53 protein-coding genes, 1 tRNA gene and 1 pseudogene (1 of these 55 running past the window's edge) are annotated in these 57305 nt (G+C 60.1%); 27 read left to right on the top strand and 28 right to left on the bottom strand.

Annotation, left to right across the window (positions count from 1 at the left end):
- The 4 genes from ACR0AO_RS21100 to ACR0AO_RS21085 form a co-directional block, all read left to right on the top strand.
- Positions 1–116: the final stretch of a methyltransferase domain-containing protein gene (locus ACR0AO_RS21100; protein ID WP_480608154.1), read on the top strand. The gene continues 685 nt to the left of window position 1, outside the view; 116 of the gene's 801 nt are visible here — the last part of the coding sequence; its start codon lies beyond the left edge, outside the window; the stop codon is at positions 114–116.
- Positions 117–157: 41 nt separating this feature from the next.
- Positions 158–802, top strand: a complete 645-nt coding sequence (gene nth / locus ACR0AO_RS21095; RefSeq protein WP_480608152.1) for an endonuclease III — start codon at positions 158–160, stop codon at positions 800–802.
- A complete protein-coding gene (locus tag ACR0AO_RS21090; RefSeq protein WP_480608149.1) occupies positions 799–1788 on the top strand; it encodes an adenosine kinase in 990 nt (329 codons plus the stop codon). The genes nth and ACR0AO_RS21090 overlap by 4 nt, the downstream gene beginning before the upstream one ends.
- Before the next feature lie 64 nt (positions 1789–1852).
- On the top strand, positions 1853–2416 hold the full coding sequence (locus ACR0AO_RS21085; protein ID WP_480608146.1) for a GNAT family N-acetyltransferase: 564 nt from the start codon (positions 1853–1855) through the stop codon (positions 2414–2416).
- 21 nt (positions 2417–2437) lie between these two features.
- Here the strand turns inward: ACR0AO_RS21085 and ACR0AO_RS21080 are convergent, their stop codons facing one another.
- The gene (locus tag ACR0AO_RS21080) at positions 2438–2923 is read right to left on the bottom strand and encodes an RNA pyrophosphohydrolase (RefSeq protein WP_480608144.1); all 486 of its coding nucleotides are present in this window, start codon (positions 2921–2923) and stop codon (positions 2438–2440) included.
- Positions 2924–3059: 136 nt separating this feature from the next.
- Here ACR0AO_RS21080 and ACR0AO_RS21075 point away from each other — a divergent pair, with 136 nt between their 5' ends.
- Positions 3060–5087 carry an FAD-dependent oxidoreductase gene (locus ACR0AO_RS21075; RefSeq protein ID WP_480608141.1) on the top strand — a complete coding sequence of 676 codons (2028 nt, stop codon included), beginning with the start codon at positions 3060–3062 and terminating at the stop codon, positions 5085–5087.
- Between the two features lie 71 nt (positions 5088–5158).
- Positions 5159–5773: a hypothetical protein gene (locus tag ACR0AO_RS21070; RefSeq protein WP_480608138.1), complete on the top strand. Its 615-nt coding sequence runs from the start codon at positions 5159–5161 to the stop codon at positions 5771–5773.
- Between the two features lie 79 nt (positions 5774–5852).
- On the opposite strand, the gene ACR0AO_RS21065 is transcribed toward ACR0AO_RS21070, so the two are convergent.
- Both ACR0AO_RS21065 and ACR0AO_RS21060 read right to left on the bottom strand, forming a co-directional pair.
- Complete coding sequence (locus ACR0AO_RS21065; protein ID WP_480608135.1) at positions 5853–6836, bottom strand: hypothetical protein; 984 nt, start codon at positions 6834–6836, stop codon at positions 5853–5855.
- Between the two features lie 220 nt (positions 6837–7056).
- Entirely contained in the window at positions 7057–7497 is a 441-nt protein-coding gene (locus tag ACR0AO_RS21060; RefSeq protein ID WP_480608131.1) for a DUF4399 domain-containing protein, read from the bottom strand.
- Between the two features lie 233 nt (positions 7498–7730).
- On the opposite strand from ACR0AO_RS21060, the gene ACR0AO_RS21055 reads away from it, so the two are divergent.
- The gene (locus ACR0AO_RS21055) at positions 7731–8636 is read left to right on the top strand and encodes a LysR family transcriptional regulator (RefSeq protein WP_480608128.1); all 906 of its coding nucleotides are present in this window, start codon (positions 7731–7733) and stop codon (positions 8634–8636) included.
- A gap of 221 nt (positions 8637–8857) precedes the next feature.
- Here ACR0AO_RS21055 and ACR0AO_RS21050 read toward each other — a convergent pair whose 3' ends face one another.
- From ACR0AO_RS21050 to ACR0AO_RS21015, 8 genes and pseudogenes are all read right to left on the bottom strand, one after another.
- On the bottom strand, positions 8858–9571 hold the full coding sequence (locus ACR0AO_RS21050; protein WP_480608125.1) for an SDR family NAD(P)-dependent oxidoreductase: 714 nt from the start codon (positions 9569–9571) through the stop codon (positions 8858–8860).
- A 63-nt stretch (positions 9572–9634) separates the two neighbouring features.
- Positions 9635–10540, bottom strand: a complete 906-nt coding sequence (locus ACR0AO_RS21045; protein ID WP_480608122.1) for an OmpA family protein — start codon at positions 10538–10540, stop codon at positions 9635–9637.
- Positions 10537–11112: a peroxidase-related enzyme gene (locus ACR0AO_RS21040; protein WP_480608119.1), complete on the bottom strand. Its 576-nt coding sequence runs from the start codon at positions 11110–11112 to the stop codon at positions 10537–10539. The genes ACR0AO_RS21045 and ACR0AO_RS21040 overlap by 4 nt, the downstream gene beginning before the upstream one ends.
- A gap of 16 nt (positions 11113–11128) precedes the next feature.
- On the bottom strand, positions 11129–11839 hold the full coding sequence (locus tag ACR0AO_RS21035) for a GNAT family N-acetyltransferase (protein WP_480608116.1): 711 nt from the start codon (positions 11837–11839) through the stop codon (positions 11129–11131).
- A complete protein-coding gene (locus ACR0AO_RS21030) occupies positions 11836–12558 on the bottom strand; it encodes a competence/damage-inducible protein A (protein WP_480608115.1) in 723 nt (240 codons plus the stop codon). Before ACR0AO_RS21030 ends, ACR0AO_RS21035 begins: the two co-directional genes overlap by 4 nt.
- A gap of 497 nt (positions 12559–13055) precedes the next feature.
- Positions 13056–13196, bottom strand: a pseudogene (locus ACR0AO_RS21025) (integrase); the annotation flags it as partial.
- Between the two features lie 178 nt (positions 13197–13374).
- Entirely contained in the window at positions 13375–13998 is a 624-nt protein-coding gene (locus ACR0AO_RS21020; RefSeq protein WP_480608113.1) for a glutathione S-transferase N-terminal domain-containing protein, read from the bottom strand.
- 124 nt (positions 13999–14122) lie between these two features.
- Positions 14123–16408: an adenosylcobalamin-dependent ribonucleoside-diphosphate reductase gene (locus tag ACR0AO_RS21015; RefSeq protein WP_480608110.1), complete on the bottom strand. Its 2286-nt coding sequence runs from the start codon at positions 16406–16408 to the stop codon at positions 14123–14125.
- A 132-nt stretch (positions 16409–16540) separates the two neighbouring features.
- Between ACR0AO_RS21015 and ACR0AO_RS21010 the strand changes: the two genes are divergently transcribed.
- On the top strand, positions 16541–16972 hold the full coding sequence (locus tag ACR0AO_RS21010; protein ID WP_480608107.1) for a DUF1489 family protein: 432 nt from the start codon (positions 16541–16543) through the stop codon (positions 16970–16972).
- Between the two features lie 9 nt (positions 16973–16981).
- Here the strand turns inward: ACR0AO_RS21010 and hisG are convergent, their stop codons facing one another.
- From hisG to ACR0AO_RS20990, 4 genes are all read right to left on the bottom strand, one after another.
- Positions 16982–17671, bottom strand: a complete 690-nt coding sequence (hisG, locus tag ACR0AO_RS21005; RefSeq protein WP_480608104.1) for an ATP phosphoribosyltransferase — start codon at positions 17669–17671, stop codon at positions 16982–16984.
- Positions 17668–18756 carry an ATP phosphoribosyltransferase regulatory subunit gene (locus ACR0AO_RS21000; protein WP_480608102.1) on the bottom strand — a complete coding sequence of 363 codons (1089 nt, stop codon included), beginning with the start codon at positions 18754–18756 and terminating at the stop codon, positions 17668–17670. The genes hisG and ACR0AO_RS21000 overlap by 4 nt, the downstream gene beginning before the upstream one ends.
- 3 nt (positions 18757–18759) lie before the next feature.
- Positions 18760–20247 carry a histidine--tRNA ligase gene (gene hisS, locus ACR0AO_RS20995; RefSeq protein ID WP_480608099.1) on the bottom strand — a complete coding sequence of 496 codons (1488 nt, stop codon included), beginning with the start codon at positions 20245–20247 and terminating at the stop codon, positions 18760–18762.
- A 117-nt stretch (positions 20248–20364) separates the two neighbouring features.
- Positions 20365–21168: a crotonase/enoyl-CoA hydratase family protein gene (locus ACR0AO_RS20990; RefSeq protein ID WP_480608096.1), complete on the bottom strand. Its 804-nt coding sequence runs from the start codon at positions 21166–21168 to the stop codon at positions 20365–20367.
- Positions 21169–21270: 102 nt separating this feature from the next.
- On the opposite strand from ACR0AO_RS20990, the gene ACR0AO_RS20985 reads away from it, so the two are divergent.
- Entirely contained in the window at positions 21271–21465 is a 195-nt protein-coding gene (locus tag ACR0AO_RS20985) for a SlyX family protein (RefSeq protein ID WP_480608093.1), read from the top strand.
- A 10-nt stretch (positions 21466–21475) separates the two neighbouring features.
- Positions 21476–22162, top strand: a complete 687-nt coding sequence (locus ACR0AO_RS20980) for an imm11 family protein (RefSeq protein WP_480608090.1) — start codon at positions 21476–21478, stop codon at positions 22160–22162.
- 20 nt (positions 22163–22182) lie between these two features.
- On the opposite strand, the gene ACR0AO_RS20975 is transcribed toward ACR0AO_RS20980, so the two are convergent.
- From ACR0AO_RS20975 to dnaE, 3 genes are all read right to left on the bottom strand, one after another.
- Positions 22183–22551: a hypothetical protein gene (locus ACR0AO_RS20975; protein ID WP_480608088.1), complete on the bottom strand. Its 369-nt coding sequence runs from the start codon at positions 22549–22551 to the stop codon at positions 22183–22185.
- Positions 22552–22566: 15 nt separating this feature from the next.
- Entirely contained in the window at positions 22567–22785 is a 219-nt protein-coding gene (locus ACR0AO_RS20970) for a YMGG-like glycine zipper-containing protein (RefSeq protein ID WP_480608086.1), read from the bottom strand.
- A 93-nt stretch (positions 22786–22878) separates the two neighbouring features.
- Positions 22879–26379, bottom strand: coding sequence for a DNA polymerase III subunit alpha (gene dnaE, locus ACR0AO_RS20965; protein WP_480608083.1), 3501 nt, complete (start codon positions 26377–26379; stop codon positions 22879–22881).
- Positions 26380–26717: 338 nt separating this feature from the next.
- Between dnaE and xdhA the strand changes: the two genes are divergently transcribed.
- The 7 genes from xdhA (at position 26718) to ACR0AO_RS20930 (ending at position 36153) form a co-directional block, all read left to right on the top strand.
- Complete coding sequence (gene xdhA, locus ACR0AO_RS20960) at positions 26718–28079, top strand: xanthine dehydrogenase small subunit (RefSeq protein ID WP_480608081.1); 1362 nt, start codon at positions 26718–26720, stop codon at positions 28077–28079.
- A complete protein-coding gene (xdhB, locus tag ACR0AO_RS20955) occupies positions 28076–30490 on the top strand; it encodes a xanthine dehydrogenase molybdopterin binding subunit (protein WP_480608078.1) in 2415 nt (804 codons plus the stop codon). Before xdhA ends, xdhB begins: the two co-directional genes overlap by 4 nt.
- Positions 30480–31460: a xanthine dehydrogenase accessory protein XdhC gene (gene xdhC / locus ACR0AO_RS20950; protein ID WP_480608075.1), complete on the top strand. Its 981-nt coding sequence runs from the start codon at positions 30480–30482 to the stop codon at positions 31458–31460. The genes xdhB and xdhC overlap by 11 nt, the downstream gene beginning before the upstream one ends.
- Positions 31457–32974 (top strand): ABC transporter ATP-binding protein, encoded by a 1518-nt coding sequence (locus ACR0AO_RS20945; RefSeq protein WP_480608072.1) that lies wholly within the window; start codon positions 31457–31459, stop codon positions 32972–32974. The genes xdhC and ACR0AO_RS20945 overlap by 4 nt, the downstream gene beginning before the upstream one ends.
- Before the next feature lie 63 nt (positions 32975–33037).
- Positions 33038–34120 carry an ABC transporter permease gene (locus ACR0AO_RS20940; RefSeq protein WP_480608069.1) on the top strand — a complete coding sequence of 361 codons (1083 nt, stop codon included), beginning with the start codon at positions 33038–33040 and terminating at the stop codon, positions 34118–34120.
- A gap of 3 nt (positions 34121–34123) precedes the next feature.
- Complete coding sequence (locus ACR0AO_RS20935) at positions 34124–35044, top strand: ABC transporter permease (protein WP_480608066.1); 921 nt, start codon at positions 34124–34126, stop codon at positions 35042–35044.
- A gap of 35 nt (positions 35045–35079) precedes the next feature.
- Positions 35080–36153 carry a BMP family ABC transporter substrate-binding protein gene (locus tag ACR0AO_RS20930; protein ID WP_480608064.1) on the top strand — a complete coding sequence of 358 codons (1074 nt, stop codon included), beginning with the start codon at positions 35080–35082 and terminating at the stop codon, positions 36151–36153.
- A 114-nt stretch (positions 36154–36267) separates the two neighbouring features.
- Here ACR0AO_RS20930 and ACR0AO_RS20925 read toward each other — a convergent pair whose 3' ends face one another.
- Together ACR0AO_RS20925 and ACR0AO_RS20920 are read right to left on the bottom strand one after the other, a co-directional pair.
- A complete protein-coding gene (locus tag ACR0AO_RS20925; RefSeq protein WP_480608061.1) occupies positions 36268–37503 on the bottom strand; it encodes an HlyD family secretion protein in 1236 nt (411 codons plus the stop codon).
- Positions 37496–37930 (bottom strand): hypothetical protein, encoded by a 435-nt coding sequence (locus ACR0AO_RS20920; protein ID WP_480608059.1) that lies wholly within the window; start codon positions 37928–37930, stop codon positions 37496–37498. Before ACR0AO_RS20920 ends, ACR0AO_RS20925 begins: the two co-directional genes overlap by 8 nt.
- A gap of 119 nt (positions 37931–38049) precedes the next feature.
- Between ACR0AO_RS20920 and ACR0AO_RS20915 the strand changes: the two genes are divergently transcribed.
- From ACR0AO_RS20915 to ACR0AO_RS20890, 6 genes are all read left to right on the top strand, one after another.
- Positions 38050–38985, top strand: coding sequence for an aldo/keto reductase (locus tag ACR0AO_RS20915; RefSeq protein WP_480608056.1), 936 nt, complete (start codon positions 38050–38052; stop codon positions 38983–38985).
- The gene (locus ACR0AO_RS20910) at positions 38982–40055 is read left to right on the top strand and encodes an NAD(P)/FAD-dependent oxidoreductase (protein WP_480608053.1); all 1074 of its coding nucleotides are present in this window, start codon (positions 38982–38984) and stop codon (positions 40053–40055) included. The genes ACR0AO_RS20915 and ACR0AO_RS20910 overlap by 4 nt, the downstream gene beginning before the upstream one ends.
- A complete protein-coding gene (locus ACR0AO_RS20905) occupies positions 40052–40705 on the top strand; it encodes a DUF938 domain-containing protein (protein ID WP_480608050.1) in 654 nt (217 codons plus the stop codon). Before ACR0AO_RS20910 ends, ACR0AO_RS20905 begins: the two co-directional genes overlap by 4 nt.
- A 75-nt stretch (positions 40706–40780) precedes the next feature.
- On the top strand, positions 40781–41116 hold the full coding sequence (locus ACR0AO_RS20900; RefSeq protein ID WP_480608048.1) for a carboxymuconolactone decarboxylase family protein: 336 nt from the start codon (positions 40781–40783) through the stop codon (positions 41114–41116).
- 84 nt (positions 41117–41200) lie between these two features.
- Positions 41201–41626, top strand: coding sequence for an EF-hand domain-containing protein (locus ACR0AO_RS20895; RefSeq protein ID WP_480608045.1), 426 nt, complete (start codon positions 41201–41203; stop codon positions 41624–41626).
- A gap of 173 nt (positions 41627–41799) precedes the next feature.
- Positions 41800–42336, top strand: a complete 537-nt coding sequence (locus ACR0AO_RS20890; protein ID WP_480608042.1) for a hypothetical protein — start codon at positions 41800–41802, stop codon at positions 42334–42336.
- Positions 42337–42396: 60 nt separating this feature from the next.
- On the opposite strand, the gene ACR0AO_RS20885 is transcribed toward ACR0AO_RS20890, so the two are convergent.
- The 5 genes from ACR0AO_RS20885 to ACR0AO_RS20865 form a co-directional block, all read right to left on the bottom strand.
- Positions 42397–44904, bottom strand: a complete 2508-nt coding sequence (locus ACR0AO_RS20885; protein WP_480608039.1) for a GcvT family protein — start codon at positions 44902–44904, stop codon at positions 42397–42399.
- A gap of 241 nt (positions 44905–45145) precedes the next feature.
- Entirely contained in the window at positions 45146–46543 is a 1398-nt protein-coding gene (locus ACR0AO_RS20880; protein ID WP_480608036.1) for an FAD-binding oxidoreductase, read from the bottom strand.
- A gap of 89 nt (positions 46544–46632) precedes the next feature.
- Positions 46633–48426 carry a gamma-glutamyltransferase gene (ggt, locus tag ACR0AO_RS20875; RefSeq protein WP_480608032.1) on the bottom strand — a complete coding sequence of 598 codons (1794 nt, stop codon included), beginning with the start codon at positions 48424–48426 and terminating at the stop codon, positions 46633–46635.
- A 104-nt stretch (positions 48427–48530) separates the two neighbouring features.
- A complete protein-coding gene (locus tag ACR0AO_RS20870; RefSeq protein WP_480608029.1) occupies positions 48531–48926 on the bottom strand; it encodes a GFA family protein in 396 nt (131 codons plus the stop codon).
- 22 nt (positions 48927–48948) lie between these two features.
- Positions 48949–49935 (bottom strand): 2-hydroxyacid dehydrogenase, encoded by a 987-nt coding sequence (locus tag ACR0AO_RS20865; protein WP_480608026.1) that lies wholly within the window; start codon positions 49933–49935, stop codon positions 48949–48951.
- A 178-nt stretch (positions 49936–50113) separates the two neighbouring features.
- On the opposite strand from ACR0AO_RS20865, the gene ACR0AO_RS20860 reads away from it, so the two are divergent.
- From ACR0AO_RS20860 to ACR0AO_RS20850, 3 genes are all read left to right on the top strand, one after another.
- Positions 50114–50596 carry an SH3 domain-containing protein gene (locus ACR0AO_RS20860; protein WP_480608192.1) on the top strand — a complete coding sequence of 161 codons (483 nt, stop codon included), beginning with the start codon at positions 50114–50116 and terminating at the stop codon, positions 50594–50596.
- 72 nt (positions 50597–50668) lie between these two features.
- Complete coding sequence (locus ACR0AO_RS20855; RefSeq protein WP_480608023.1) at positions 50669–51661, top strand: NADPH:quinone reductase; 993 nt, start codon at positions 50669–50671, stop codon at positions 51659–51661.
- A 91-nt stretch (positions 51662–51752) separates the two neighbouring features.
- A tRNA-Gln gene (locus tag ACR0AO_RS20850) sits at positions 51753–51827 on the top strand.
- Between the two features lie 208 nt (positions 51828–52035).
- On the opposite strand, the gene ACR0AO_RS20845 is transcribed toward ACR0AO_RS20850, so the two are convergent.
- From ACR0AO_RS20845 to ACR0AO_RS20835, 3 genes are all read right to left on the bottom strand, one after another.
- On the bottom strand, positions 52036–53208 hold the full coding sequence (locus ACR0AO_RS20845) for a tyrosine-type recombinase/integrase (RefSeq protein WP_480608021.1): 1173 nt from the start codon (positions 53206–53208) through the stop codon (positions 52036–52038).
- Between the two features lie 354 nt (positions 53209–53562).
- Entirely contained in the window at positions 53563–55167 is a 1605-nt protein-coding gene (locus ACR0AO_RS20840; RefSeq protein WP_480608019.1) for a hypothetical protein, read from the bottom strand.
- Positions 55142–56074 (bottom strand): HTH domain-containing protein, encoded by a 933-nt coding sequence (locus ACR0AO_RS20835; RefSeq protein WP_480608016.1) that lies wholly within the window; start codon positions 56072–56074, stop codon positions 55142–55144. Before ACR0AO_RS20835 ends, ACR0AO_RS20840 begins: the two co-directional genes overlap by 26 nt.
- 49 nt (positions 56075–56123) lie before the next feature.
- Here ACR0AO_RS20835 and ACR0AO_RS20830 point away from each other — a divergent pair, with 49 nt between their 5' ends.
- Positions 56124–56834: a class I SAM-dependent methyltransferase gene (locus ACR0AO_RS20830; protein WP_480608013.1), complete on the top strand. Its 711-nt coding sequence runs from the start codon at positions 56124–56126 to the stop codon at positions 56832–56834.
- Positions 56835–57305: the final 471 nt, after the last annotated feature.

Below are 57305 nucleotides of genomic sequence, written 5' to 3'. Positions count from 1 at the left end.
AGGCCGCGATTAATCTGGTTATAGAGGACGTCGCCGCCCGCCTTGCCCCATATGCGCAGGATGGCGTGTTCATTGTGCCGCAGGAAGCACATTTCTTTGCCGCAACCCGCCCCTGACGCCCTTTACCCTGTGACCAGCACACGGCATTAAGGCCCGGATGGCAAAGCAACTCGATTATCACACGATCCGCGAGATCTTTACCCGGTTTCACTCTGCCGAACCCGAGCCCAAGGGCGAGCTGGAACACGTGAACGCCTATACCCTGGTCGTGGCCGTGGCGCTGAGCGCGCAGGCCACAGATGTCGGGGTGAACAAGGCGACGCGCGCGCTGTTCAGGATCGCCGACACGCCACAGAAAATGCTGGAGCTGGGCGAAGAGCGCCTGATCGAGCATATCAAAACCATCGGGCTTTACCGCAACAAGGCCAAGAATGTCATCAAACTCAGCCGTATTCTGGTCGAACAGTATGGCGGCGAGGTGCCCAACTCACGCGCGGCGCTGCAATCGTTGCCGGGTGTCGGGCGCAAGACCGCCAATGTGGTTCTGAACATGTGGTGGCATTACCCGGCGCAGGCTGTGGACACCCACATTTTCCGCGTCGGCAACCGCAGCGGCATCTGCCCCGGAAAGGACGTGGACGCGGTCGAGCGCGCCATCGAGGACAACATTCCAACCGACTTCCAGCGACACGCACATCACTGGCTGATCCTGCACGGCCGCTACCATTGCAAGGCGCGCAAGCCGATGTGCGGTACCTGTATCATTCGCGACCTGTGCCAATTTGAGGATAAAAACTTATGAAAACCTATCAGATCGTCGGCATCGGAAATGCTGTTGTCGATGTCATCAGCCATGCCGACGACAACTTTCTCGAACTCATGGGGATCGAAAAGGGCATCATGCAGTTGATCGAACGCGAGCGCGGAGAGGTTCTTTATGGCGCGATGGACGACAGGCTGCAGACGCCCGGCGGGTCGGTTGCCAACACCATCGCCGGAGCAGGTGCGCTGGGGCTGGAAGCCGCGTTCATCGGACGGGTACACGACGACGCGTTGGGACATTTCTATGCCGATGCGATGAACGAGGACGGCGTCGATTTCGTCAACCCGCCAGTGTCGGGAGGAGAACTGCCGACCTCGCGGTCGATGATCTTTGTCTCGCCCGACGGCGAGCGGTCGATGAACACCTATCTGGGGATCTCCTCGGAACTCAGTTCAACGGACGTACCGGGCGAAGTGGCGGGCAACAGCCAGATCATGTTCCTCGAAGGGTATCTGTTCGACAAGGACAAGGGCAAAACCGCGTTTCTGGAGGCCGCGCGGGATTGCCGCGACGGCGGCGGCAAAACCGGCATCGCCATTTCCGACCCGTTCTGCGTGGAACGGCACCGGGCCGATTTCCTGTCGCTGATCGAAAACGAACTGGATTTCGTGATCGGCAACGAGGACGAGATCAAGTCTCTGTTCGTGACAAATGACCTTGAAGAGGCTCTGGCCAAAACGGCCGCCATCTGCCCGCTGGTCGTCTGCACCCGTTCCGGAGACGGCGTGACCGTGCTGAACGGTAGCGCCCGCATCGACGTGCCGGTCGAAAAGATCGTACCCGTGGACGCCACCGGCGCCGGCGACCAGTTCGCCGCCGGGTTCCTGTTTGGGTTGGCCACGGGCCGGGATCTGGAAACCTGCGCCCGCATCGGCAACGTCTGCGCCCGTGAGGTGATCAGCCATGTCGGTCCGAGACCCGAGACGAATGTGCTGGAACTGCTGCGTGATGAGGGGCTGCTTTGAGACTGATGGGAACGTAGTCAGAAGCTGCCAATGGTGCTAGGATACCAATGAAAATTGGGAAGAAATGGCACCGCATATCGCAAATATCCCGGTGCTTGAAACCGAACGTTTGCGGCTACGTTCGCCGCTCGCATCGGATTACGAGCCGTACGTCGAGTTCCGCATGTCGGATCGAGCGAGAGGCGTCGGTGGCCCCTTTTCACGTTCCGAGGCTTACGGCCAGTTCGGCGAACTGTTCGGTCACTGGATTCTTCGCGGTTTTGGCCGATGGGTTGTAGCCGACCGCGCCACCGACGAACCTCTCGGTGTTGTGGGTCTTTGGTTTCCTGAAGGTTGGCCGGAGCCTGAAGTAGCTTGGTCTGTTTTTGCGAAAGGTGAGGGCAAGGGTATAGCCTTCGAAGCTTCACTCGCGGCTCGAGAATTTGCATATTCGACCCTAGCTTGGACAACCGCAATCAGTCTCATTCTGGAAGACAATCCCCGATCTTTTGCATTGGCTCAGCGCCTGGGCGCAAGGTATGAGAGGGCGTTTCGACACCCGATACTGGGTGCCATGCAAATCTGGCGCCATCCTGAGCCCCAAAATGTGGGCAAATACAGCGTTATGCATGCAGACAAAGACAGGTGAGCCCGCGTCGACCGTGGTTTTCTAACTTAGATATCTCTCAAACACTGCGACCACCTGTTCATACACTTCGCGCTTGAATGGCACGATCTCTTTGATCAGACGAGCGGGCTCCTGCCATTTCCAGCGGGTGAACTCCGGGTGGTCGGATTCGATGTCGATCTGATCGTCGGCGCCGGTGAAGCGCATCAGAAACCATTTCTGTTTCTGTCCGCGATAGTGCCCCTTCCAGATATGCGGCACGATGTCGTGGGGCAGGTCATAGGTCAGCCAGCCGTCGGTTTCGGCGATGATCTCGACCAGATCGGCGGTCACACCGGTTTCTTCCGACAGCTCGCGCAGGGCAGCGTCGCGGGGAGCTTCGCCCTTGTCCACCCCGCCTTGCGGCATCTGCCAGGCCTCGGCGTGGCGGTCGTTGCGCTGGCCGACAAAGATCTTGCCCTCGGCATTGATCAGCATCAGCCCGACGCAGGGACGATAGGGCAGTTCGGCGATCTCTTCAGGTGTCATGCTCGGTCTCTGATCATTGGGTCGGCCCTCTGTAACAAGCGACGTCGCGGCAGAGAAGGGGGTGACGCAGCGTATCGGGTGACACGGATGCGACCGGCGGCAATGGTCAGGGCCAAATTCGAGGGAGAGTTTCGCGATGACTGCGTACCCAAACCTGCTGGCGCCGCTGGATCTGGGCTTTACCACGCTGAAGAACCGCGTGCTTATGGGCTCAATGCACACCGGCCTTGAGGAAACCGGCGACTGGAACCGGGTGGCCGAATTCTATGCGGCGCGCGCCCGGGGTGGTGTGGCGTTGATGGTGACCGGCGGGATCGGGCCGAACCTTGAAGGGTCAGTGCTGCCGGGCGCGGCAATGATGACCACCGACAAGGACGTGGCGAACCATTCCATCGTAACCGACCGCGTCCATCAGGCCGGCGGCAAGATCGCGATGCAGATTCTGCACGCTGGGCGCTATGCCTATGGCCCGAAATGCGTGGCCCCTAGCCCGGTGAAATCACCGATTTCGCCCTTTCCTCCGAATGAGCTGGACGAAGCGGGTATCGAAAAACAGATTGGCGACATCGTGAACGCCGCTCGACTGGCGCGGGAGGCCGGTTATGACGGGGTCGAGATTATGGGATCCGAGGGGTATTTCCTCAACCAGTTCCTTGTAACCCACACCAACAAGCGCACCGACCGTTGGGGCGGGTCCTATGAGAACCGGATGCGCCTGCCGATCGAGGTGGTGCGGCGGGTGCGCGAGGCGGTGGGCACCGATTTCATTATCATCTACCGGCTGTCGATGATCGATCTTGTCCCCAATGGTTCGACTCATGACGAAGTGGTGGAACTGGCGCAGCGGATCGAGCAGGCCGGAGCCACGATTCTCAACACCGGCATTGGCTGGCACGAGGCGCGGATTCCGACCATCGCCACCAGCGTCCCGCGCGCGGCCTTTTCCTGGGTGACCAAAAAGTTGATGGGCAAGGTGCGGGTCCCGGTGATCACCTCGAACCGGATCAACACACCCGAGGTGGCCGAAAAGGTGCTGGCAGAGGGCTGCGCTGATATGGTCTCGCTGGCGCGGCCGATGCTGGCGGATGCGGATTTTGTGGCCAAGGCGATGGCCGGTCAGGCCGGCAGGATCGCCCCCTGCATCGCCTGCAATCAGGCCTGCCTGGATCATACCTTTGGCGGCAAGCTGACCTCATGCCTGATCAACCCGCGCGCCTGTCATGAGACCGAGCTGGTGGTCGGCATGGCTGAGACGCCAAAAACCGTGGCCATCGTCGGCGCAGGTCCGGCCGGGTTGTCCACTGCCATGACCGCCGCCCAGCGCGGGCACCGCGTGACCCTGTTCGACAAGGCCGATGAGATTGGCGGGCAGCTCAACATGGCCAAACAGGTGCCGGGGAAAGAGGAGTTCCGGGGGCTGGTCGACTGGTACCGCACCATGATGACCGATCTGGGCGTCGCGCTCGAACTGGGCCAAGAGGTCGGTGTAGAGGATCTGACCGGCTTTGACGAGGTGGTGATCGCCACCGGTGTGACTCCGCGCGATCCGCAGATACCGGGGCAGGATCGGGACAACGTTCTGAGCTATATCGACGTGCTGCGCGGCAAGGCTGAGGTGGGCAACTCCGTCGCCGTCATCGGGGCCGGAGGCATCGGGTTCGACGTTTCGGAATTCCTTCTGGAAGAGGGCCACAGCCCCTCCACCGACCTGCCGCTATGGATGAAGGAATGGGGCGTTGCCGACCCGGCGGAACACCGATCGGGCCTGGCGCCGGAAGGGCCGCAGCCCGCCGCGCCCGCCCGCGACGTCACCCTGTTGCAGCGCAAGACGCAGGCGCATGGCAAGGATCTGGGCAAGACGACGGGCTGGATTCACCGGACGACGCTCAGGCGGAAGGGGGTCAACTTCGTCGGCGGCGTGAACTACGAGCGCATTGACGACGACGGGCTGCATGTGAGCTTTGGCGAGGCGCGCGACAATCCGACGGTAATCGCGGCCGATACCATCGTTCTGTGCGCAGGCCAGGTGTCGGAGCGGTCTCTGGCGGATGCGCTGGTCGAACGGGGTGTGACCCCGCATGTGATCGGCGGGGCCGACGTGGCGGCGGAACTGGACGCCAAGCGCGCCATCGATCAGGGCACCCGGCTGGCCGCATCGCTTTGAGCGGTTTGGGGAGATCGCGTATAAGTGGTATGCTGACGTCATTCTATTGCATCTGATTGGGATTGAATGACATGGCCGATGCTTTGACTTATGTCCCCCTGCTGGACAGTGATGATACTCTTGCAAAACACCGTTTTCGCGTGTTGGACCTCAGGCGCGGGGAAGAAGAAGGCCTTGAGACGCCGATGGCGGGCGCTGCCGATCAGGCGGTGGCGCTGGATCAGCACTTTGTCAGCTCGGTCGCTTATGTGCGCGAGGCGAGCGGCAAGCTGAACTGGTTTTCGGGTCTGTTCAAGGGCGGAGCCGAGGGCAGTTCGGTGGGCGTGCTGCAAGAGGCCAAAATGTTCACAACCAGCGAGATCGAAGGCCAGAAGGTCGAGATCGGCGTGGCCGTGCAACTCAGGATCGAGGCGACCACATTCAAGAGCGATGTGCAGGTCTCGGTGCCCAATATCGCCGCCGAGGCGCAGCTGGGCCTGTCACGGGCACAGATGGAGATCAGCGTGCGCGGCTATTCCGGAATACTGGGCGACATGCTGCCGGTTCCCGCGGGGGTCGATCTGACCTCGTACAACCACTATCTGGAGGCGTTTTCCAAGCTGCAGCGCCATGTATTCGGCGCGGGCGGAAAGGCGCATTTCTCACCGGTCGTTCTAGGTCGGGTGGTGGCCGCCGGGGCGGCGTAAGGCGGCGCGCAGGCGGATCGCAAGAGCGTCAACGCAAGGATTAAGATAAGGCGCCACCCAAGCCGTCGCGAGAACGGTGCTAACCGCCCTGCGCCGAAAGTCTCGCTTCGATGGCCGTCAGGCGGGCTTCCAGCAGGGTTTCCATCGCCTTTTTGATTATAGCTTCCTGCTCATTCTTCATTTTCTCGGCCAGAAGCATTTCGCGCTTTTCGCGCTCTTTCTCCCTCTTTGCTTCGGCTGCGGCGATGGCGTCCTCGATCTCTTTCTTGCGGCTTTCCTGCTTGGACTGTACGACTTTGATCGAATCCTCAAGAAGTTTCTTTTCACTTTCCAGCCGCTTGAGATTCGATTCGACAACCTTCATCTTCGCCGGGTCCAAGGGCTCGCCGACGACGACCTTTTCGCCTTCTCTAATCCCCTCCTTGCTGCGAATGGTTTCGATCTGCGTCACCTCTTTCAGCATCTCGTCTTTCATCTTGGCGAACTCTTCGAGCTTTTTCTCCTGCTCTTTGAACTTGTTCTGAAGCTCATGCAGCTCGGCTGCAGCGACGCCGCCGCTCTCGTCTCCCTTCACGCCCGCCTTGGAAGCCGTCACCAGCGCTTTCACGATCTTTTCCAGCGTCGCAACCTTGCTTTTCAGAACCTTCACGTCCGATACGCCAAGTTCGGCCTTGATCCCTTCGGTCAGAGCCTTTTGTTTTTCCTTCAGAAAATTGGCGTGTCTTTCCTGGGCAGCCACCATTTCTTTCAGCAGCGCATTCTTTTCGGCTTCGAGATGCTTCTTGGCTTCCTCTATTTCAGGCTTGATGTGGATGCCTTGCAATCTTGTTGCAGCAAGAGCGACTTTACCTGACGCTCCTTTGTTCATCGCCTCAGCTCCGACTGTCATCGGCTGTTTGTTAAGCGCTTCCAGAGATTTTAGATTGCTTTCTATCTCTCTTATCTTTTTGTGAATATCCGCACTCTCCGATCCTTCCGTCCTGGCGATTGCATGATCTTTAATGTGTTTCTCGATCTCGATCTTGATCGCTTTCATCAGGTTTGGATCAGGTTTCAGCGCCATTTCGTTCTTCCCCCCAAAAGTATACGTCAGTGGACGTTGGCTATACTCCACATTTTCAGGAGTTTGACGTCCGGTCAATTTTCGAGTGCGTGATACATCATTTTGGCACCCGAATTTCTGGCGTCGCATTGCGCTGCGTATCATCACCCACCCACTGACCCGTGTGCAGATGAAATTTTGCGAAAAGCCCAAACGCTCAGCCTGGCGCCGGGCTTGCCCATTACTTGACGGTGATGGAGATGACCTCGGACATAATGGGGGTCGCGTGGGGGACGTGGGAGTGGTCGCCCAGCACCAGCTGCAGGCTGTGCTCCCCCGGCGGCAGATCGATCGTCACTTCGGTCTGACCGCCACCAAAATGCTGGTGGTTGTCATCAGCCGGAATGCCATAGGTCAGTTCTTCGGCCCCGTCCTCACCTTCGCCGAATCGGGGGCGGTCGATCAGCAGGTGGTGGTGGCCGGTATTGTCGGCCTCGGTCCCTGCCGGGGCTACGCCCATGCCTTTCAGGCCGAACATGACCGTCACCGGAGAAGTGACCGTATCGCCATCGGACAGGTTTATGAAATAGACCGACGCATCGGCATTTGATGGCGTGTCGCCACCCGCAAGCACTGAAGACGCAGTAAGACCGGCCGCCACGGATATCGCCAAAAAGTTCATGTTTCATCTCCCTGAACGCAATTCAAAACAGAATTCCAGGTAGACCGTTTCAGCCGCAAAGCAGCCATAATCGGTCTGAAATTTCCGTGAATCCGCTCGCAAAGCATTGAATTCTGGGTTTCCACTTTCACAACGATACGAGGCAAATTCGCGATATTATCCCTTCCTTGCCCAGTTCTCGCCCAGATTTGGTGTCACAACGGAATGAAATAACGATGACTTAGGGTAGCGGTATGGATCGACTCACCGAAATGGAAGCCTTTGCAAATGTGGTGGATCAGGGTGGGTTTACCGACGCCGCCAAGAAGATGGGCATTTCCAAATCGGCGGTTTCCAAGCATGTCTCAAGCCTTGAGGCGCGGCTGGGGGCACGGCTGCTGAACCGGACGACGCGGCGGGTATCGCCGACGGAAATCGGGCTGGCCTATTACGACCGCGCGCGCCGGGTGCTGAACGACGCGGGCGAGGCCGACGCGCTTGTTACCTCGATGCAGTCGGCGCCCTCGGGCCTGCTGCGGATCAGTGTGGCCACGGATTTCGGCGTCAATCACCTTTCGCCGGTTCTGTCGAGCTTTCTGGCCAGCTTTCCGGACATCACCGTCAACATGGTTCTGAACAACCGTTACGTTGAACTTATCTCGGAAGGGTTCGACGTTGCGGTACGAATCGGTGAACTGGAGGACAGCACGCTGCGCGCGCGCAAGCTGACCGAGACGACCAAGCGCATGATCGCGTCGCCGAAATATATCAGACAATATGGCCGGCCGGCCAAGATCGACGAATTGAACGAGCACAAGCTCTTGCATTATTCCAGCCAGTCTTCGGGCAATGTCTGGAAACTGACCGCACCGTCGGGGGAAAAACGGCAGGTTCGCACTGCTGGGTGGCTAAGTGTGAACGACGGTCAGTCGCTTTTGAATGCCGCAATCTCGGGGCTGGGGATCGCATATCTGCCCAGCTACCTGTATTCGGACGCGCTGAAACAGGGGCTTGTCGAGGATGCTATGCCCTCGCTGCCCGATGAGGTGCAGGGGATTTATGCCGTCTACCCGCCCGGCCGGTTCACGCAGCCGAAAGTGCGGGCCTTCATCGACTTCCTCGTCGACGCCTTCGCCGAAAAAGGTCCAATGGACTGGTAAGTGTCTCCCTCCCGGTACTACGGCGGCCCGCGCCAGTGGCGCGGGTTTTTCTTTTGCAGAACGGTGCCGGGTTACCAGATCCGGCATTTCCGTGTCATGGCGGATACAGAAGTTGCGCTGGCGGTCCGGTTCGCGACGCAAAGAAGGGTTTCACGCAGCTTCAAAGTTCATTGTCACATGGCGCCGAGCAACATGCGCAAGCTGGGATTGCGGCCCACGAATTAGAAGTTTTCGAGCCAGGGCCGGATATCCAGCTCGTTCGACCATGCGGAGCGGTCCTGGGCAATCAGGTGCATGTATTCGCGCGCGATGGCATCGGGGTTCAGCATGCTGTCGGGGGCATCCGCCGGTTCGGTTCGCGTGGCACTGCGAATCGCGCCGTCGATATTGATCCAGACCACGTGGATACCCTTGGGGTGCAATTCGCGCGCCATGGATTGCGCCAGGCCCCGCTGCGCGAACTTGCCCATGGCAAAGGGTGCCGACAGGGGAAAGCCCTTGACCCCCGCCGACGCGCCGGTGAACAGAATGGTGCCCCGACGGCCCTGTGACGGTTCCTGCGCCAGCATGCGCCTGGCCGCGCATTGCCCCAGCAGAAACGCGCCATAGGCCGTAACTTCGACTGCTTTGCGCACGGTTTCGGGGTCCAGGTCGGTAATCGGGCCGCGCTGGCGGGCAGAAGGATTGTAGCAGGCGACGCGCAATTCGCCCGGCAGAGACGCGACAAGCGCGGCCATGCCGTCGGCATCGGTGCCATTGAGCGCGTGGGTCTCGGCACCGGTTTCGGCGGCCAGTTCCGCAAGATCGGAGGTATTCCGGGCCGCCAGATGCACCGCATATCCGGCCCCAGCCAATTCGCGGGCGAAAGAGGCCGACAATCCGGCACCGGCCCCGATGATCAGCGCGGCGGGCTTGTTGGTGGAAACGTTGGGCATGATCTGTTCTCCTGCGGTCAGCATGACAGGAAGCTTAGGGCCCCGCAAAGCAAATGCCAGCGGTCAGCCGCCCAGCAAGACCGCCTCGACCCGCCGGTTGCGATCGCGACCCTCGGGCGTCTGGTTCGAGGTCAGCGGCGCCAGATAACCGACGCCCTCGGCCTCGAGCCGTTCGGCATCGACGCCGTGTTCCGCCACCAAATGGTCAAGAACCGACTGGGCGCGGCGTTTGCTGAGGGCGGTGTTGCCTTCCAACGTTCCGACATCGTCAGTGTGACCGACCAGCGCAAGGCGCAGTTTGGGGTTTTCGGCCAGCAACTCCGCGAGCGTTTTCAGCGACGCGAACGGTCCCGGCCCCAGCGCATCGGCACCGGTTTGGAAATCCAGATCTTCGAGGATGGCGCGGCCATTCAGGCGCAGGTCCGCCAGCACCCCCTGAGAGCCATCTTCGGTTTCGTAGACGACAAAGGGTGTTTCGGCCTGAACATCAGCGGGCCCAACGCTGATCACCTGCAGATAGGCGTCCGGCGGATTGCGACTGACCAGCAGGCTCAGCGCCTCGTCGCCACGTACCGCCGAGACGAAGCGATAGTCGCGCAATGCCACATACATATCCGGATTCGGCACCACCTCGGTGCCGAAACGGAAGTCGAAACCGCCGCATTGCGCTGCGTCGCAATCCAGCAGGATCTCAAAACCCTGTGCCGTGATCTGATCCCGCATCGGCGCGAGGATCTGCAACGTGGTCCGGGAACCGGAGCGCACCCGCCATGTCCGGCGCTCGACGCGACCTTCGATCATGCGCGAGGGAACGGCGTCACCGGAAAAGACCCCAACCGGCAGTTCATAGCTGTCCAGCGCGCTGATCCGTTCGGTCAGCTGTCGCGCACCGCTGGGCAGCGTCAGTTCCTGCGCCGCCGCCGGGGCGGCCATCAGAGCAAAGCAGAAGGCGACAAGGCAGCGGATCATCTGAACTGTGCGTGATACTCGTCATTGGGCACCATCGCGGTGGCGCTGGCGACGCGGTTGGACATGTTGAAAAAGCCGGTCACGTTGGCGATATCCCAGATGTCGCGGTCGGTGAAACCGGTGTCGCGCAGGCGTTGACGGTCGGGTTCCTCGATCTCGGCGCTGGAGATGGTCATTTTGGCGGCAAAATCCAGCATGGCGCGCTGACGGATGTCCAGCGGAGCGACGCGATAGTTCATCACCAGCATTTCACCCAGTTGCGGATTGCCCGACAACTGACGCACCGCGGCGCCGTGGGCCACCAGGCAGTAAAAGCACTTGTTGATGGACGACACGACCACCGCAATCATCTCGCGTTCCAGCTTGGACAGGCCGCTATCGGCCAGCATCAGGTCGTTATACATCGCCGTGAACGCGTTCAGCTTGTCGACATCGAAAGCGTTCGCTTTGAGAACGTTGGGCACCATGCCCAGTTTCTCGACACAGATGTCGAAGTACTTCTGCGTCTCGGGCGGCAGCGGGTCCACCATCGGCAGGTCGAGCGCGGTGGGCTGGGTGGTGTGATCGGTCACGACTGTCTTTCTCCCCTCAGACAAGCTGGCGATAGTGATACTCTCCCGCAAGATCCATGCCGAGAGAGCGATAGAGGCCATTGGCCGCCTTGTTCGCCTTGGTGCAGATCACGCTAAGCGTCTCGGCCCCATTGTCCAGCGCCCAAAAAGCCGCGCCGCGCACAGCCCACTGTCCCAGACCCTGACGCCGTTGATGCGGCAGGATCTCCAGAGCGTGCACCATGGCAACGCCGTCGTGAATGGCAACAAAACCGGTGCCGCCGGGTTTGTCGCGGTGGCGCATCAGCAGGCCGGTCTTTGGCCCCCCGGCGCGGTCCATCACGGCGAGCCGTTCCGGGCCGATACCAGCCTGCGCCCAGATCTCGCGCATGATCGCCAGCGGCTCCCATAAGGTAAAGACGGTGACGCGGGGGATGGGGATGTCGGTGAGATGCGCGACGGGGCAGGCATAGAGGTTGACCGCATCAAATTTTTCATAGCCGCGGGCGGCAAGTTGCGCATCCAGCGCCTCGTCAACCGGACGCAGGCAGAACAGGCGCTTTTGCCCCATCGCCTGCATGTCCGCCTCGGCGGCGTCGATATCTGCCGCAGCGACCTCGCCGATGCGGCTGGCCGCCGACACGCGCGAGCCGCCCCCCTGCCCTTGCCGCAACATGAACGGCCCCGACCGCATGAAGCGGGCAGCTGGCCAGGTGCCGTCGACGACCTCTGCCCAGTCGGTGCTCAAAGCTCAAGCTCCTTCGCCAGACGGGTCATGGCGGCGTCGACGCGTGCGCCGTCGGTACCCCGGATCACCACATTGGCGCCGAAGGCACCGTTCACCTGAAATGGATAACAGCCGATGGTCAGATCGCCGAACCCGTCGGCCAGCCGCGACAGCGTTTCGGCAATATCGCCTTCGCCCCGGTCCACGCGCAGGGTCTGCGACAACAGCGGCGCGCCGCCGGTCAGTGTCGGCAGGATGCTTGCCACCATAGCCTGGAACACAAGCGGCACACCTGCCATTACATGCACATTGCCCAGGGTAAAGCCCGGCGCGGTCGAGACCGGATTGCCGATCAGTTCCGCCGTATCCGGAATGCGGGCCATGCGCATGCGGGCGGCGTTGAGTTCCAGCCCTGTCTTTTCGTAATGCGCCTCGAGCAGCGCGCGGGCGTCGTCGCGCACGTCGATGCCGACACCGAAGGCGCGGGCGATGCAATCGGCGGTGATGTCGTCATGGGTCGGGCCGATGCCGCCACTGGTGAAGACATGGTCGAACCGGTCCGAAAGCTCTTTGGCCGCGGTTTCGATGGCTTCCGGATCGTCACTGACAACGCGCACCTCTTTCAGGTCGATGCCGTGCTTGGTCAGTTCGCCCGCCAGAAAATGCATGTTGGCATCGCGGGTGCGGCCCGACAGAATTTCATCCCCGATCACGAGCATTGCGGCGGTTGGGTTGGCCATGGCACCCTCTCCTCTTGAACGACCTCTAGCGCAGGTATAGGCCCGGACCCTTGCGCTTTCAAACCCCTGTTGTCCCCGCCCGGCTGTTCTGACGCAACAAACGTTTTTCGGGTAACCGCCCGGTCTGCCTGCACTGACGGCCGCCGTTAGTGAGGGATAGTGTCCATTGGCGAGTAAGTGGACACTATCGGGGTTGAAGGTGGCAAAGCGGCGCAGGCGGCGGAATTGGTCTAAAGACGAGAAACGGATGATCCGCGCCCAGGCGCGGGTGATCGAAATGTGCTGAGAATTTCTCTCGTACTTCGTCACCTGAGCAGGCTTCCAACACCGTGTACTGAGACGCCCTACTCTCAAATATCGACGTCAGTGGTAGCAGTTTTGTGTCTTCAAAAAACTTAGTCGGGCAGAGGCTCAAAACTAGGGTCAGGATTCACAACCGGTAGATGACAATTGCCGCGCGAGCTATGGCTGAGAGGAAGACCTTGGGACATCGGTCATCGCGGGTTTCCTGCCAGTTCGAGCCTCGCGCGGATTGCCCAGACCTGTTTCGGCAACGGTGGCCGTTTCTGGCCGATGATCCGGCCCTTTCTCCAGGCTCTTCGTTTCGGGGTGACGGCGGGAAGTTGTTCTCTTGGCATGGTATGCCCTCCAATCCGCCCGCAAGGCCCAGACATCGGCACCGCGCTGGCACCTGAATCTTACCGCGGTTTGAATGGCCGTTGTCCGGTTGCCTGTTCTTTGGGAAACGCCGCAGATGCATTGGGCAGGTCTGAGCCCCAAAGCAGACGCTTGGTCAGATGAACTATCGACAGTTTTTCACTCAATGAGACCATCTGGTGGCTGATCGGCAGCTGCAAGCATGTGCGGCCGGGGTTTAGTCAATTGGAAACTGGGGCGCGAAAACAACGATTCAAAACGATCAAAGCGCGCATCAGCCAATTTTAGCCCGGCGACCTCGCGATCACGCGCCCAGTACAGAAAAACGGCGGCGACCATACTGGCAATCTCTTCGATTTCAGTTTGTTCGGACAACCAATGTATCGTTCGAATGAATCTATCCAAGTTTCGCGCACCCGGTTCAAAACCCAATCCGTTTTCGGAAAATTGGCCAAGTCCAGCCCATTGCTGATATGCTGCCTGAGCCAATACGTCGCCGGCAGAAAGAGCAATCACCAGATTCTCACGTGTTTGATCGTTATAGGGAAACGGGACAACTTCGGCGGCAAGACTGGCCAGATGCTCAATTATATTGAGCGTTGGAAACAAAGGAGGCTGGCCTTCGCGAGTCAAGAGTGGCACCTGCCCCATGGGCGTTAATGCATCTATTTCAGGTGGCAAAGGAAAGGGTACTTCAGTGAACTCAATTGCAAGCCGCCACTCATGAACCAAAATTCTGACCACTCGTGCAAATGGCGAACCATCTACGTAAATCAGTTCCATCGTGACCCCCCTATTGTTTTTGAGCACCAAGCCAAAGGCCGGCGCAATCAACTGGCCACAATGGTGAACTGGCTAGCCTGATCCGATTGGTCCCCTCAGACCGCCTGAGAAATACAGTTGCTATTCATCCATCACACTTGGAATAGCCGCAGCTGCGGCAAGTCATGCAACCCTCGATCATCTGCATGTCGTATTGGCCGCAGTTTGGGCAGGCCTTGCCGCGCGGCTCTCCGGCATTGACCACCTGTGCCTGGGGGTCGGATTTCAGTCCCATCCCCTCACCCTCCAGGAAACCGATGGCGACCATGTGCTGTTCGATCACGCCACCAATCGCGGCAAGAATCGAAGGGATGTATTTGCCCTTAATCCAGGCCCCGCCGCGCGGGTCGAACACGGCCTTCAGTTCCTCGACCACGAATGACACGTCGCCGCCGCGCCTGAACACCGCCGAGATCATCCGTGTCAGCGCCAGCGTCCAGGCGTAGTGCTCCATGTTCTTCGAGTTGATAAACACCTCGAACGGACGGCGGCGGCCACCGATGATGATGTCGTTGATGGTCAGATAGATCGCATGCTCGCTGTCTGGCCATTTCAACTTGTAGGTATTGCCTTCCAGCGCCTGTGGGCGGTCCAGCGGCTCGGACATGTAAATGACGTCACCGCCCTCGACTTCATGCGGGGCGCCGGCGCTTTCGCCGGGTGCCTTGTCGGCGCTTTCCGAGACGGTCAGGACCGAGCCGGTCACTTCATTGGGTCGATAGGTGGTGCACCCTTTGCAGCCCTGATCCCAAGCCTGCATGTAAACATCCTTGAAGGCGTCAAAGCTAATATCCTCGGGGCAGTTGATGGTCTTGGAAATCGAGCTGTCGATCCATTTCTGCGCCGCCGCCTGCATCCTGACGTGATCCGAGGGCGACAGGGTTTGCGCGTTGACGAAATAATCCGGCAGCGCCTTGTCGCCGAATTTGTCGCGCCACAGCTGCACGGCGTAATCCACGACCTCTTCCTCGGTACGAGAACCATCCTTCTGTAGCACCTTGCGCGTATAAGCATAGGCAAAGACCGGCTCGATACCGGAAGACACGTTGCCCGCGTAAAGGGAAATCGTCCCTGTCGGGGCGATCGAGGTCAACAACGCGTTGCGGATGCCATGTTCCCGGATGGCATCGCGCACATCTTCGTCCATCCGCTGCATGGTGCCGCTGGACAGATAGGCGTCGGCATCAAACAGGGGGAACGCCCCTTTTTCCTTGGCCAAGTCCACCGACGCGAGATAGGCAGCGCGGGCGATCGCGTGCAACCATTTCTCGGTTTGACGCGCCGCCTCGTCCGAGCCATAGCGCAAGCCCAGCATCAGCAGCGCATCGGCCAGACCGGTGACGCCCAGCCCGATGCGGCGCTTGGCCTGCGCCTCGGCCGCCTGTTCCGGCAGCGGGAATTTTGACGCGTCAACCACATTGTCCATCATGCGCACGGCGGTGGCGACCAGGTCCTGCAGCGCGGTCCCGTCCAGATGCGCGCCCGGTTCGAATGGCTCGGCCACCAGACGCGCCAGATTAATCGAACCCAGCAGGCACGCGCCATAGGGTGGCAGGGGTTGTTCGCCACAGGGGTTGGTCGCCGCGATGGTCTCGACATAGCTCAGGTTGTTGGCCTGATTGATCCGGTCGATAAATATCACGCCCGGCTCGGCATAGTCATAGGTGGCCTGCATGATCTTGTTCCACAGATCACGCGCCTGAACGGTGTGATAGATCTTGTCACCAAACACCAGTTCCCACGGGCCGTCGGCTTTGACCGCCTCCATGAAGGCGTCCGTCACCAGCACTGACATGTTGAACATCCGCAGGCGGGCAGGATCGGATTTTGCGGTGATGAACTGATCGATATCTGGATGATCGCAGCGCATGGTCGCCATCATCGCACCGCGGCGCGAGCCTGCGGACATGATGGTGCGGCACATTGCATCCCACACATCCATGAACGACAGCGGCCCCGAGGCATCCGCCGCAACGCCATGTACATCCGCGCCGCGCGGACGGATGGTCGAGAAATCGTAACCGATGCCGCCACCCTGTTGCATCGTCAATGCAGCCTCTTTCAGCATGTCGAAGATACCGGCCATGCTGTCGGGCACCGTGCCCATGACAAAACAGTTGAACAGGGTCACCTGCCGCGCCGTGCCCGCGCCTGCGGTGATGCGCCCGGCGGGAAGGTATTTGAAATCCTCCAACGCTTCGTAAAACTTCTGCCCCCAATGCGCAGAGTCCCCCTCGATCTTCGCCAGATCGCGGGCGATACGCCGCCAGGTGTCCTCGACCGTCTGGTCGACGGGCGCGCCGTCGGCCTTTTTGAAGCGGTACTTCATGTCCCAGATCTGCTCGGCGATGGGGGCGGCAAAGCGGCTCATTGGCGATTCCTGTTTAGCAAAGTGGAATACAAGATAGACCAAATGAGTTGCGGAACGCCACAACAACTTGATGGCTGCCGTCGTTGCTCTACAATATCAGGAAAGGTCGTGGGGCGACTCTGTGGGAAAACTGTGGATAAGTATGTGAACCTGATCAAACTGTCAGTCGGTTCGGAAAGCGTCAATACGCTGGCCGAGTGGCAGCACACGCGCGCCGCCCAAACCAGCGACGGCCTGCCGCGCCACGTCACCCGCATGTGGCCCAAGCGCGAGGTCGAGATTCTGAACGGCGGCTCGATCTATTGGGTGATCAAGGGGCTGGTGCAGTGCCGCCAGCGTATTCTGCGGCTGGACGAGGTGATACGCGAGGACGGCATCCGCCGCTGTGCCATCGTGCTGGAGCCGGAACTTCACCGCACCCAGAGCGCGCAGAAACGCCCGTTTCAGGGCTGGCGCTATCTGAAACCCGAAGACACACCGCCCGACCTGCCCAAAGGGCGGATGCAGGATGATGCGCTGCCGGAGGAGTTGAACCGGGCGCTGGCCGAAATCGGCGTGCTTTAGGCCGCGCGGTCAGCGTAGCCTTTCGATCAGGGTCTTCAGCGTCCGTTTCTGATTGTCGTCACAGGCCGCTACCCGGCTGCGCCACAGGGTGGCCTGCGACCTCAGCACCAGACCGTCCGACAGGATTTTCAGGTGGTTGGCGCGCAGGGTTTCGCCGCTTGACGTGATATCCGCAATCGCCTCGGCGGTTTCGTTCTTGACGGTACCTTCGGTCGCGCCCTGGCTGTCGACCAGCGTATAATCCGCGACACCGGCCCCGTTCAGGAACTCGCGCACGAGGCGGTGGTATTTGGTGGCGACCCGCAAGCGGTGGCCGTGGTTGCTGCGAAAGGCCGAGGCCGCCGCGTCCAGATCATCCAGCGTGTCCACGTCAACCCAGCAGGCCGGGACAGCCACGACCAGGTCGGCCTGACCAAAGCCCAGCGCCGCCATCTGTTCCAACTGCTGCTCCCATCGCGGCAGTTTTTCATGGATCAGGTCGGTTCCGGTCACGCCGAGGTGAATCCGCCCCGCCGCCAGTTCGCGGGGAATTTCACCGGCGGAAAGCAGCACCAGAGACACCCCGTCAATGCCGTCCACGCGACCGGCATATTCACGGTCGGCCCCGGCACGGCTAAGCGTGACGCCCCGCTTTTCGAACCAGGCGAAGGTCTTGTCCATGAGCCGGCCTTTGGAGGGGACACCCAGTTTCACGTTCATTCTGCGGCCTCCTCGATCTCCAGCATCAGGTCGGGGCGCAGCACGCCGCCGACAGCAGGGATTTCCTGACCATTGCCCAGATGACGCGTCAGCGCGTCATAACGCCCGCCGGTGGCGACCGGCGGCAGATCGGGGCGGCCTTCGGCATAAAAGCCAAAGACGAAGCCATCGTAATATTCCATCGAGGTCCGTCCATAGGCGGCTTCGAAATCCAGCCTGGCCACATCGACGCCGCGCGCCGCCAGCGCCGCGATGCGGGTTTCCAGCCGGTCCAGCGCCGGGGTGATCCGAGGCAGGTCCACCGCCACGTCCCGCAAACGTTCGAGCGCGAATGGCATCGTCTCGCGCACCGCCATCAGGGTTTCGAGGCCGGCGATCTCGTGATCCGAAATCGGCCCTTCGGCGGCATCGGCGCGCAGGGCTTCGATCCGTTCCATGACTTCCACCGGGCTGCGTTTACCGATCACCGGAGCGTCGCATGCCATCGGGTTCTCGGCGACCAGCAGCGCCTTGCGGCTTGCCGGTTCGGGTGCGCGCCCCGAAAAGCGATCTAGCAACGCCCGGAACCGCCGTGGACGCCACAGGTGGCGCATCAGCGCGGCTTTGCGACGCTCAGTGGTGTTCAATCCCTGAACGGCCGCAATCAGGATGCCGATATCGCCGGTGGCCGCCCGCAAGGGCAGCCCACGCAGTTGCAGGGCGAAAAGCGAGAAAACCTCGGCATCCGCCGCAGCCGGGTCTTCGCGGTCGAACACCTCATAGCCCACCTGCACGTATTCATTGGCCCGGTCCGGGTCGAGTTCCTGACGCCGAAACACTTCGCCCGAATATGTATAGCGGGCCGGTTCTGCCCCGTCATTCATGTGCATCTGCACCACCGGAACAGTGAAATCGGGGCGCAGCATCTGTTCGCCCCGCAGCGCGTCAGATGTGACATAGGCACGGGCGCGGATGTCTTCACCATAGAGGTCCAGCAGTGTGCCCGCCGGTTGCAGCAGGGGCGGGTCCACAACTTGTCCGCCCGCGGCCTCGAACCGGACACGCATCATCGCGGCGCGGGCCTGAATCTGGGAACGATTGGGCATGGCCTAGTCCTGACTGTCCAGAATTTCACGCACTTTCGAAACCAGATCACCCCGCGGCACTTCGAACTGGCTGGGGCGTTCTTTCCATTCCTCCAGCGTGGCGCTTTCGGCGATCTTCGCGCCAAGGATCAGGTCCTTGATCTGCACGATGCCACCCGCCTTTTCGTCGCCACCCTCGATCACCGCAATGGGCGAGTTCCGCTTGTCGGCGTATTTCAACTGGTTGCCGAAGTTTTTGGGATTGCCCAGATAGACCTCAGCCCGGATGCCTGCATTGCGCAGCTCGGCCACCATGGCCTGATAGTCGGCCATGCGGTCGCGATCCATCACTGTAACAACCACCGGCCCAGTAGCCTGCGCGCTGATCCGGCCTTTTTCGCGCAGCGCGGCCAGCAGGCGGTCGACACCGATGGAGATACCGGTCGCGGGCACTTCCTGCCCGGTGAAGCGCTTGACCAGATCGTCATAACGCCCGCCACCCGAGACAGACCCGAACTGCCGCTTGCGGCCTTTCTCGTCAAATACCTCGAAGGTCAGTTCGGCCTCGTAGACCGGTCCGGTGTAGTAGCCCAAGCCGCGCACGACCGAAGGGTCAATCTCGATCCGATCCGCGCCATAGCCACCCGCATCCAGCAGGGCACCGATCTGTTCCAGTTCAGCAATTCCATCCGCGCCGATCTTGCTATCGCCCACGGCGATGCGCAAATTCGTCAGTGTTCCGGCTGTATCCGCAGCCTTGGAGGTCAGGAAGGCAATCACCGGTTCGGCCTGATCATTGCTCAGGCCCACCCCGTCGATGAACGCACCCGAGGCATCCAGACGGCCCTTGGTCAGAAGCTCGCGCACACCCTGCTCGCCCACTTTGTCGAACTTGTCGATGGTGCGCAGCACGCTGTCGCGGGCGGCGGCGTCTTCGCCCAGACCCATCGCCTCGAGCACGCCGTTCAGCACCTTGCGGTTATTGACTCGCACCAGATAATCGCCGCGCGGTATGCCGACGGTTTCCAGCGTGTCCGACAGCATCGCACAGATCTCGGCATCCGCAGCCATCGAGGCCGTTCCGACAGTATCCGCGTCGCACTGATAGAACTGGCGAAAGCGCCCCGGTCCCGGCTTTTCATTGCGCCAGACCGGACCCATCGCATAGCGGCGATAGGGGGTGGGCAGGTCGTTGCGGTGCTGCGCATAAACGCGCGCCAGCGGCGCGGTCAGGTCATAGCGCAAGGCCATCCAGTCGCCATTGCCGCCCTCGTCGAATTCCTGCCAGGCAAACACACCCTCGTTCGGGCGGTCGACATCGGGCAGGAACTTGCCCAACGCCTCGACGGTTTCGACCGCGCTGCTCTCCAGTGCATCAAACCCGTAGCGATGATAGACACCCGCGATGGTCCGCAGCATCTCGGTGCGCTGCGTAACTTCCGAGCCGAAATAGTCGCGAAACCCTTTCGGCGTGATTGCCTTGGGGCGGGGCTGTTTCTTGGGCTTGGCCATTTGGGGCGTCCTTGCGGATATTCCTGTTTCGCGCGCGGTCTAGCCGATGGTCCACGCAGGGGCAAGGTAATGCGCTGCCGCAGCCGCCTGTCCCTGATCATTCCTCGGGGCAATCCGTTAGATTTCGCTGAAATCCCCCGACCGCCCCTTGCCCGCGGCAAACTGCGCGGCACCGGCGCGACCCTCGGCGGTGAATGCGGCGGCCGAGCGCCATTCGCGGCGCAGGGCGGCGGCCAGATCGGCGGGTGGCATCCGGGCCGAAAGGTGATCGGCGCGCAGACAGGCCTGCGGAAAGCGGGCCAGATCGCGGGCCAGATCCTGCGCCACCGCCAATGCCTCGCCCTCGGGGCAAGTCCGGTTGGCGAAGCCCAGGGCCAAAGCCTCGTTCGCGTCGACGGGGCGTCCGGTAAGGATCAGGTCGTTGGCCCGCCCCTGCCCCAGAATCGCGGGCAGCCTGACAGTGCCGCCGTCGATCAGCGGCACACCCCAGCGGCGGCAGAACACGCCGGTCACCGCACCCTCGGCCATCACGCGCATGTCGCACCACGCGGCCAGTTCCATACCGCCCGCCACTGCCGGGCCTTCAATCGCGGCGATGACCGGCTTGGAGAGCATCAGCCGCGACGGACCCATCGGGCCGGGGCGCGGGTCGTTGATCGGATCGGTCCAGTCGGCGGGAATGTCCAGCGAGGCGATCCAATTGTCCGCCTGTCCCGATCCCGCCGACTTGAGGTCGAAGCCCGCGCAGAAATAGCCGCCCGTGCCGGTCAGGATGGCGACCTGTTGCGTCTCGTCCGCCTCGAAGGCGAGAAACGCAGCATAAAGCGCCTGCGCCGTGGCGGGATCGACCGCGTTGCGAGCCTCGGGGCGGTTGATGGCGATGGTCGTGATCGGCCCGGTGATGTTTGTCAGAATGGTCATGGCGGTCCCCTCTTGCTTTTCAGCCTTGCCTTGGGTGGCGGGGCTGGCAAGTGTGACGTCGCGCCTGTATGAGCGGGGGCAGCACAATCAGGGAGCCTGCCGATGCAGCATCTGGAAGAACAGATCGCCCATCTGACCCGCACCGTGGACGAGTTGAACGCGGTCGTCACCCGGCAACAGGCCGAGATCGACCGGCTGACCCGCCGAGTCGAGATGCTGATGCAGCGCGAAGCGGCGCGCGAGCAGGAAGGATCGGGCGGGATCGTGCTGGGCGATGAACGCCCGCCGCATTATTGAGGGCGTTGTGATGGCTGAAAAGTCGGATGGTGAACCCTGCGTGTGGGTTGCCACAACGGTCAACAATATCAACGCGATAGACGGTGTATCCCGTCGGGAATACACTGACAGTTGGGAAAAGAAACAAACCCCAGAGATAGTCGAGAAATTCAACAAAATACTAAACGCCGCTGCACAGGCTTGGAAGCGTGGCGACATCCTGACCAAGGAACAGGTCGGGGATGTCTGGCATTACAACTCCAGAGCTGAAGACTACACCGCGCCATTTATCAGTGGCGGAGGGTGGCCGATGGTGTCCGATTCCGCAAAGGCCGTGCTGGAACAGTATGATCTGGGCAAGACGGTGTTTCACCCGCTGACGCTGATGGATTCGACCGAAAGCTACCTGACCACATCCGAGCCCTACTACTTTCTGAATGTGGCGAACAAACGCTCGATGGGCAACTATGAGGCGCTGGGGCCGGAAGGTGATATTCGTTCACCGCTGAACAATCGCCATGGCGCACGCTATCTCCCCAGAAGCAACCGGGAATCCGAGCTTGTCGTTGTTCCCGAAGCGCTGGGAGGCCCGGATATCTGGCTGGACCCATTGGTGCCCAAACTCTTCTTTTTGTCCAACCGCCTTGTGTCCGGCCTGAAGGCCTCAGGGGTCGACAAGGGCTGGGGACTGGTGCGCTGTGGAGTGGGCGTGCTGTAACACCCGCAAATCCGCGGATTTCACAGACCCAGCGTCGATTTCACCGCCCCGTCCACAACCCCGGCCAGCAGAGCATCTTCGTCCCCGCTGCAGCCGTCACGCAGCGCGGTCAGAAATGCCTCGCGCAGTTTTGCTTTGTCTTCGTCCGAGGACGCGTGATCCTCGATGTTGATCTGACGATTGTAAAGCGACAAGGCCGTCATCTTGCCGACCACATCCAGAACATACGCGTCATCCCCGTTCGCCTCTTCGATGACCGAGGCGCAGGTATGATACATCACCGGCAGCGCCTGCTGCACCATCTGATCGGCTTCTTCATCGGCCAGCGCCAGGCCGGGTACCGCGATCAACGCGGCGCAGGTGAGCCGTGCAAGCTTGTCAATACGCATTCCGTTCCCTCCCGGCTACTCCTTGTTGGCCCCGATGATGGCCCCGACGACAGCCCCCGCCGCAGCCCCCTTGCCGTCACCGATCAGCGCGCCGACACCGGCCCCGATCAGCGCACCTTTGAGGGCATCTTCCTGTTTTTTCTTGTCAGCCACCGCCTGCCCCGCTGTCACCAGCGCCAATGACAAGGCCATCGCAAAAGAAAATTTGCCAATACCAATATTGAAAGCCGTCATGCGACCGCCCTCCTCTTACAAAATCCAGCGAATATCTTGTATTAGGGCCAGCCTAACGCGGGCCGGGCGTTGTGACAACAAGCCGGTGGCGGCTCAGATCTCCTCGACCGACATTACCCCTTCCAGCGACTTGAGCGCGCCCTTGATCTGCGGGTTGATGGGGAACTCGCGACCCAGATCCATTTCGACATCGCCGGGCAAGCCCGGATCAAGCAGCAGCAACTGGATCGGCCCGCGCGAGGCGCCCTTGGCCACACCCGCCGCGTCCTCCAGCACCTTGGCGACGGTGGGCAGGGCCTGCGCTTCGTCCACAAAGATTCGCAGACCGGTGGCCCCGGCATCGGCCACGACGGAATCGACCGGCCCCACCGAACGGCCCAGCAGTTTGAGCTGGTCGGCCTCCATCGTCGCTTCGACGGTCAGCACCACTTGCGCGCCGGTCTCCAGGAACTCGCGCGACTTTTCCAGCGTTTCCGAGAACAGCGTGACCTCATAAGCCCCGGTCGGGTCGGAAAGCTGGGCAAAGGCGAACCGGTTGCCACGCGCCGATTTCCGTTCCTGCCGTCCGGCGACGACACCAGCCATCTTGGCGATCAGCGGGGCGGAGTGGGCATTTTCCATCACCTCATCCAGCGTTTGCACCTGCTTGCGTTTCAATGCGGGCATGTAGTCATCCAGCGGGTGGCCCGAGAGGTAGAAACCGATGGCTTTGAACTCTTCGCTCAACCGCTCGGCCGGCAGCCAGTCGGGCGTCGGTGCAAGGCGAGGTTCGGGCAGGTCGTCGCCGGCCTCGCCAAACAGAGACACCTGGTTCGAGTTCTTCTGCTCGTGAATCGCGGCCGAGTACTGGACCAGCGCCTCGAGGCTGTCGAAGACGCGGCGGCGGTTCTTGTCGAGTTCATCAAACGCCCCTGCCCGTGCCAGCATTTCCAGCGGGCGCTTGCCGACCTTTTTCAGGTCCACCCGACGGGCAAAATCGAACAGGTTGACGAAGAGTTTATCGTCGCGACCGGCGACCACGAGATTCATCGCCTCGACACCCACATTCTTGAGCGCGCCCAGCGCATAGACCAGTTCGCCGTTCACCACATCAAACGTCGACAGTGAGCGATTCACACAAGGTGGAACGTAAGGCAGGCCCAGCCCCTTGCGGACTTCTTCGAAGTAGACTGCCAGCTTGTCCGTCAGATGGATATCGCAGTTCATGACACCGGCCATGAATTCGACCGGATGGTTCGCCTTCAGCCAGCCGGTCTGATAGCTGACCACCGCATAGGCGGCAGCGTGGGATTTGTTGAAGCCGTAATTGGCGAATTTTTCCAGCAGGTCGAAGACTTCGCTGGCCTTCTTGGCATCCACGCCGTTCTCACCCGCGCCCTTTTCGAATTTCGGGCGCTCGGCGTCCATCGCCTCTTTGATCTTCTTACCCATCGCTCGGCGCAACAGGTCGGCGCCGCCGAGGCTGTACCCGGCCATCACCTGAGCGATCTGCATCACCTGTTCCTGATAGACAATGATGCCCTGCGTTTCCTCGAGGATATGGTCGATCAGAGGGTGCACGGATGTGATCTCGCGCAGGCCGTTCTTGACTTCGCAATAGGTCGGGATGTTCTCCATCGGGCCGGGGCGGTAGAGCGCCACAAGGGCCACGATATCCTCGATGCAGGTTGGCTTCATGCGTTTGAGCGCATCCATCATGCCGGTGGATTCCACCTGGAACACCGCCACAGTCTTGGCAGCCGAGTAGAGCTTGTACGTCGCCTCATCGTCCAGCGGGATGGCGTTGATCTGGTTTTCGGCTCCTTCGGCGGGTTCGTAGAGTTCGGTGCCATCAGCCGCCACATGCAGCGGACGCCCGGATTTGAAGATCAAATCCATCGCATTCTGGATCACGGTCAGCGTCTTCAGGCCCAGAAAGTCGAACTTCACCAGCCCGGCCTGTTCCACCCATTTCATATTGAACTGGGTCGCGGGCATGTCCGAACGCGGGTCCTGATACAGAGGCACCAGCGCGTCCAGTGGACGATCGCCAATCACAACCCCTGCCGCGTGAGTCGATGCGTTCCGCAGCAGCCCTTCGACCTGCTGGCCGTAGGTGAGCAGGCGGTCCACAACCTCTTCGTTGCGCGCCTCTTCCCGCAGGCGCGGTTCATCCTTCAGAGCCTTTTCGATGGAAACGGGCTTGACCCCTTCGACCGGGATCATCTTGGACAGGCGGTCCACCTGCCCGTAAGGCATCTGCAAAACCCGCCCGATATCGCGCACAGCCGCCTTCGACAGCAACGCACCAAAGGTAATGATCTGCCCTACCTTGTCGCGACCATATTTCTGCTGCACGTAACGGATCACCTCTTCGCGGCGGTCCATGCAAAAGTCGATATCGAAGTCGGGCATCGACACCCGCTCCGGGTTCAGGAACCGTTCGAACAGCAATGAATAGCGCAGCGGGTCAAGGTCGGTGATCGTCAGTGCATATGCGACCAGCGAGCCCGCACCGGACCCCCGCCCCGGTCCCACTGGGATGTCGTGATCCTTGGCCCACTGAATAAAGTCGGCGACGATCAGGAAGTAGCCGGGGAACCCCATCCCTTCGATGATGCCCAGTTCAAAATCCAGCCGCTCCTGATATTCCTCGGGCGTCACCGCATGGGGGATCACAGCCAGACGTTTCTGCAGACCCTCATTGGCGATGCGGCGCAGCTCGGCCACCTCGTCATCGGCAAATTTCGGCAGGATCGGGTCGCGGCGATAGGCCATGAACGCGCAGCGTCTGGCGATCTCGACGGTATTTTCGATGGCCTCAGGCAGGTCGGCAAACAGCGTCACCATTTCCTGCTGTGATTTGAAATAGTGCTGCGCGGTCAGGCGGCGGCGGCCGTCCTGCTGGTCGACATAGGCACCCTCGGCAATGCAGATCAGCGCGTCATGCGCCTCATACATGTCCGATGTCGGGAAAAAGACGTCGTTTGTCGCGACCAGAGGCAAGTCTTTGGCATAGGCCATCTCGACATGGCCACGCTCGGTCAGGCGCTCGGCCTCGGGCTGACCGTCCTCGCCCGGATGACGCTGCAGTTCAATGTACAGACGATCCGGGAACATCGCCGCCAAATGATCCACCAAAGCCTCGGCCGCCGGGCGTTGGCCCTGGTGCAACAACCGCCCGACAGGTCCGTCCGGCCCGCCGGTCAGGCAGATCAGGCCATCCGAGTGCTCGGCCAACTCTTCCAAGGTGACCTGCGGCAACTGCCCGCCCTTGTCCACATACAGACAGGAACTCAGCTTCATCAGGTTCTCATACCCGGCCTCGGATTGCGCCAGCAGCACCATCGGCGCAGGCGCTTTGGCTTTTTCGCCCGGCTGCGACTGCACATAGGCCAGATCCACCTGACACCCGATAATCGGCTGAATGCCCGCGCCACTGGCGGTGACGGAAAATTCCAGCGCCGAGAACATGCTGTTGGTGTCGGTCACCGCAACGGCGGGCATTTCCATCTTTTCACAAAGCCCCGGCAGCTTTTTCAGCCGCATGGCGCCTTCCAGCAGGGAATACTCGGTGTGAACGCGAAGGTGAATGAATCGGGGGATGCTGCTCATGAGCCCAAGCTAGCCCAGCTGTGCGCGGCGAGAAAGGTGGAACCGGCTTGTCGGGATGCCAAAAAGTGACAGAAGATTATTCGGAGAATCCAGAAGGTGCTTCGGGGCGCAAACGTACAAAATGCGGAAAAACTCCTAGCATTCATTGACTTATGTCAAAAACGGGCGAGACAAAATGTCGCCGGCCTTGATCCCGCCTTCGCCTCACGGGCAGTTTTCCTTGCCAGATCGCACCCGCTGTTTCTAACCTGATGTATGAATATAAGCCCGCGCCTCTTTCTACGTCGCATCGAAGGAGGGCAACTGGGGCCAACGGGGTAAGGCGACGGGTTTCACTTATGAACATCACGTTTCTTCTGAACGGAGAGACTGTAGAATTGGCGGATGTTCCGCCAACCGCAACGCTGCTGGACTGGCTGCGCGACGAGCAAGGGCTGACCGGCACCAAAGAGGGCTGCAACGAGGGCGATTGCGGCGCATGCACAGTCATGGTCACGGATGAGGACGGCGCCAAGGCGCTGAATTCCTGCATCCTGTTTCTACCGCAGCTGCACGGAAAGGCTGTGCGCACGGTCGAAGGGGCCAGCGGCCCAGACGGCCAAATGCACCCCGCGCAACAGGCCATGGTCGATCACCACGGATCGCAATGCGGCTTCTGCACGCCGGGCTTCGTGATGTCGATGGTGGCGAGTCATGCCGAAGGCGCGACCGATCACGACACGCAGCTGGCCGGGAACCTGTGCCGCTGCACCGGCTATGCGCCGATCATCCGCGCGGCTCAAGCGACAGAAAAACAGCCGGTGCCAGTCTGGGTTCAGGACAAACCTGTTGCAGCCGAAGCCACCTCGCCGATGATGCCCCGGTCGTCGGATGAACTGGCCGAGGTTTATGCCACCAATCCAGACGCGACACTGGTTGCGGGTGCGACGGATGTGGGTCTTTGGGTGACCAAGCAGTTGCGCGACCTGGACCCGGTAATCTTTCTGGCGGGCTGCGACGACCTGAAGCGGATTGAGATCACGGATTCTCACGTGCGCCTTGGCGCGATGGTGGACATGAACCGGATGGGCGCAGCACTTGCCGATCTGTACCCGTCCTATGCCGAAATGATCCGCCGCTATGCCAGCGTTCAGGTGCGCCATGCGGCCACCGTGGGCGGCAATATCGCCAACGGCTCGCCCATCGGCGACAACCCCCCGGCGCTGATCGCACTGGGCGCGACGCTGCACCTGCGCAAGGGCGACACCCGCCGCGACCTGCCACTGGAAGAGTTCTTCGTCGACTACGGTAAACAGGACCGCGCTGCGGGCGAATTCGTCGAAAGTGTCAGTTTTGCCCGTCAGCCGGACCGGTTGAAATGCTACAAGCTGAGCAAGCGGTTCGATCAGGATATTTCGGCCGTGTGCGGTTGTTTCAACATCACCGTTTCGGACGGAACCGTGACCGGGGCCCGCATCGCCTTTGGTGGCATGGCGGGTATCCCGAAACGCGCCAGCGAAGTCGAGGCGGCCTTGACCGGCCGGCCCTGGACACAGGCGAGCGTCAGGAACGCCCTGCCCGCTTTCGACGCCGACTTCACGCCGCTCACCGATATGCGCGCCTCGGCGGAATACCGGCTGGAATCCGCAAAGGCGATGCTGGAACGCTATTTCGCCGAGGATCAGGGCGAAGTGACCAATATTCTGGAGGTGACGGCATGAGCGTGACAAAACCTCTTCCCCACGACGCGGCGCCGCTGCATGTCGCAGGCACCGCACGCTATATCGATGACATTCCAACCCCCAAGAGCGCACTGCATCTGGCCTTTGGCCTGAGCCCGATTGCCAGGGGCAGGATCTCAGCGATGAACCTCGACGCGGTAAAAAGCGCCCCCGGCGTCGTTCTGGTGATGACGGCCGATGACCTGCCCTTTGCCAACGATGTCTCGCCCTCGATCCATGACGAGCCACTGTTATCGGACGGCCCAGTGAATTATGTCGGCCAGCCGGTGTTTCTGGTGGTGGCCACCAGCCATCTGGCCGCGCGCAAGGCGGCGCGGCTGGGCAAGGTCGACTATGACGAGGAAACTCCGATCCTGACCGTTGACGAGGCGCTGGCCGCCGACAGCCGGTTCGAAGAAGGACCGCGCATATATGCCAAGGGCGATGCCGACGCGGCCATTGCCACTGCGGCGCATGTCATCGACGGCACTTTCGAGATGGGCGGGCAGGAGCATTTCTATCTGGAAGGTCAGGCGGCGCTGGCAGTGCCGAACGAGGGCGGCGACATGCTGGTGCACAGCTCTACCCAGCACCCGACCGAGATTCAGCACAAGGTGGCCGAGGCGCTGGGTGTTCCAATGCATGGCGTCAGGGTTGAAACCCGCCGTATGGGTGGTGGATTCGGCGGCAAGGAAAGCCAGGGCAACGCGCTGGCCGTGGCCTGCGCCGTGGCGGCCCGCGCCACCGGCAAGGCCTGCAAAATGCGATATGACCGCGATGACGACATGGTCATCACCGGCAAGCGCCACGCCTTCCGCATCTCGTATCGCGCGGGTTTTGACGAGCATGGCCACATTCAGGGCGTCTCGTTCCACCAATATGCCATCTGCGGTTGGGCGCAGGACCTGTCGCTGCCGGTGGCGGACCGGGCAATGCTGCATTCCGACAACGCCTATCTGCTGCCCACGGCGCGGATCGAAAGCCACCGGCTGAAGACCAACACCCAGTCCGCCACCGCCTATCGCGGCTTTGGCGGGCCGCAGGGTATGGTCGCGATCGAGCGGGTGATGGATCATGCCGCCCACGCGCTGGGAATCGACCCGGTCGAGTTGCGGCGCCGCAATTATTACGAGGCCGCGCATGCGCCGCGAATGGCTCCCGAGCACTTGCCAGAGCGCCCGCTGACCCCGGTTGATCCGCATGAAGACCTGACCAGTCTGGGCCGGGTGGAACAGGTGACCACCGCACCACCGGTCCGGCCGGTGGCGGAAGGCGGAAACACCACGCCCTATGGCATGGAGGTTACCGATTTCGAGCTGCACGGGATAACCGAACAATTGCTGAAATCCAGCGACTATGCCGCGCGCAAGACGGCGGTGGACAAGTGGAATGCCGAAAATCGGGTGGTCAAGAAGGGCATCGCCTTTTCGCCGGTGAAATTCGGTATCTCGTTCACGCTGACCCATCTCAATCAGGCGGGCGCGCTGGTGCATGTCTATCAGGACGGCTCGGTGCATCTGAACCACGGCGGCACCGAGATGGGACAGGGCCTGTTCCAGAAAGTGGCGCAGGTGGCGGCCAGCCGGTTCGGCATTCCGTTGGAGGCGATCAAGATCACCGCGACCGATACCGCGAAGGTGCCCAACACTTCGGCCACGGCTGCCTCGTCGGGCAGCGATCTGAACGGCATGGCGGTCAAGGCGGCCTGCGACACCATTCGCGACCGGATGTCCGATTTCCTGGCCGAGCGGCATCAGGCTGATCCGCAAACGGTGAAATTCGCCGATGATCATGCCGAGGTGGGCGAGGCGCGCTATACCTTCGCCGAGGCCGCGGCGCTGGCCTATCAGGGCCGCATCAGCCTTTCGGCCACCGGATTCTACAAGACCCCCAAGATCGAATGGGACCGGATCAAGGGCCATGGGCGGCCATTCTATTACTTTGCCTATGGCGCGGCGATCACCGAAGTGGCGGTGGACACGCTGACCGGCGAGAACCGCATTCTTCGCACCGATATCCTGCATGATGCCGGGGCCTCGCTGAACCCGGCGCTGGATGTGGGGCAGGTCGAGGGCGGCTATGTGCAGGGCGCGGGCTGGCTGACGACCGAGGAACTGGTCTGGGACGGCAAGGGGCGGCTAACGACGCATGCGCCGTCGACCTACAAGATCCCCGCCTGCTCGGACCGGCCCGACATTTTCAATGTCGCGCTCTGGGACGGGCAGAACCGCGAGGACACGATCTATCGCTCGAAAGCGGTGGGCGAGCCGCCCTTCATGCTGGGCATCTCGGCATGGCTGGCTCTGTCGAATGCGGTGGCGGCCTGCGGCGGCGCCTATCCGGCACTGGATGCGCCCGCCACGGCGGAGGAGGTCTGGCGCGGAGTTCGGAGGGTGCGCGATGGGATTTGATCGGGAGGCTTTGAGGGAGGCGGTCAAGACTCACGGGCGCGTGGTGCGGGTCGTCATTGCCGCGATCAAGGGATCGTCCCCGCGCGAAGTGGGCGCGGCGATGCTGGTCTGGGACGGCGGACAGTCGGGCACCATCGGCGGCGGAACGCTGGAGTTCGAGGCGGCCGAGGCCGCGCGGTGTCAGGACGTTGCCGTGCGACTTAGCCACCACGCTTTGGGTCCCAATCTGGGCCAATGCTGCGGCGGTGCGGTATCGCTGGTGTCGGAGGTTCACGACGCCGCATCTGTGGCGCGACTGGAAGGCGACGTGATCGTCCGACAAGTGGCAGTGCCGTTTTCCGATGCGAAAATCAGAGCGGAGGCCTTGCAGGTTTCCGGGTTCCGCCCCCTGGCGGTCAAGCGCGTGTTGGCACGAGCGCGCGGTCAGGGCCTTCAGCCCGAGCCGCAGCTGGTCGACGGCTGGATGATCGAGCCGGTGCATCAACCGGCGCGCAAGCTGTGGATCTGGGGCGCGGGCCATGTGGGCCGGGCGCTGGTGGATGTTCTGTCGCCGCTGCCCGATCTGTCGATCACCTGGATTGATACAGGTCCCGAGCGTTTCCCCGAAATTATCCCGGCGGGCGTTACCCCGGTCCCCGCCGCCAAACCGGCGGAACTGGTGCGTCACGCGCCCATTGACGCCGAGCATCTGGTGTTGACTTATTCGCACAATCTGGATCTGGAGTTGTGCAACCATTTGCTTTCGCACGATTTCCGCTTTGCCGGGTTGATCGGTTCGGCTACCAAATGGGCACGGTTCAGATCACGGCTTGCCGCACTGGGCCATGCGCCCGAGCGGATTGGCCGGATCACCTGCCCGATTGGTGACCCGTCCTTGGGCAAACATCCGCAGATGATCGCGGTGGGTGTGGCGGCACGAATGCTGCGCCCCGCAATGCAGAACGATTTGAAGAAGGATCTGAGCGCGTGACCACACCACTTCTGAGTTTGCAGGGGCTGACCAAGGCCTATCCCGGCGTCGTGGCCAACGACACCGTCTCGTTCGATATCGGCGAGGGTGAGGTGCACGCGCTGCTGGGCGAAAACGGCGCGGGTAAATCCACGCTGGTGAAAATGATTTACGGGCTGGTGAAGCCGGACAGCGGCACCATGCTGTTGCGCGGTCAGACCTACGCCCCGCCCGAACCGCGCGCCGCGCGCGCCGACGGGATCGCAATGGTGTTTCAGCATTTTTCCTTGTTCGACGCGCTGAACGTGGCCGAGAACATCGCTTTGGGCATGGAAAACCCACCCGCGATGGGTGATCTGGCCTCGCGCATTCGCGAAGTTTCGGAAACCTATGGTCTACCGCTGGATCCTTTCCGGACGGTAGGCGATCTGTCCGCGGGCGAACGCCAAAGGGTCGAGATCATCCGATGCCTTCTGCAGGACCCAAAGCTGTTGATCATGGACGAGCCGACCAGTGTGTTGACGCCTCAGGAAGTCGATATCCTTTTCGAAACGCTGCAGAAATTGCGCTCGGAGGGCACGTCGATCCTCTATATCTCGCACAAGCTGGAAGAGATCCGCACGCTCTGCGATCATGCCACTATCCTGCGTCTGGGCAAGAATGTCGGCGAGTGTGTTCCGCGTGAGACCTCGGCCCGCGACATGGCGGAAATGATGGTCGGTTCGACCCTGCAGACGCCCCAGCGGTCCGGCCGCGAGTTCGGCGCCGTGGCGCTGGATATCAGCGGACTGAGCGTGCCGTCTCCCACCGAATTCGGCACTGCTCTGAAAAATCTGCACCTGACGGTGCGCAAGGGCGAAGTCCTGGGCATCGGCGGGGTCGCCGGCAACGGCCAGGACGAATTGCTGGGCGTGTTGTCGGGTGAGATTCTGGCCGACGCGGATGCGGTGAAGATGGCTGGCAAGCCGATCGGACGGAAGGGGCCAACGGCGCGCCGCGTCATGGGGCTGCTGACCGCGCCCGAGGAACGGCTGGGCCATGCGGCGGCGCCGGACATGAGCCTGACCGAAAACGCGCTGCTGACCGGATCGGTACGCGAGGCGTTGGAAAAAAACGGCTTTCTGAAATGGTCCGAGACCAGGGCCTTTGCCGAACGGATCATCGAGGCGTTCGACGTGCGCACACCGGGGCCGGACAACGCGGCCCGGTCACTGTCCGGCGGCAATCTGCAGAAATTTGTGATCGGCCGCGAAGTGCTGCAGAACCCAGAGGTTCTGGTGGTCAATCAGCCGACCTGGGGCGTCGATGCCGCCGCCGCAGCGGCAATCCGGCAGGCCATTCTCGACCTGGCGGCCAAGGGGGCCGCTGTGGTCTGCATCAGTCAGGATCTCGATGAGCTGATGGAAATTTCGGACAGCTTCGCTGCCCTGAACGAAGGCCGCCTGAGCGCCCCGCGCACGACCGTCGGCCTGACGGTGGACGAGATCGGCCTGATGATGGGCGGCGCCCACGGAATGGAGGTGGCCCATGTCTGAGGGGTTCGGCCGCCTCGGGCGGGAGTATTCACAAAATGATGAAGTCTACAGGGGGATGAGCGGATGATCGTGCTGGAGAAACGGCCACAGCCGTCACAGGCCTGGTCGATGGCGACACCGCTGGTTGCGGTGTTGGCGACAATGGTGTTCGGCGGGCTGTTGTTTGCAGCCCTCGGCAAGAACCCGGTCGAGGCGATCCGGACGATTTTCTGGGAGCCTCTGTTTGGCGAATTCGCCTTTTTCTACCGCCCGCAGCTGCTGGTAAAGGGCGCGCCGCTGGTGCTGATCGCGATCGGCCTTTCCCTGGGCTTTCGCGCCGGGATCTGGAACATCGGGGCCGAGGGTCAATATATCATGGGCGCCATTTTCGGCGCCGGTGCGGGGCTGGCCTTTTATCCGCTGGAAGCGTTCTACATCTTCCCGATCATGGTGATCGCGGGGGCGTTCGGCGGCTGGCTGTGGGCGAGCATCCCGGCCTTTCTCAAAGTTCGCTTTGGCACCAACGAAATCCTTGTCTCGCTGATGCTGGTCTATGTGGCCGAGCAGATGCTGGCCTCGGTCTCGCTGGGCTTGCTGAAAAACCCCGAAGGCTTTGGCTTTCCCGGCTCGCGCAACCTGCAATCCTATGCCAGCGCCCATAATGCCGAGATCTTTGCAGGATCGGGCATGCACTGGGGCGTCGTCGCGGCCTTTATCGCGGTGATCTTTGCCTATGTGCTGCTGAACCGTCACATGACCGGGTTCCACATCCGCCTGACCGGCGAAGCACCACGCGCGGCGAAATTCGCGGGCGTCAATCCGGCTCGGCTGATCCTGTTCTGTCTGGGCATGTCCGGCGCGCTGGCCGGGCTGGCGGGGCTGTTCGAGGTCTCCGGACCGTCCGGGCAGATCTCGATCGACTTCAACGTGGGCTACGGCTTTACTGCGATCATCGTGGCATTTCTGGGCCGCCTGCATCCAGTGGGTATCCTGCTGGCAGGTGGCCTGATGGCGCTGACCTATATCGGTGGCGAAATCGCCCAGGGCAGCCTAGGCCTGCCCGCCGCCGCGATCCAGGTGTTCCAGGGGATGCTGCTGTTCTTCCTGCTGGCGCTCGATCTTCTGACCAACTACCGCATCCGTGCGGCCCGCAAAGAGGTGGCCTGATCCATGGACCTGTCTGCAATCAATCCCGTCCTGCTGGTGGCCTCGCTGATGGTTGCTGCCACCCCTTTGCTGCTGGCCGCAATTGGTGAATTGGTGGTGGAAAAAGCCGGCGTTCTGAATCTTGGCGTCGAAGGCATGATGATCGTCGGCGCAATCTGTGGCTTTGCCATCTCGGTCGAGACCGGTTCGCCCTGGCTGGGCTTCATCGCTGCAGCCATCGGCGGCGCCATCCTGTCACTTTTGTTCGTGGTACTGACCCAGATTGCGCTGGCCAACCAGGTGGCCAGCGGACTGGCGTTGACGCTGTTCGGACTGGGCCTGAGCGCGCTGATGGGGCAGTCCTATGTCGGCATCAAGCCGCCACAGATGGGACGGCTGGACATTCCCGTCATCAGCGATCTGCCGGTCGTGGGCCCGATTCTGTTCAGCCATGACCTGATCCTCTATCTCGGCATCGCGTTGATCGCGGTGGTCTGGTACGTGCTGAAATACACCCGCGTTGGCCTGATCCTGCGTGCGGTAGGCGAAAACCACGATGCCGCCCATGCGCTGGGTTACAAGGTGATCCGCATCCGCATTCTGGCGATCATGTTCGGCGGCGCCTGCGCCGGTCTGGGCGGGGCTTATATCAGCCTGATCCGCGTGCCGCAGTGGACCGAAGGTATGACCGCGGGCGTCGGCTGGATCGCGCTGGCGCTGGTGGTCTTTGCCAGCTGGAAACCGTGGCGCGTTCTGCTGGGCGCCTATCTGTTCGGCGGCGTGACCGTGGTACAGCTGAACCTGCAGGCGGCGGGCGTTGCCATCCCGGTCGAGTATCTGGCAATGTCGCCCTACATCATCACGATCCTTGTGCTTGTGATCCTTTCGGCTGACAAAAGCAGCGCGCCTGCTTCGCTTGGCCGGACCTTCCATGCCACACACTAAGAGTGGCCAACTGAACCAACTTGGGGAGAAACCACATGAAAATCACATCACTTCTGGCAACTGCCGCAATGGCGATTGGTCTGGCGACCGGCGCCATGGCGCAGGACAAAACCAAGGTCGGCTTCGTCTATGTCGGCCCGGTGGGCGACGGCGGCTGGACCTATGAACACGACAAAGGCCGTCAGGCGGTCGAGGCCGAGTTTGGCGATCAGGTCGAGACGGTGTTCGTCGAATCCGTGCCCGAAGGCCCCGACGCCGAGCGCGTGATGACCCAGATGGCACTGGAAGGGGCCGATCTGATCTTTACAACCTCGTTCGGCTACATGGACCCGACCATCAACGTGGCCAAGAAATTCCCGAACGTGAAATTCGAACACGCCACCGGCTACAAGACCGCGCCGAACGTCTCGGTCTATTCCGCCCGATTCTACGAAGGCCGCGCGGTTCAGGGCCATATCGCTGGCAGCATGACCGAGTCCAACGTCATCGGCTATATCGGTTCCTACCCGATCCCCGAAGTGATCCGGGGTATCAACTCGGCCTATATCCACGCCAAGAAGGTAAACCCCGATGTCGAGTTCAAGATCGTCTGGGCCTATACCTGGTTCGATCCGGCGAAAGAGGCGGACGCCGCCAAGGTTCTGATCGAACAGGGCGCCGACGTGATCCTGCAACACACCGACTCGACCGCGCCGCTGGCCGCCGCCCAGAACGCAGGCAACGTGATCGGCTTTGGCCAGGCCTCGGACATGTCCGAATACAAGGACGGCCCGCGTGTCTCGTCGATCATCGACAACTGGGCGCCTTACTACATCGCGCGCACCAAGGCGGTGATGGATGGCAACTGGGAAACCGTGAACACCTGGGACGGCATCGGAGCCGGAATGGTGGGCATCGGTGACATCACCGACCGCGTTCCAGCCGAGATCAAGGCCGAGGCCTTGGCATTGAAGGATTCGATTGCCGATGGCTCGTACCACCCGTTCACCGGCCCGCTGAAAAAGCAGGACGGCAGCGACTGGCTGGGCGAAGGCGAGACCGCCGATGACGGCACCCTGGCGGGCATGAACTTCTACGTCGAGGGCATCGAAGGCGACATTCCGCAATAACTTTCGGAACATGCCAAACATCAAGGCCCGCCGGAACCGGCGGGCCTTTTGTTGTTGACGGTGTCACAGGTGTTCCTTTGAGCGGGAAACGACCATATGGCCCCGCGCCCGGCTTCAATGCCCGCTCAAAACCAGCGTTTTCACCGGCAAAAGCAATACCTGAATACGCAGCAATATCGCGTGAACCAGCCCCACCGTGTCGACCACATGCAGATAGAGCCAGCGCCCGGTGCTCAGATCCTCGTCATGCAGTATATCGTGATTGTTGGTATAGGCGTTGGCCATGCAGTTCGATCCTGCGGGAATGCCTTCGGCCTGCCCGACATAGACCGGCTCCATGAACACGGTCACCGTGCCCGGGCGCGCGTTGTCCTGCGGATCGACCAGTTGATCCGATGGTCGGATCTGGCCAGAGGGCACAACGTCCTGCCTCCCGATGATGACCATCGGAATAACGGTGAACGGTTTGGCCAGACAGGCCATTTCCGCATACATGCCCGGCTTGATCACGCTTGCGCTGATCTGGGGGAACCCAGCGACATAGCGGTGGCGCTCCGTGAATTCCTCGGGCACCAGGATACCAGCGGGCCGCAGGATCGGGTTGATATAATCGCCGACCTGCAGGGCGAACTGTTCGACCGTGCCCGAGACGCCGGCATAGACAAATGTCTTGTCGAACTCGGCCTCGGCCTGTTCCAGCGCTGCCTCGGCACTTGCCTGCTGTGCCGGGATCAGGACTCGGATATTCTCTTCGACGGCCTGTTGCTGTGCCCGCGCGGCGGACAACTCACCCTCGCGGATGTCGACCAGGTTGGTGAAGCGTTCGACTTCCTGCACCCTGGCGGCGCTTGACCCGCGATTCAGCAATTCCTGCTCGCGCGCCAGATCGTCATTGGCCTGCTGCAGCGATGCCTCGGCCCGCGCCACGGAACCCATCGCGGCGGCCAGATCCGCTTGCGCCACGACTTCGGAGGCCTCGACCTCTTCCACCTTGCGCTTCGCGGTTTCGACCGCAGTCTTCTGGCTGGCATCGTCCAGACGGAACAGCAATGTCCCTGCCTCGACGAATTGGTTGTTTGCCACATGCACCTCGGACACGCGCCCGCCGGTTTCCGGCAGGATCGTCACCGTGCGGAAATATGACCTCACGCTAGTGGCAGAAGGATGGTAGAAAAACACAAGCGTTATCAAAGAGATCGTAAGAACAGCGCAAAGCGTGATGCCGTGCCGCAGTTCATACCACATGGAAAAGAATGTAATTTCGTGCCCCCAGCGCTTGCCCTGGCGATAGCGGCGATACAGATAATCCGGCAGGATCGTGACCAGCGAACAGATCAGAAGCTCAAACATCTCGCTGAGCCTCCTCTGTTTCGGGTTGGGTTTGCGGCTGCGGGTGGGACACGGCCCGTTCCGGGGCCACGTTGCCGGGAATCCGGCTGAGAATACCACTGAGCGAAGACGCCATCGATTGTAGCGGTGTCAGGAAGTCGGGCATCCGGAACGCCGCGATCAGAAGTGCGGCAACCCAGAAGATGTTGTTGTGCGTGAACAAAGCGATCAGGGCCAGAATGCCGATAACCTGGAATTGCGTATGATTGCCATGATGTGCCATCCGTTCGGGCAGGGCGTGCAGCGTGAAATACATCGCGCCGATGAACACGATCAGGCAGATGGTGAATACGGCAACGCCCACAAAAAGCGGGTCACTGCCGTCGGGTCCGGGCAAATAGCCGGGAATATGTGCGGTTGCGATCGGATGCAGTGCCTGACTGTCCAAGTCCTTCCCCCTTTAAATTGAACTTTTGGGCAGTATGCGGCGTGGCGGAGGTACAAGGCAAGTTTTCCTGCAAAATCTTAGCTCTTTCCCACCCGGCACGAGCATGCAATGGTCCGGGCATGAACATCGGTTTGACCTCTCTCGACGGAACCCCGATCAGTCGTTTCGCCTTTGGCACGATGCAATTTGGCGGGCGCGCTGACGCCGCCCAAAGCCGCAATATGTATGATGCCAGCCGCAAGGCGGGCATCACTCATTTCGACACCGCCCATGTCTATACCAACGGCGCATCGGAGACGCTTTTGGGTGAAATGATTTGGCCGGACCGCGACAAGCTGCTGATCGCGACGAAAGTCGGATATGACAGCGCGAAACCGGCCAATATCCGGGCGCAATTCGACACCTGCCGCAGGCGGCTGAACCTCGACATGGTGGATGCGCTCTATCTGCACCGTTTCGATCCCGATACCGATCTGGCCGAGACGCTGGCCTGTTTCGCCGAACTGAGGCAGGCCGGGAAAATTCGGTATGTCGGGTTATCTAATTTCGCGGCTTGGCAGGTGATGAAGGCAGTGCAGGTGGCGGCGGAATTCGGCCTGAGCATCGATCTTTTGCAGCCGATGTACAATCTGGTCAAGCGGCAGGCCGAGGTCGAGATTCTGCCTGCCTGTGCCGATCAGGGCATCGCCGTCTCACCCTATTCGCCGCTGGGGGGCGGTCTGTTGACCGGCAAATACGCCAATTCCGGTCAGGGGCGACTGACCGAGGACAAGGGTTATGCCGTGCGCTATGGGCAGGGTTGGATGTTCGACACCGCGCGGGCGTTGGCCGATCTGGCCGAAGAGTTGGGAACTCACCCGGCGACACTGGCGGTTGCGTGGGTCGCGGCCAATCCGGTGGGCCTGTTGCCGATCGTGTCGGCGCGAAGCCCGGAACAGCTTGCGCCCTCGCTGGCGGCGATTCCGTTCGAAATGTCGCCGGAGCTTTTTGCAAGGATTTCCGGGTTGAGCCGCACTCCGCCCCCGGCCACGGACCGGACGGAGGAACAGGCATGATCGATTTTCTGGTGATCGGTGGCGGGATCGCCGGGCTGAGTGCGGGCGCGCGATTGTCCGAGCATGGATCGGTCACCGTGCTGGAGGCCGAAGAGGCGCTGGGCTATCACGCATCGGGGCGGTCGGCGGCCATGTTCGAGCCGAATTACGGCCTGCCGTCCGTGGTCGCGCTTGGTTTGGCCAGCGCGGACTACCTCGGCAACGAAAATGGTGGCTATCTGAGTCCGCGGGGATTGATGCTGATCGGCGGGCGCGATCAGCGGGAGGAATTCACATCCGACTGTGAGGATCTCGGATTGCAGGCAGTGGGGATCGACGAAGCGCTCGACCGTGTGCCCATCCTGAGCCGCGACACCGTCGGGTTCGCAGCCTATTGCGGTCGGGCGCAGGATATTGACACCGACCGGATGCTGCAGGATTTCGCGCGGCGTATCCGCGCCAATGGCGGCTCGGTTTTGACCCGAAGGCCGGTGACCGGCATCGACAGGAGCGGGTACTGGAGGGTCGAGGCCGATGGGCTTTTCGAGGCCCGCACGATCGTGAACGCCGCCGGGGCCTGGGCGGATCAGATCGCCGGAATGGCCGGGATCAACCCCATCGGGCTTACGCCCTGCCGCCGCTCGATGGCACGCCTGCCCGCACCGGGCGGGCATGACGTATCCGGTTGGCCAATGATGCTGGGGGTTGGCGAGACGTGGTACGCCAAACCGGATGCGGGCAAGCTGCTGGTTTCGCCAGCCGATGCAGACCCTGTGGAGCCGCAGGACGCCTATGCCGACGACATGGTGCTGGCAGAAGGGCTGGCGCGCTATGAGGAGATGGTCACCGAACCGGTGACGCGGGTTGAAACCAACTGGGCCGGGCTGCGCAGCTTTGCCCCCGACAGGTCGCTGGTTCTGGGCCCCGACCCCGCCGATCCTTCTTTTGTCTGGTGCGCCGGTCAGGGCGGGTATGGCTTTCAGACCGCCCCTGCCGCGTCGCGGCTGGTGGCGGACCTGACCGTCGGTAACGCGCCGGAACTGGATGCACAGGCCGTGGCTGCACTGCGACCCGACAGGTTTCGCGCATGACCCGCCGCAAGCTTCCGGCAAACGCAAGTGTCGCCGCTCAGGGCGATGGGGCCAAGCTCGTGGCCCCGGCGGCCAGCCGCAATTCCGAGGCGCTGTGTGATCTGCTGGCCCATGTGGCACCCGATCAGGGCAGGGCTTTGGAATTGGCCAGCGGCACCGGTCAGCATGTCGTCGCCTTTGCCGAGCGGTTTCCGCATGTCTGGTGGCAACCGACCGAGGTCGAGGCGGCCCGGCGGGCCAGCATTGATGCCTATGCGGCGGGTCTGACGAATATCGCGACCGCTCGGGAACTGAACGCGACGGTTGAGGGATGGAGCGTTCATCACAGCGGTCAAAACCTGATCATCCTGATCAACCTGCTGCATCTCATCAGCCTGCCCGAGACCACCGCGCTGATCCGCGAGGTCGCCGCCGCCCTCGCCCCTGGTGGGCGATTCGTGCTGTATGGCCCGTTCATGCGCGCGGGAGAACTGACCAGCGACGGAGACGCCCGGTTCCACGCGGCGCTGACCGCACAGGACCCCGAGATCGGGTACAAGGATGATTTCGACATGATCGACCTGATACAAGCTGCCGGACTTGAGATGGTCGAGGTGGTGGAGATGCCCGCCAACAACCTGGCCCTGATCGCGGAAAAGCCCGCCACCTGATCAAGATCAAGGTGGCGGTCCAGGCAACGCCCTACATATGCAAACAATTATATGTTTTGTAAAAGGGCATCCTGCATGAACTGGCAAGAAAGACTGTCCGCGACGCGATCCGGCTTGCGGAACCTGAACGGGGCGATCCCCGATACCGCACGTGCCTTTGGCGCCTTGGGAAAGGCCGTCAAGGAAGGCGGCACGTTGGATTACAAATCCAAGGAATTCGTCGCCCTTGGCATATCGGTGGCGGTGCGCTGCGAACCCTGCATTTCCTTGCATGTCGAAGCCCTGGTCAAGGCGGACGCGTCGCGGGAAGAAGTCGCTGACGTTCTGTCCATGGCAATCCAGATGGGGGGCGGGCCGTCGATGATGTATGCGGCCAAGGCATTGGAGTGCTTTGACGAACTGTCCGCCTGACCTGCGTCACTTTGGCAGCGCCGGATACCCGGCGCTGGTCCGTTTCACTAACAGAGCACAAAAAAACGAAAGGACCTACACGCCATGAAACTCGCGATACTTGCAGGACCGGCATTCATTCTGGCGGTTGGACTGGCGCTTGCGGAAACGCCTGGCAAGGGCGCCCATTTCATCGAAAACTGGGATGGCGACGGGGACGGTGCCGTCACATTGGAAGAGGCCCGCACAATGCGGGGGAACGTATTTTACATGTTCGATGCCGATGAAAACCAGATTCTGGACCCGTCGGAATACGACCTGTTCGACGAAACCCGCGCTGCGGAACTGGCAATCAATGCCGATCAGCAGGAATTGACCGGCCCCGTGCATGGTTTGCGGCGTGAATTCAGTGACACCGACGGTGATGGATCGGTCAGCTTGAATGAATTCCTGAACAGTACGGACAGCTGGTTCACCAAATTCGACATGGACGGCAACGGCCAGATCACGTCGGCTGATTTCGGCGGCTGAAGGCACGCCAACAGGGATGATTTTGTTCCCGGTCCGTCGTGGCGGACGGATGGTGCCCGCCGGGTCGCTCTTCACACGGCGCATGCCGATCGAAATCCGGGGGGCATGATACCGGCCTCTTTCGTGACTTTTTGATGCATATTTGCTAAAGTGAGCGGAGGAGTGACATCGAAATGAAGATCATACTCTCTCTGCTGACAATCTTGTTGCCATTCCAGACGCTGGCTCAGGAAGATCCGATCAGGGGTCGAATGATCTGCGAAGTGCTTTCCAACCGGTTTGTCCCCACCGACGGTGGTCGCTCGGGTTCCGAGACCGGGCATGGTCAGGGTTTTCTGCCTGGTGCAACGTTCATCGTTGACTACACCCACGACCCGTCCAGCGGCCTGTCGATCTATTTGGGAGAGCCGGACCGGACGAATATCCTGATCGAGGAGCCGTTTCCGGCAAGCAGCTTCAAGGGTGTGTCAAAGATCACCAACAAGGCCGAATACCGCACCGCATTCAGCCAAGTGTCCCTTGGCAGGCATTCGGTGAACTACAAAGGCAATGATCAGCTGAACATCAAGAGATGTCACGGAGATGCGTGGCAAGGCCACTATGTCCAGACATATGTCAGCGGGCAGTTCACTCAGGTTGTCTCGCTGACTTGCCACACGTTTGTGAACGCCATGGAGGACGTGCTGGCCCGTTTGAAGCTGACAAACTAGATCAGGTTGCTACGCGCGCCCAAAGAGAAAGGCCCCGGATCACTCCGGGGCCTTGTCCGATCAGCCATCCTTGCGAATGGTTTCGTTCTTGGGATCGTAAGGGCTGTCGCAGGTGACGACCGCATCCCACAGTTTGTCCTGAATCTTGACCTGCAGCTTGGTGCCTTCCACCGCCAGTTCAGGCTTCACATAGCCCATGCCGATGGATTTCTCGAACGCCACCGAATACCCGCCCGAGGTCAGGCGGCCCACGCGATCACCCTCTGGCGTGTACAGCGCCTCGCGGCCCCACGGGTCGGCATCGTCAGGTCCGTCGATCAGCAGGGTGCAGCACTTTACGCGCACGCCGGTCTCTTCCAGCTTGGCCTTGCCGTAGAAGTCCTTGGACAGGTCGACAAAACGCGGCAGGTCGGCTTCCAGCGGGGTCGCGTCGCGGCCCAGTTCGGTGCCGAATGCGCGATAGGATTTCTCCTGACGCAGCCAGTTCTGAGCGCGCGCACCGACCAGTTTCATACCGTGTTTCTCACCGGCCTTTTCCAGCAGGTCGAACAGATAGTTCTGCATCTCGATCGGGTGGTGCAGTTCCCAGCCCAGCTCACCAGTATAGGCCACGCGGATCGCGTTAACCGGGCACATGCCCAGTTCGATCTGGCGCGCCGACAGCCACGGGAAGCGCTTGTTGGACAGCGCGGTTTCCGGATCGGCGTCCTTGATGACCTCTTTCAGAACGTCGCGCGACTTGGGTCCGGCGATGGCGAAGACGCCCCACTGCGTGGTCACGTCCTGGATTTCGATATAGCCGAACTCCTCCATCTTGTCCTCGGCCGCCTTACGCAGATAGTCGGCGTCATACTCGGTCCAAGCGCCGGCGGAAACGATGTAGTAGTTGTTCTCGCCATTGCGAACGATGGTGTATTCGGTGCGGGTGGTGCCGTGCGAGGTCAGCGCGTAGGTCAGGTTGATGCGACCGACCTTGGGCAGCTTGTTGCAGGTGAACCAATCCAGAAACTGGGTGGCACCGGGGCCTTTGACGACGTGCTTGGTAAAGGCCGATGCGTCGATCAGGCCAACGCCTTCGCGGATCGCTTTGGCCTCTTCGACGGCATACTGCCACCAGCCGCCACGGCGGAAGGAGCGGGCGTCATGGTCGAAGTTCTCAGGTGCATCGACTGGGCCGAAATAGTTCGGACGTTCCCAGCCGTTGACCCAGCCGAATTGCGCGCCACGCGCTTTCTGACGGTCATAGGCCGGAACGGTCCGCAGGGGGCGACAGGCGGCGCGCTCTTCGTCCGGGTGGTGCAGGATATAGACGTGCTCATAGCACTCTTCGTTCTTGCGCGCCGCAAACTCGGTGGTCATCCAGTTCGACGAGTAACGCTTGGGGTCCAGCGAGGCCATATCGATCTCGGCTTCGCCATCAACCATCATCTGCGCCAGATAGTAGCCGGTGCCGCCTGCTGCGGTGATGCCGAACGAGAAGCCCTCGGCCAGCCACATGTTGCGCAGACCCGGTGCCGGACCAACCAGCGGGTTACCGTCGGGGGTGTAGCAGATCGGGCCGTTGAAATCGTCCTTCAGACCGGACTCAGCGCAGGACGGTACACGCTCGGCCATCGCCATGTATTGCTCGGCGATCCGGTCCAGATCCAGCGGGAACAGGTCGGCGCGGAAGCTGTCCGGCACACCATGTTCGAACTGCGCGGGCGCGCCATGTTCGTAGATGCCCAGAATCCAGCCGCCGCGTTCTTCACGTGCATAGGATTCGTTGTCGGCGTCACGCACAACGGGGTGCTCGGGGTTGCCCGCTTCGCGCCATTTGACCAGCTCGGGGTCTTTGTCCATGACGATGAAGGTGTGCTCGACCGGGATCGCCGGCATCTTGATGCCCAGCATCTTGGCGGTGCGCTGCGCGTGGTTGCCCGAAGCGGTCACAACGTGTTCGGCGGTGATCACGACCTGCTCGTCGGAAGGTACCAGATTGCCACCCTTTTCGACCATCTTGGTGCAGGTGACTTCCCAATGGGTGCCGTTCCAGTGGAAGGCGTCGGCCTGCATCTTGCGCACAATCTCGACGCCGCGCTGACGGGCACCCTTTGCCATCGCCTGGGTCACGTCGGCAGGGTTAATGTAGCCGTCCTCGGTGTGATAGATCGCACCCTTCAGGTCCGAGGTCTCGATCAGCGGCCAGCGCTCCTTGATCTGCTCGGGCGTCAGCCACTCATATGCAACGTCACAGGTTTCGGCAGTGGACGCGTACAGCATGTATTCGTCCATACGTTCCTGCGTCTGCGCCATGCGCAGGTTGCCGACCACGGCGAAGCCCGCGTTCAAGCCGGTCTCTTCCTCAAGCGTCTTGTAGAAATCGACCGAGTACTTGTGGATGTGGGTCGTCGCGTAGGACATGTTGAACAGTGGCAGCAGGCCCGCTGCGTGCCAGGTGGATCCGGACGTCAGCTCGTCCCGCTCGATCAGCATCACATCGTCCCAGCCCGCCTTGGCCAGGTGATAGGCAATCGAGGTGCCGACGGCGCCACCGCCAACGACCAGTGCTTTGACTTGGGTTTTCATATGCCCGTTCTCCGGCTTGAGTCTGTTTGGACCGGTTTATGCCCAACCCTGCGCGACAACGCAAAATCCATCCGACACAAATCGGTGCAAAACCGACCTCGAGCACACCAAGTCGCGCCCTTGCACAAGTGGGCACCGTCGGATTCGAGTATTTTTGAAAAGATGAAGCCAGGGCCGCGCTTCATCTTTTGGGCACAAACTCACTCCGAAGAGCCGCGCGAAAGGCGCATTTATCTGCATTTCAGAGGATCTTGCCCGGGTTCATGATATTGTCCGGGTCGATGGCCGCCTTGATCGCTGCCATGACCTGCGTCGCCGCGCCAAGTTCCTTGACCAGATAGGGTCGCTTGCCCTGCCCGATTCCGTGTTCGCCGGTGCAGGTCCCGTCCATCGAGATCGCCAGATCGTTGAGCCAATCGACGAATGTCTCGGCCCTGGCGACCTCGTCCGCATTCTCCATATCGATCAACAGCAGAGTGTGGAAGTTTCCATCGCCCACATGCCCGACGATAGGGGCCAGCAAGCCCAATTCCGTGGTTTTCTCCTGTGCGGCGGTCACGCACTCGGCCAGACGTGAAATCGGCACGCAGACATCGGTCGAAATACCGCTGGCGCCCGGGCGCAACTGCAGCGAAGCCCAGTACATGTCGTGGCGCGCCTGCCAAAGCCGGTTGCGTTCCTCGGTCGAGGTGGTGGCGGCGAAATCGGTGCCGCCAAACTCCTCGGCGATGGCGCCAAAGGTTTCCGCCTGCTCGACCACCCCGGCCTCGGAGCCATGGAATTCAAGCAGCAAAAGCGGCGTGTCCGGCAAATCCAGCTTGGAATAGGCATTGGCGGCCGCAACCGAGAGCTCGTCCAAAAGTTCAATCCGCGCCACCGGAATACCATATTGGACGGTCGTCATCACCGCCCGGCACGCGGCATCGACGGATGGAAAGGAACAGCGGGCCGAACTGATCGCCTCGGGGATGCCGTGCAGGCGCAGGGTGATTTCGGTGATGATACCCAACGTGCCCTCGGCCCCGATCAACAGGCGGGTCAGGTCATATCCGGCCGAGGATTTCTTGGCCCGATGTCCGGTGCGGATGATTTGCCCGTCCGGCATCACCGCTTCCAGACTGAGGATATTGTCCTTCATCGTGCCATAGCGCACCGCATTGGTGCCCGAGGCCCGCGTTGCCGCCATTCCACCCAGCGAGGCATTGGCACCGGGATCGATCGGAAAGAACAGGCCCTGATCGCGAAGGTATGTATTCAGATCCTCGCGGGTGACGCCGGGCTGGATCACGCAATCCAGATCTTCGGCATGGACCGCGAGGATCTTCTTCATCTGCATGAGATCGACCGAGACCCCGCCTGCGGGCGCGTTCACATGCCCCTCAAGCGAGGTGCCGGTGCCGAAAGGAATGACCGGAACCTTGTGCTTGGCACAGGTTCTGACGATCTCGGACACCTCGCCGGTGGTTTCGGGAAACACCACCGCGTCGGGGGATTGGTTATTGATCCACGTCGTTGTATGGCCGTGCTGTTCGCGAATAGCCGCACCCGTCTGCAACCGGTCTCCGAACCGCTGTTTCAGAATGCCGATCGCGGATTCGATCCCGGTTTCATTGCGTGCCAATGCCGTGGCCTGAACCATGGTGTTCCTCCCTTTCGCGCCGCGCGCGGCCGCGAATAATTGCTACGAAAGGCCGGGGCTGCGGGCAATACCCACAACCCGGTAGTAGCTCATTCGCCCAGCGCGATGCCCTCGCGCCGCGGGTCCGCCCCGCCCTTCAGCATATCGCCGATTTCGATGGCATGCAGGCCGGAGGTCAGATCGCCCGGATTCACCTCATAGCCCAGCGCGGCCAGCGAGTCGGTCAGATCGTTGGCGCTGGTGCCATGTTCCACGTCAAAGGTCCCGAACCTGTTGACAAGATGCGGCAGGGCAATCGCCTGTTGCACGTCCATGTCCCAATCCGCCCAGGCGATGATGGATTTGGCCACATAGCCGATAATCCGACTGCCGCCGGGCGAGCCGATGGCCAGAACCGGCTTGCCGTCCTTCATCACGATGGTTGGACTCATCGACGAACGGGGCCGCTTTCCGGGTTCCAGCCGGTTGGCGATGGGTACGCCATCGGAATGGGTTCGAAACGAGAAGTCGGTCAGTTCGTTGTTAAGCAGAAACCCGTTCGTCATCAGGCGCGAGCCAAAGGCGTTTTCGATCGTCGTCGTCATCGACAGGACATTGCCCTGCGCATCCACGATCGAGATATGCGATGTGGACGGAAGCTCGATCGCCTCATCATCCGCCCAGAGTATGGAGTGGTCGAATTCGGGTGTTCCGGGCGCGACCTCGGGCAAGGCTGCGCCCGTGTTCAATAGCGCAGCTCGCCCGCTCAGATAGGCGGGATCAATCAGTCCTTTTGTCGGCACTGGCACGAAGTCACTGTCGGCCATATAGCGGCCCCGATCCGCAAATGCGAGGCGCGAGGCATCACCGATCAGCAGCCAGGCTTCGGCATTGTCAGGGCCGATCGCCGCGAGGTCATAACCGTCGAGCATGCCCAGGATCTGCCCCACCGTCAGCGCCCCCGACGAGGGCGGCCCCATGCCGCAGACCTCATATGCGCGATAGGCGGCGCAGACGGGCGCACGCTCGATTACCTGATAAAGCGCCAGATCGGTGCCCGACAGTACGCCGGGATTGCCGGGGGCGGTACGGACCGTGTTGACGATCCCCGCCGCGATATCCCCACCGTAAAATCCCGCTGCACCTTCGGAGGCCAGCGTTCGCAGCGTTTCGGCATAGGCCGGATTGGTCAGCCGTTGCCCTTGCGCCAAGGGCTGAGCGTCAGGCAGGAAATACGCAGCTGTAGCGGGAAAGCGCGACAGGCGCTCGGCGTCCCGTTCAACCAGACCGGCAAGACGGGGCGAGACCAGAAAGCCTTCATCCGCCAGCCGGATACCGTCGGAAAACAGCGATGGCCACGGGCTGCGGCCCCAACGCCGGTGCGCCTCTTCCAGCAGCGCAGGCGTGCCGGGCGCACCCACAGACAACCCGCCGACCACGGCATCAAAGAATTTCAGCGGCTCGCCGTTTTCGTCCTGAAACAGGGTCGGTGCCGCCGCCAGGGGCGCCGTTTCGCGTCCATCCAACGTGGTCAGAGTTTCGCTGGCCGCATCATACCAGACCAGAAACGCGCCGCCGCCAAGCCCCGAGGATTGCGGCTCGACCAGACCCAGTACCACCTGCACCGCGACCATTGCATCCGCCGCCGTGCCCCCCGCGCGCAGTACTCTGGCCCCGGCCTCGACCGCCAGCGGATTCGCGGCAGCGACCATCCAGTTTTCAGCCTCGACCGGAACCCCCGCCGTCTTGGCCTCCAATGCGGCGATGACCTGACCGGTCAGGCCCTGAACCTGTCCCTCTGTCGCGGCCTCGGGCGATACGGCATCTGAGGTTTCCTGCGCCAACGCGGGCGCGGCGGCAATTGCGGTGGCCAGAAAAAATCCAGAGATCCAATTCGCAAGCATGTCATCCTCCAATTCAATCGGGCCTCAATTCCCTTGACCGGCAAATTCGGTCGACAACTGGGCGCCACCCAATCGTGCAACCGCAGACATGTACCTTGCCGAGTTCACCGATCCTCGGGCATATCACCCGATTCCCGGTCTCTTGCATAACTTGCCATGTCCGGGAATTCCGGCAACCACGCTTCTTTGCGGATGGTCCAACTTTCATATGTGGGCGTCAACAGATCGGGTGTATCCAGACTGCCGAGGTGTATTTCTATTTCCGCCTCCGACCGGGCAAAGACAGGCGATCCGCAATATGGACAAAAATACCGACCCGCATAGCCGCGGGCCTCTCCGGCAATCTGCACGGCGTCTTTTGGGAACACGGCCGCAGCATAGAACAAGGCCCCGTGATGCTTGCGGCAATCAAGGCAATGGCAAAGCCCGACCCGGAGCGGTTTACCGGACGCCGAAACGCGAAGCCTGCCGCATCGGCACCCGCCTTTGTACTCGCCCATGGCCGTCCGGGGTTCCGGCATCCTACAACATCGCGGGCACGACCTGATCGGGCGGGCGATGGCCGTCCTCGAAGGTCTTGATGTTGATGATGACCTTTTCGCCCATTTCGATGCGCCCCTCGACGGTCGCAGACCCCATATGCGGCAACAAAACCACATTCGGCAATTGCCGCAGCCGCGGGTTCACGTGGGTTCCGTGCTCGTACACGTCCAGCCCGGCGCCGGCGATTTCATCCGTGCGAATCATGCGGGTCAGAGCATTTTCATCGATCACCTCACCGCGCGACGTATTCACGATCACCGCCGAAGGTTTCATCAGTTTCAAACGGCGCGCGTTCATCAGATGAAAAGTCGAGGGCGTCGACGGGCAATTGACCGAGATCACATCCATCCGCGCCACCATCTGGTCAAGGCTGTCCCAATAAGTCGCCTCCAGTTCTTCCTCGACCTCGGGGCGCAGGCGGCGGCGGTTGTGGTAATGCACCTGCATGCCAAAGGCCCGGGCCCGGCGCGCGACCGCCTGACCGATCCGGCCCATGCCCAGAATGCCCAGGCGGCGGCCACCGATGCGGCCGCCCAGCAACGCGGTCGGCGCCCAACCGGCCCAGTCCCCTTTTTGCATCACGGCCAAACCTTCGGGAATGCGCCGCGTCACGGCCAGGATCAGCGCCATCGTCATGTCGGCGGTGTCATCGGTCAGAACGCCCGGCGTGTTCGACACCAGCACCCCCCGCTGCCGCGCCGTCGACACGTCTATATGGTCTACCCCGGCCCCGTAATTCGCGATCAGCCGCAACTGTTCGCCCGCCTGCCCCAGAAGGCCGGCATCGATTGCATCGGTCACCGTCGGCACCAGAACATCGGCGGTTTTCACCGCCTCGACAAGCTCGGTACGGGTCATCGGCGTGTCATCTTCGCGCAGGCGCGCATCAAAGAGTTCACTCAGCCGGGTTTCGACGGCTTCGGGCAACCGTCGCGTTACGACAACACTCAGACGTTCTCTTGGCACTTTAGCCCTCCCACAGCTTTGCATTCCAGCGCGCGCCATGGCATCGTGGCGCAGGATCAGGCGGGGCACAAGAACCCCAAGCTGAATTGACGCAGCCTTTTTTCAAAACCCGATCAACAGGCACAAGAGCAGGCACGCAGTGAGGCATTCGGTATCGGTGAAACGTCAGTATCTGGCGCTGTTTTCGGTTTTCTTCCTCGCGCTCGGCGTTGCGGCGGCGAGTGCCGAGGAAAAGCGTGGTCAGGTCACCAATCTGCCGCTGCCGCGCTTCGTGTCGATGAAGGCAAACGAGGGGAATGTGCGCCGCGGCCCGTCGCTGACCCACCGAATCGACTGGGTGTTCAAACGCCGCGACATGCCGCTGCAGATCACCGCCGAATACGGCAACTGGCGGCGGGTGCAGGATCGCGATGGCGCCGGCGGCTGGGTGCATTACGCGCTTCTGTCCGGTGTGCGCACCGTGCTGGTCGAACAGGACATGGTGGCCGTTCATGCCCGTCCCGACCCCGGCTCGCCCGTCAATGCGCGATTCGAGACCGGCGTTGTCGCCCGTCTGGGCAACTGCACCATCGACTGGTGTCGAATCTCGGCCGGGGGGTTTCGCGGCTGGACTCAGAAATCGAATCTTTGGGGCGTAGGCGCCGACGAGATAAGGGAATAGGATTGACCGCAGGGTCTGGAATTCACCGGGTTTCGCGTTATCGTGCCAATCCCACCCCTACGGAAACACGACATGAAAGCCATTACCTATAGCAGATTTGGGCCGGCATCGGATGTGCTGACGCTCTCCGAACTGGAAACGCCGACGCCCGCCCCCGGAGATGTTCTGGTCGATCTGGCCTTTTCCGGTGTGAACCCGTCGGACGTCAAGGCAAGAGCGGGGGCAAGGCCCGGCGTCACCAGGCCGCCCTTTCCCACCATCATCCCGCATAGCGACGGCTCGGGCGTGATCTCTGCCGTGGGCGAGGGTGTTTCGCAGGACCGAATCGGCGAGCGTGTCTGGGTCTGGAACGGCCAATGGAAACGCGCCTTTGGAACCGCCGCCGAACAAATCGCACTACCCTCGGAGCAAGCAGTGCGCCTGCCTGACCAAATCTCGCTGGAAACCGGCGCGGTGCTGGGCATTCCGGGCCTCACCGCCTGCCACACGGTCTTTTCCGGCGGTGACGTGTCGGGGCAAACCGTTCTGGTGCAGGGCGGCGCGGGAACCGTCGGCCATCTGGCGGTGCAACTGGCCCGATGGGGTGGCGCAAAGGTGATCGCGACCGCCGCGGCCACCAGCTTTGACCGCGTGCGGGACGCCGGTGCAGACACCGTTCTGGACTATTCGGCACCCGATCTGGCCAGCCAGATTCTGTCGGCCAATGGCAACCGGCCAGTGGACCGGATCGTCGAGGTCGAATTCGGCCTGAACGTGCAGACGGATACAGAGGTCATCGCTGAGAACGGCCGCATCAACGCCTATGGCTCGGCCGCCGAAATGTCGCCCGCCCTGCCCTTTTATCCGCTGATGTTCAAAGCGGTCACTCTTGAGATGACCCTGATCTATCTGTTGCCACCCGCCCAGCGCGATCGGGCCCTCGCGAAGCTGACGGATGCACTGACGGCAGATGCCCTTTTCTGCCCGGTCCAATCCATCCACGACCTCGCCGATTGCCACCGCGCGCACGTGGCCGTCGAGGCGGGGAAACGCACCGGCGCGGTGCTGCTGAAAACGGCGGATTGAGCAGCTAAAGAAAATGAACGCTATAGGCCAAAATTTTTGTCAAATGGGCCTTGAACCCTGCGGGCAAGAGTCGTAGATAGCCGCTCACCGTTGGGGTGTAGCCAAGTGGTAAGGCAGCGGTTTTTGGTACCGTGTATCGTAGGTTCGAATCCTACCACCCCAGCCAATTTTCTGTAATATTTTCTGATAGTTAAGCGCATCTCGTTCTGCCGATGCGTGCAGTAACGGATAAGGTTTGCCACGTTTTCTGTGGTAGATTCTCCTCCTACCAACGCCCAAACCACAGAAATTCGCTTCGTTTAACAAGCCTTCGACGTTCGGATTTGGATAGCGGATCACGGTTCCGCTATCCTTCTTGTAGTCAGCAAATACTATCAAAGGATCGCCTCTGAGCGTTGCCCCTTAAATTTGTCGAGCAAACCACTAGAGATTTCGCAAAAGCGATCTGAGCCATCATCGATTACATGACCATACTGAGTCATCGTAAAACTTGCGGTGTGGTGTCCGAGCATTTTGAAGGCTTCTAGGTACTTCCCTTCCAACATCACCGACGACGCAACGTAGTGCCGAAGACAATGAAACCCTCTGTGCTCCACACGAGCGTGTCTAAGCAACGGAACCCAGCAGTGATTGCGGACCGAATGGTAGTGCTTTGGATAGCCAGATTTCGACGCGAAGACCCAAGGACTCTGACTTGTTCGCAGCTTAGATAACAATAGCTCGCGCAACTCAGGAACTACTGCTAGTTTTCGGTATGAGTTCGCGGTCTTCAAATCCCCAATTCGGTCTTCCTGTGTCATCCCCCTCCTCAAGGTGTCGACGCGCCGCGAAATTGACACGTGAGAATAGTTCTCTGTGAAATCTTCCCAACGCAGACCTAAGGCTTCTGAAATTCTGACCCCTGTTGTAGCCAGCAGCATAACCAACGACGCGTAAGCCCGCCACCTATCCACGTCGCGCGGAGTACCATATGTGCATAGGTAGCGAAGGCTGGAAAATATCCTCCGCATTTCGTCATCTGAAAATGCGCCCGGAGTTTTCCTTGGCCCTCTAGTATTCGGTTGAACGCTTAGGTTTCGAGCAAAATGCTTGGGGATCAAGTCGCGGTCGACACCCCAATTTAGAATTGCTTTTACGAGGTTTAGTGCGTGTTCTGCTGTCTTGACGGACTTACATTCAACTTTCAGCAGAATTATCAATTCAATTAATTTGTCCCGATTCAGATCACCAATCGGAATTTCGCCAATATTTGGAAGAATGAACGCGTCGAGATAATGCTTATAGGTATGCAGGGTAGAAGTCTCTAAAGGCCGTTTTCCATCTCGACCGACAACAGACGCTTGCATATACTCATCTGCCAACTCCAAGAAGCTTTTTTGCTCAACCCAGCTCTCTCCTCGCTCTTCAGCTCTGATTAAAGACGCCAAACACTTTTTAGCCTCACTTCGCAACCGGAATGTTTTTTCTTTCCGTCTGCCAGCCACTGATTTACCAACTACCCGATAAACCGTTCTTTGTTCCAGTTTTCTCTTATAGAGCGCAGCCATCTGTTCCTCCTTGACATTGAGGAACGCTAGATTGAGGAGAAACAATTGGTTTTGAAGTCTGTTAAGCAATCAAAAAATGTGATAAAATTTGAAATACAGCGCACCTGAATTCGGCACAATGCGCCTGTCAATATGATTTAGAATTACACTATGGATAGAAAAGAAACTTCAAGTGCAGAATTGACAGAAATCCGCGAAAATTCGGCAATGGAAACGTGCCAAAAATCAGCATTCCAATTTAACTTTGGAATTCGGCGATTCTTCGGCTCGTAAGAAAAAGATATCTCAAATCGCTATTTTTGGCATGAGTTTGGGATTTTCGGGAGACGCTGTACGACCTTTGCTCATCCCTGATCACCGCCCGCCTTCACGATTCCAACGAGTTTTTGCATCAATTATTATATTCAAACATGCAAAAAATAGACCTCCAGAAATCAACAGATTTGATGGAAGATTTCCAACCTCAAAGCTCCCGGTCAACTGATCAAGCCAACTCTGAAACTCGAGCCGGTAACTCAAACCACCTGCAGCGGCGACAGCCAAACCTAATAGCGCCATTCTCCGATAGTAGTTATCAGGGTGGAACCAAAATATAACTATTCCTACGGCCAGTGCAGCCACAATGGACGCAATCGCGCGCACGCCACTCGACCATTCAAAGAACATCGGTAAGGCCAAATAGCTCGCGACCCCGCTAAGAAGTCCTCCTACTAAGACGAGTACTACATAACTCTGCCACCAAGGCTGGTTCTGTTGCGGCAAGACCTCTTTGTGTGGCGCAGACACCTGTATGTTCACATTGACTTGCGTGCTGGGCTTTACATTCTGAACTTCCGGCAATGCGGCAGAAGCATAGGTATGGTTCACTTGCGCCGGAACAGAGCCAGCATTTTTGCGGGCAGCTTCTGTGAGAATATCTCCACCTCGAGACAACAGGTCCTTGTAGGAATGTGAAGAGCGCTGTGGTCTAAGTATTCCACTGGACCGGGCTTGATGAATTGAAGCGGTAATGACCGCATTGCAGCTATGCCAAGACAGTGGATCGTCAAAACGTGAATCTATTGAGGCAGCATACTCTGCGTACCCTTGACGGAAGTATGCTGCAGCGTCGTCTTTATCCGACGTGATCCTCTTAATCCGCCCGAACGCATCCGTTTTCTTCAGGTTTTCAGTAATCCCAACCTGTTCGAGAACCGTAGCGGCAAATTGTATGTGTAACCCAGCGAGAAGTTTGGTTCTCTCGAAATGGTTTTTTCCACGATAACCCCAAATACAACGGGCATCGAAGGAGTTGACGTAGCTATCTATGTAGAGCTCAGTCAACGAGCGACGTACGGCTCCTTCCGATCTCGGCTCGATTGTACGCGACGCAGTTTGCTCAAATACATCGAACGTCAACGCCTTCTGATCGCGCTGCCTTAGAGTGCGGCCGATCCACTCCTCGTTAGCCCTTAATACTCGCGCATCGTTTTGCGACAGCGTAATGCTCAAAGCGCTACTTGGCTTATCTTCAAGCCAAAGATTAAGGTTCTTCTCTATATGGCCTGTCGTCGAAACTGCATTGCCCATCGAACCATGCAGAAGTTTCTTTAGCTCTGGCTGCGGGGTCAAAAAGAAGCCAGGATGTAAGTGAGCCGAGTGAGAAAATTTCTCCTTGCGGCTTTCTCGAAACTCCTCATAAGAACCATAGTCTGAGTGATCTACGAACCGTCCAACCTTCGAAAGTTCTAAGATTTCTTGAAGCACGTCCGCACGATTATACAGCACCTCGTGGATTTGAGAGGCATTACAAAAAATCGTTTGGGCAGACACGACCGAAAACACTTGAATGGTCAAAAGAATTTCATCGATGTCTAATGGCTTCCCAATTGCATCGTGCAGTTCTCGGTTTAGAATGTGAAGGAATATCGGGTGATCCGTGTATTCTGATGAGTTAATTTCTCTCAATAGATAGCTCACCTGAGTAAATTGCTGATAAAATCGTTTTCGACCAAGGCTCAAAGGAACTAAGGTCATTTTCTGGATTAGAAAGATTAGTCCACCGGAGGTCGTTAATGGACATTTCGTTCTTTTTTGGCTCGAATTCGCGAGAGCAAAAATATACAATCACTACGGCAATGTGCTTTCGCGCTTCAGATGTTTCATACGTATTTATCCCGCAAAGAATTTTGAAACTATCTGGGCGCTCCAACCTTTCGGTCTCGTCTTGATCGAAAACAAGTTCTTCACGAAGCTCACGCCTAGCATTCTCAACGATCCCATGACCGGAAGAGTCGAACAGATTTAGGTCCTGATCGGAAACATGGCCTCCAAAACCAATACTCCTCATCCCCTGCAGTTCGTCTGCCGCTGTATTAAATACACCGCGCCGGTAGGTCAGAACTTTTCCGTCTTGAAAGATGATCGCGTAAGATATGATTTGTTTGATATCGAACCGGCGTTCAGCGTCTTTCCTCACAACATATCGAAAAGCTTCCTGTTTATCTGCACTCTCGATGACTGAGTTAATTTCCAACAACAACCCATCAGCTTCCTCTTGCCTCAAGAATATCTCCGGAAGCGTAAGCACGTGCTCATTGTGAAGCGTCTTCTCTCGTCGAGGTGCCTCGTATTCTGCATACTGTTCTGTCTCCAGATCACGCAGAAAGAAACGATTTGCTGCTGTCCGATAAAACGGAGACTTGGCAGCTCGCTCTCTGATCTCTGTACTTAGTCTAGCAGCAAGCGTCTTATACTGCGTTTTGCCGTACAGATGCTCCGGCACAATGCCCTGCTGCGACGCCACATCCAGAATTTCTTTCGGATGAAGCGGCCTGCGAGAGTGTCTGATGGCCTTCTCGGCCAATGTTAGATAGGAGTCTGACATTAACAGTTTGGAAAGGTTGAATTAAGCAATGACGTCGGATGATCCCTTCATGGACGAGGCATTCGTGGGACGCTTCAACAGAAGACGTAATGAGGAGGATAGCGTGAACTCTTGTATAGATGAACCCGCTATCATAGCGAGAGTACAAAAGTTCGCACCTCGGCGCGTTATTGAGCTTGGTTGCGGAACCGGTGGTCTGACGTCGGCATTGGCTGACTTGTGTTCTGAAGTTGTTTCAGTTGACCAATCACCCGCCATGATCGCTCGTACGCGCACAACTATCAATAAAAGCAATGTTCAACTCTTTTGTGAGCCGTTTGAGAACTTCCTACCGACAGTAAGCCCCGACATGGTTGTCTCGGGAATGGCGATGCATTTAGTCGCGGACTTAAACAAATTGTGCGCTTCAGTATATGAGTGGCTGGAACCCGGTGGCGTTTTTTTGTTTAGCCAAAGGCATCCAATTCGAACAGCAAATCCCACCGGCGGCGATGAATCTATTGAAGAGCCGTCTTGGAACGTCTCTGGCTACTTTGATATCGGCCCGAGAACTTATCGTTGGCTTGGTTACGAAGTACCGTATCGCCATCGCACAATATCGGAGATCATTTCAGCCGTGGTTTCCGCAGGATTTACTTTGCTCGAGTTGGACGAACCGCAACCCCAAGATCACCTAAACTCGGTAAGAGGGATTGAAAACCGAAGCTCGCCTTCGGTGCTTCTGATTGGCTGCAGGAAACCTGAGCAACATCCCGCATGATTCGGATCGTCGCCTCCCTCAATTTACTGTGGAAATTTACCACAGTAGATGATGCTTTCTGATGCGTCTTGATGTTCAAGGAAAGAGAAAGTTTACACAAAGCTCGCAAATGTTAGCAAATCCGCACATGCCGCTGGTTAATGGATCGTAAGACACTGAACTTAAAGTTAAAAAAGGCAAGGGAATCTCGCCTCGTGTCACGTATGCTTACATTTTGGTACCGTGTATCGTAGGTTCGAATCCTACCACCCCAGCCATGATTTTCCCTAAAATCACGCACTGAATATATGGCCGCCTATTACCGCGTGTTTTCAGCAGGTTATCGTCCGGCTATGCGAGCTGAGACCCGAACGTGACCAAAACAATGGTCGAATTCCGGCCGTGAGCCTCCCCAACTGAACTGGTCCACCGTTATGTTTAGGAAACGGAGGACCAAGAATGGCAAACAAGAGACCGAAGCCGGAAGAGATT

Source organism: Ruegeria sp. AF8 (assembly GCF_056541825.1).
This window is presented reverse-complemented; position numbering and strand designations above follow the sequence as displayed.

Bases quoted from the DNA above. Each gene is read 5' to 3' on its own strand.
- hisS (WP_480608099.1), bottom strand. From the start codon at position 20,247: ATGGCCAAGCCCAAGAAACAGCCCCGCCCCAAGGCAATCACGCCGAAA.
- ACR0AO_RS21020 (WP_480608113.1), bottom strand. From the start codon at position 13,998: ATGGAACTGATTTACGTAGATGGTTCGCCATTTGCACGAGTGGTCAGA.
- ACR0AO_RS21030 (WP_480608115.1), bottom strand. From the start codon at position 12,558: ATGGCCAACCCAACCGCCGCAATGCTCGTGATCGGGGATGAAATTCTG.
- dnaE (WP_480608083.1), bottom strand. From the start codon at position 26,379: ATGAGCAGCATCCCCCGATTCATTCACCTTCGCGTTCACACCGAGTAT.
- ACR0AO_RS21085 (WP_480608146.1), top strand. From the start codon at position 1,853: ATGGCACCGCATATCGCAAATATCCCGGTGCTTGAAACCGAACGTTTG.
- ACR0AO_RS21045 (WP_480608122.1), bottom strand. From the start codon at position 10,540: ATGATCCGCTGCCTTGTCGCCTTCTGCTTTGCTCTGATGGCCGCCCCG.
- ACR0AO_RS20900 (WP_480608048.1), top strand. From the start codon at position 40,781: ATGAACTGGCAAGAAAGACTGTCCGCGACGCGATCCGGCTTGCGGAAC.
- ACR0AO_RS20985 (WP_480608093.1), top strand. From the start codon at position 21,271: ATGCAGCATCTGGAAGAACAGATCGCCCATCTGACCCGCACCGTGGAC.
- ACR0AO_RS20845 (WP_480608021.1), bottom strand. From the start codon at position 53,208: ATGGCTGCGCTCTATAAGAGAAAACTGGAACAAAGAACGGTTTATCGG.
- ACR0AO_RS20975 (WP_480608088.1), bottom strand. From the start codon at position 22,551: ATGCGTATTGACAAGCTTGCACGGCTCACCTGCGCCGCGTTGATCGCG.
- ACR0AO_RS20910 (WP_480608053.1), top strand. From the start codon at position 38,982: ATGATCGATTTTCTGGTGATCGGTGGCGGGATCGCCGGGCTGAGTGCG.
- ACR0AO_RS20930 (WP_480608064.1), top strand. From the start codon at position 35,080: ATGAAAATCACATCACTTCTGGCAACTGCCGCAATGGCGATTGGTCTG.
- ACR0AO_RS20940 (WP_480608069.1), top strand. From the start codon at position 33,038: ATGATCGTGCTGGAGAAACGGCCACAGCCGTCACAGGCCTGGTCGATG.
- xdhB (WP_480608078.1), top strand. From the start codon at position 28,076: ATGAGCGTGACAAAACCTCTTCCCCACGACGCGGCGCCGCTGCATGTC.
- xdhA (WP_480608081.1), top strand. From the start codon at position 26,718: ATGAACATCACGTTTCTTCTGAACGGAGAGACTGTAGAATTGGCGGAT.
- ACR0AO_RS21075 (WP_480608141.1), top strand. From the start codon at position 3,060: ATGACTGCGTACCCAAACCTGCTGGCGCCGCTGGATCTGGGCTTTACC.
- ACR0AO_RS21050 (WP_480608125.1), bottom strand. From the start codon at position 9,571: ATGCCCAACGTTTCCACCAACAAGCCCGCCGCGCTGATCATCGGGGCC.
- ACR0AO_RS20905 (WP_480608050.1), top strand. From the start codon at position 40,052: ATGACCCGCCGCAAGCTTCCGGCAAACGCAAGTGTCGCCGCTCAGGGC.
- ACR0AO_RS21060 (WP_480608131.1), bottom strand. From the start codon at position 7,497: ATGAACTTTTTGGCGATATCCGTGGCGGCCGGTCTTACTGCGTCTTCA.
- hisG (WP_480608104.1), bottom strand. From the start codon at position 17,671: ATGAACGTGAAACTGGGTGTCCCCTCCAAAGGCCGGCTCATGGACAAG.
- ACR0AO_RS20890 (WP_480608042.1), top strand. From the start codon at position 41,800: ATGAAGATCATACTCTCTCTGCTGACAATCTTGTTGCCATTCCAGACG.
- ACR0AO_RS20870 (WP_480608029.1), bottom strand. From the start codon at position 48,926: ATGGGCGAGTACAAAGGCGGGTGCCGATGCGGCAGGCTTCGCGTTTCG.
- ACR0AO_RS20925 (WP_480608061.1), bottom strand. From the start codon at position 37,503: ATGTTTGAGCTTCTGATCTGTTCGCTGGTCACGATCCTGCCGGATTAT.
- xdhC (WP_480608075.1), top strand. From the start codon at position 30,480: ATGGGATTTGATCGGGAGGCTTTGAGGGAGGCGGTCAAGACTCACGGG.
- ACR0AO_RS21015 (WP_480608110.1), bottom strand. From the start codon at position 16,408: ATGAGCCGCTTTGCCGCCCCCATCGCCGAGCAGATCTGGGACATGAAG.
- ggt (WP_480608032.1), bottom strand. From the start codon at position 48,426: ATGCTTGCGAATTGGATCTCTGGATTTTTTCTGGCCACCGCAATTGCC.
- ACR0AO_RS21000 (WP_480608102.1), bottom strand. From the start codon at position 18,756: ATGCCCAATCGTTCCCAGATTCAGGCCCGCGCCGCGATGATGCGTGTC.
- ACR0AO_RS20880 (WP_480608036.1), bottom strand. From the start codon at position 46,543: ATGGTTCAGGCCACGGCATTGGCACGCAATGAAACCGGGATCGAATCC.
- ACR0AO_RS20915 (WP_480608056.1), top strand. From the start codon at position 38,050: ATGAACATCGGTTTGACCTCTCTCGACGGAACCCCGATCAGTCGTTTC.
- ACR0AO_RS20895 (WP_480608045.1), top strand. From the start codon at position 41,201: ATGAAACTCGCGATACTTGCAGGACCGGCATTCATTCTGGCGGTTGGA.
- ACR0AO_RS21055 (WP_480608128.1), top strand. From the start codon at position 7,731: ATGGATCGACTCACCGAAATGGAAGCCTTTGCAAATGTGGTGGATCAG.
- ACR0AO_RS20855 (WP_480608023.1), top strand. From the start codon at position 50,669: ATGAAAGCCATTACCTATAGCAGATTTGGGCCGGCATCGGATGTGCTG.
- ACR0AO_RS21080 (WP_480608144.1), bottom strand. From the start codon at position 2,923: ATGACACCTGAAGAGATCGCCGAACTGCCCTATCGTCCCTGCGTCGGG.
- ACR0AO_RS20970 (WP_480608086.1), bottom strand. From the start codon at position 22,785: ATGACGGCTTTCAATATTGGTATTGGCAAATTTTCTTTTGCGATGGCC.
- ACR0AO_RS20885 (WP_480608039.1), bottom strand. From the start codon at position 44,904: ATGAAAACCCAAGTCAAAGCACTGGTCGTTGGCGGTGGCGCCGTCGGC.
- ACR0AO_RS20990 (WP_480608096.1), bottom strand. From the start codon at position 21,168: ATGACCATTCTGACAAACATCACCGGGCCGATCACGACCATCGCCATC.
- ACR0AO_RS21065 (WP_480608135.1), bottom strand. From the start codon at position 6,836: ATGGCGCTGAAACCTGATCCAAACCTGATGAAAGCGATCAAGATCGAG.
- nth (WP_480608152.1), top strand. From the start codon at position 158: ATGGCAAAGCAACTCGATTATCACACGATCCGCGAGATCTTTACCCGG.
- ACR0AO_RS20980 (WP_480608090.1), top strand. From the start codon at position 21,476: ATGGCTGAAAAGTCGGATGGTGAACCCTGCGTGTGGGTTGCCACAACG.
- ACR0AO_RS21070 (WP_480608138.1), top strand. From the start codon at position 5,159: ATGGCCGATGCTTTGACTTATGTCCCCCTGCTGGACAGTGATGATACT.
- ACR0AO_RS20935 (WP_480608066.1), top strand. From the start codon at position 34,124: ATGGACCTGTCTGCAATCAATCCCGTCCTGCTGGTGGCCTCGCTGATG.
- ACR0AO_RS20835 (WP_480608016.1), bottom strand. From the start codon at position 56,074: ATGTCAGACTCCTATCTAACATTGGCCGAGAAGGCCATCAGACACTCT.
- ACR0AO_RS20830 (WP_480608013.1), top strand. From the start codon at position 56,124: ATGGACGAGGCATTCGTGGGACGCTTCAACAGAAGACGTAATGAGGAG.
- ACR0AO_RS21090 (WP_480608149.1), top strand. From the start codon at position 799: ATGAAAACCTATCAGATCGTCGGCATCGGAAATGCTGTTGTCGATGTC.